The following is a 56994-nucleotide window of genomic DNA, read 5'->3' on the forward strand; positions in this document are numbered from 1 at the left end:
GGCCGGGGATCGTTCGCGCCGCGACGATTCCGAGCCCGCTCCCCGTAAACCCGGGAAGCGCACGGGTCGATCCGCCACCCGATCGAGCGGGCCACGGTCGCGCCGGTCGTCCCGGGCGGCCTCGCGCAAGGCGGCCGAGCGCAAACGCCGCCGCCGCAATCTGTGGATCATCGCGGGAGTGTTCGTCCTATTGTTCGCCAGCGCCGCGGCTTTCGCGGCGATGAAGCTGATGAACCGCTTCACTCCACACGAGGACTTCGCGGCAGGTATGTCCGGGCCGGTGGCGGTGGTGCGGGTGCATTCCGGTGATACCGCCAGCCAGATCGCCAAGAGCATGTACGACAAGGGCGTCGTCGCCAGTACGGGTGCGTTCTACGAGGCCGCCATCCAGAACGACGGTATGAATTCGGTGCAGCCCGGCTACTACGCCATTCCGACGCACAGCCCGGCCGCCGACGCGGTGGCCACACTGGTCGGTAAGACGGCGCGGGTCGGCAATGTGGTGATCTCCGAAGGTCGTCAGCTGCACAACAGCAGTGACGTGCAGACCGGTGCGCCCAAGGACGGTATCTACGCCAAGGTCGCCGAAGCCAGTTGTGTCGCAAGTAAATGCGTCACCTATGAGCAGTTGGACGCGGCGGGTTCGGCGGATCCGAGTTCCCTCGGTGTGCCGCAGTGGGCTCTCGACCAGGTCCGTCAGGTGCCCGACCAGAGCCGCCAATTGGAGGGTCTGATTTCCGCGGGCACCTGGGATTTCGATCCCAGTGGCACCCCGGAACAGATTCTGAAGCAGTTGGTTTCCGAGAGTGCCGCGAGCTATGAGGGGACCGGGCTGCTGCAATCCGGCAGCGCCAACGGTCTCAGCCCGTACGAGACGCTCATCGCCGCGTCGCTGGTGGAACGCGAAGCGCTCGCCGATGACATGGCGAAGGTCGCGCGGGTAATCGTGAACCGGCTGGAAATCGATATGCCGCTGCAGTTCGACTCCACGGTCAACTACACCCTCGACAAAACCGAAGTCGCGACCACCGACAGTGACCGGGCGACCGTGACCCCGTGGAATACCTATGCCATGGCAGGTCTGCCCGCCACGCCGATCTCCGCGCCATCGCTGGATGCCTTGCGCGCCATGGAGAATCCGACACCGGGACCCTGGCTGTACTTCGTGACCATCGACAAGCAGGGCACCACCTTGTTCACCGAGGACTACAACGAGCACCTGCGCAGTATCAAGAAGGCCCAGGAGAGTGGGATTCTCGACAGTGGACGGTAAACCGCGCCGGGCCGCCGTGCTGGGCAGCCCGATTTCGCATTCCCGCTCACCGCAATTGCATCTGGCGGCCTATCGCGCGCTCGGTCTGGACTGGACCTATGAGCGGGTCGAATGCACCGCCGAGCAGCTACCCGGATTCGTGGACGGGCTCGGACCCGAATGGGTCGGACTGTCGGTGACCATGCCCGGTAAGGTCGCCGCGCTCGGATACGCGTCCGAGCGCACCGATCGGGCGGAACTGGTCGGTTCGGCGAATACGCTGCTGCGCCTCGATAACGGTTGGCGCGCCGACTGCACCGATGTGGACGGGGTGCGGGGCGCGCTGGCAGACGGCGGCGTCGACGAGGTGGCGCGCGCGGTCGTACTCGGTGCGGGTGGTACGGCGCGGCCGGCGCTGCTGGCCCTCGCCGACCTGGGCGCGCACACCGTCACGATTGTCGCCCGCGACCGGGGACGCGCCGCCGACACTCTCGAATTGGCCGAGCGGCTGGGCATGTCGGCCGAGGTCATCGACTTCGATCCGGACACCCTGGGCTTCGTCTGTTCCGATGTCGACGCGGTGGTCAGCACCGTGCCCGCCGCGGCCGCCGCACTCGTGGCGGAGGCGGTCGCGCAGGCCCCGGTGGTGCTCGACGCCATCTACAACCCGTGGCCGACCCCCCTGGCTGAGGCGGTCACCCGCGCGGGACACACCGTGATCAGCGGCCTGCACATGCTGCTGAATCAGGCCTACGGTCAGGTCGAGCAGTTCACCGGTAAACCCGCCCCACGGACCGAGATGGCGGCAGCGCTGCGAGAATGAGTACAGTTCTGTAACGAGTTTCAGTTCGGCGGCGGAGCCGGACGGGTTAGGGTGATCGACATGAATGCGTGGGTGTTGCGCGCCGTAGGTCTGGGAGCGCTGACCGTGGGGCTGCGCGCCCTGCTCGGCGTCGCCATGGTGCAGTGGCCGACCAACGGCTCCTGGATGCGTCCGTTGGGTCTGCTCGTCCTGATCGCGGCCGTGCTCGCCTGGGGTGTGCTGGACGGCCGCGCCGACGCCGACGGTCAGCGGGATCTCACCATGCGTTGGCTGAAGGCCGGCCTCGCCGGTGGTATCGGCGCCGGTGCGGTGGCCTGGATCCTGGACTACCTCCCGGGTTTCGACCTCGGCGACAACGGCCTGCTCTTCGAGATCACCTCGGGTGCGTCGTTCATCATTCTGGTGATCTTCATTCCCGGTGTGCTGGGTGTGGCGCTCGGCCGCTACCTGGTTCGTCGCCGGGACAACAGCGACACTGCCAGCGATCTGCCGAACTCGACGAAGGAATCCGCCACCGTCTGATCGTTCTCATTCACCTGACCAGTTCCGCCGGCTCGCTGTGCCGTGGCGCGGGTTGCCAGATGCGGCTGCGCAGATCCGTACCTCTGATCACCTGGATCCGCCACGGGTCCAAGCGCAGCACATGCAGTTTCGGGTCACCCGGTTCGGTCCAGAAGTTGCGGAGCGGATACCCCGCGCCGCGCGGGCTGCCCTTCCGGTAGAGGTCCCAGACATGTTCTTTGACCGGTAACGCATTGTCCCACTCCGCGACCGCGTCGACGGCGACCGAGTTGTTGCTCGGCTTCCAATAGGAGAAGCTCACGTTCGGGTTGTTCGCGAGATGCTTGGCCTTGACCGGGGTGTTGTAGGTGGCCAGCCAGCCGACCGGATTCCCGTCGACGTTCTCCCACACCGGGATCAGCACTCGGGTGCGCGGCCGGTTCCGGGCATCGACCGTGACCATGGTGGCGTAGTTGATGGATCCGACGTAGGCGTTGAATTCGCTTTCCAGATCGGCGAACTGGGTGACTTTGAGGCTCATGCGAGATGACAGCAACGACCGTGGCCGACAAATTCCAGCCAAGCGATACCGATGAGCGCGGATCCGACCATCGCAGCTCAACGCCAAGGTATGACCGATGGAAGGTCAGGTCGGGCGGGGTGCTGTTGCCCGGCGCCGCCACACTCCGATCGCGTCGGTTGCCCAGAGGGCCCAGGCTATCAGGATCGGCTGAAAGAGCAGGCGGAGAGCGCGTTTGGTGTCGGTGTCGAGGCCGAAGGCGTCGCGGTGTTCGACCAGTTGGGCGATATTGCCGGGGAAGATCGCTACGAAGAAGGCCGCCACTACCGCGCCTACGAGGGCGCGGCGCGGCTGCTTCCAGGCGAGGAGTAGGGCGGCGCCCAACAGGAGTTCGACGACGCCGGAGGCGTAGACGATGAAGTCGACATCGCCGGGTATCCATGGCGGCACCTGCGCACGGAAATCCTCGCGCAGGAACGTCAGATGCGAGGTGCCCGTGTACAGAAGGAAGGTGCCGAGGAGTGCCTGCAAAGCGGTTCGCCCGCGCGAGCGGCGCGGGGTTTTGGCTTCCATGCGGTCAACGGTATCCCTGCTGGCAGAGGGTTCGCCTACGGTCCGGTGCCAACGCACGTTGAACGGGCGGTTCGTATGCTGGCCCGTTCGGGTCCGATCCGCGCGTCCACCCGGGCTCGCAGTGGTGGACTCGTACACGTACGAGGCCTCCTTCGGGCGGACGAGGCCCTTGTCAACCCATCGCTCCGGGGTCCCCAGGCGGTTAGCATTGGGCCATGTCGACTCCGCACATCCAGCCGCCGGATCTCCCCGACACCATGACGTGGGACGAGCTCCAGCAGTTGCCTGATGAGATCGCGGACTTCATCGAACTACGCGATGGCCATCCGGTATGGGTCGCTGATGAGATCATGCTTCGGCACGGTCCTATGGAACACCAGAGATTCGGTCGACGTCTGACCAACGCACTAGAGGCCGCGTCCAAGACCGCCATGGCCGACAACGACAAATCATGCTGGCAGGTCGAAGGCGAAACCAATGTCTTCCTAGCGCCGGACAAATCCAGCTACCTCACCCCTGATTTCTTGGTGTGCCATTGCCTCGGAGACGAGTTCGATTGGGTCTTCGCCGACGATACGTTGCTGGTGGGGGAGGTACTCTCGCCGGCGAACACGCCAAAGCTGGTGGAAGCGAAGAAGAAGCGTTACGCCGCGGCGGGGATACCGCTGTACTGGGAGGTCGAGCTCGCCCGAGACCCCGCTCGAATCTCCGCCGTGCGTGCGTACGCACTGACCACCGGCGAAGTCCATCTGAGGGCAGGTGTCACGCCGTTGCACCCTGCCAACTACATCCTGGCGGAGGAGTGGACGCCGGAAACTCACGGAGGCATCGAAAGTAACCACCCGTACCCGATGAATATCGAGTGGTCTGACCTGGCTTTCTGATCGGTGCCAGCCGAGTCAGTGCCGTATCCCGGAAAGGGGATACGGCACTCTCGAGAGTATGGCGGGCCGGGCGGACACCACCTTCCGGCTCCCGTCGGATCAGAGGAAAATCGCTCCGCCGCCGCTGTTTTCGTTGCGGGTGATGGTGGAGTAGGCCGCTGCCAGCAGGGACGGGTCCGGGCCCTCGAGGCGGCCGGGTTTGGCCAGGCCGTCGAGGATGACGAAGCGCAGCACACCGGAGTGGGTCTTCTTATCGGTCTGCATGGACTTGAGCAGGTCGGGGAGGGCCTCGGCGTCGTAGCTGATGGGCAGGCCGATGCTGGACAGGATGGCGGCGTGGCGGTCGGCGGTGGCGTCGTCGAGGCGGCCCGCGAGGCGGCCGAGTTCGGCGGCGAAGACCAGGCCGACGGAGACCGCCGCGCCGTGCCGCCAGCGGTAGCGCTCGCGGCGCTCGATGGCGTGGCCGAGGGTGTGGCCGTAGTTGAGGATTTCGCGGAGGTCGGATTCCTTGAGGTCGGCGGCGACCACATCGGCCTTCACCTGGATGGCGCGGCGAATGAGCTCGGGGAGCACCTCGCCGGTCGGATCCAGGGCGGCCTGCGGATCGCGTTCGACGAGTTCCAGAATGACCGGGTCGGCAATGAAACCGGCCTTGATGATCTCGGCCATTCCCGCGATGATCTCGTTGCGCGGCACCGTTTCCAGGGTGGCCAGGTCCACCATGACCGCGGTCGGCTCGTGGAAGCTGCCCACGAGGTTCTTACCGGCTTCGGTATTGATCCCGGTCTTACCGCCCACGGCCGCGTCCACCATGGCCAGCAGGGTGGTGGGCACGTGGATGATCTTCACGCCGCGCATCCAGGTGGCGGCCACGAAGCCCGCGAGGTCGGTGGCCGCGCCACCACCCAGGCTGATGATGGCGTCCTTGCGGGTGAGGCCGATCCGGCCCAGCACCTCCCAGCAGAACCCGGCAACCTGCAGGTCCTTACCGTCCTCGGCATCCGGGATCTCGATGCGATGCGCGTCGATACCCTTGTCCGCGAGGGCCTTCCGCACCACCTCGGCGGTCTCGGCCAGCGGTGGCTGATGGAAGATGGCGACAGTGCGGATGCCGGACCTGTCGGTCACCTGCTCGACCAGATCACCCAGCAGACCCCGCCCGATAATCACCGGATACGGGTCGGCCGTGCGGACGTCGATACGGGTCGGCTCGCTCATCAATACGGCTCCGATTCTTCTCGTGCGGGTTGTGCTGATCGCTGCGGGTCACCCGGTGTGGACTGCTCGCCCTGGCCGGCGCGCAGGCGCCGAGCCCGCGCCCGGCGGGCGCGAGCCCGCCGGGAACGACCAGGGGAGGGGGTATCGGTGGCGTCGGAACTGTCCGTACCGCTCGAAGTATCCGACCCGGCCGGATTCGCTTCGCCGGGGCTCGAATTCGCGTCGGTGCGGCTCGAGTTCGCGTCGCCGCGTGGCGAATGGCTTGCACCGGCGGCGTTCGGACCACTCCGGGCTGTCCGCCCGGCCGGAGCCGTCTCCTCGTCGTGGCGGGAATTCGCGGCGGACTCGGTACGGGCCCGGCGGCGAGCCCGCCGGGAACGACCGGGGGAGGGGGTATCGGTATCGGTGGGACTGTCCGTACCGCTCGGAGTATCCGATCGGGCCGGATTCGCTTCGCCGGGGCTCGAATTCGCGGTTGTACGGCTGGAGTCAACGTAGCTGCTGCCGGAATCCGGGACCGCGGCAACGGCGTGTCCGGCTGTCCGTTCCCGCGTGTCGGGATCGACGGCCGTGGTGTGCGCACCTGCTGTGCCGGTGTGCGCGGTCGTGCCGTCCGTTCGGCGTTCGCTGGTGCCCAGCTCGGCCGCGTCGTCCGGGGTGGTGCGCGAATTCGGCTGGGCACTACCGGCATTCGTGACCGCGGGTCCGGCTGACCGGGTTGCGCGGCGCGGGCCCCGGCCGCGTGTGTGAGCCGGTGGGGTGGTCGGCGTGTTGTTGGCATCCGGATGGCCGCGGTGCGCATCGGAGTCGGGAGTGACATGGCCCGACGCGGTGGTTGCGCGGCCGGAGGTGGGGCCGGTGCCGACGGCCGAAGCCTTCCGGGGCTGGCCGGGATTCGTGTCCGCGTCACTGCCAGTGGGTTGGTCGGCCTGGATACCTGTCACTGTCGCAGCTGCCGTAGTGCCCGCCGCGGCGGTGCCATCGCCGGTGCGGCGGCGCGAACGGCGGTTGCGGCGGCCACGTTTCGGGGTTTCGGCCGTACCGGCTACCGCGGTGCCGGACTGTGTGCCGGCCTCGGTAGCGGTGGATTCGGATGGGGAATCCGCGACTGTGGCAGTCGAAGTCGTGGTGGTGGCCGGTTGGGCTTCGCCGGTGCCGCGGCCGCGTCGCCGTCGGCGGCGGGAGCGGGAACGGCTGCTGGGGGTCGGCGTAGCGGTCGGGGTGGTGGGTTTTTCCGCGGGGCGCTCGGTGGGTTCGACGCCCAGGCGCTCCAGGACCATGCGTACGACGCGGCCGGGGCTGCGGCCGTCGGTGCGGACGCGGATGGTGGCCACCTCGCGGTAGAGGGGGCGGCGGATCTTCATGAGTTCGCGGTACTTCTTCGCCGGGTCGTCGCCGACCAGCAGCGGGCGATTGGTGCTCGCACCGGTGCGTCGAAGGCCCTCGCCCACACTGATTTCCAGGTAGATCACGGTGCGGCCGCGCAGTACCTCGCGGGTGGCCGCCGACAGCACCGAACCACCGCCGAGGGAGATGACGCCGTGTTCGGCGAGGACGGCGGCGCGCACCACCTCTTCCTCGATCCGACGGAATTCCGGTTCGCCGTCCTCGGCGAAGATCTCGGGGATGGTGCGCCCGGTCAGCTCCTCGATTCCGGCATCGGTGTCGTAGAGGTCCACGCCGAGTTCGCGGGCGAGTTTGCGACCTATGGTCGACTTGCCCGCGCCGGGCGGCCCGACCAGCACCACCGAGCGTGGTGGCCGGCCGGTCTCATCCGTCACTGCGGTGCGTTGCCCGGGACGTGCGGGCGGGCGTTGATGCGCTTCAGGTAGCTGTTGAGATTGTCGACGGTCTCGGCCACCGAATCGCCACCGAACTTCTCCAGCGCGGCCTGCGCCACCACGAGAGCCACCATGGCCTCGGCCACCACACCGGCGGCGGGCACGGCACACACATCGGAACGCTGGTGAATGGCGACAGCCTCGGCACCGGTGGACATATCGACCGTCGCCAGCGCGCGCGGCACGGTGGAAATCGGCTTCATGGCGGCGCGCACCCGCAGCGGCTCGCCATTGGTCATACCGCCTTCGAGACCGCCCGCGCGGTTCGTCGAACGCAGCACACCGTCCGGGCCGGGCCGCATTTCGTCATGCGCCTGGCTGCCGCGCCGACGCGCGGTTTCGAAACCGTCGCCCACCTCGACACCCTTGATGGCCTGAATACCCATGAGCGCGCCCGCGAGCCGTGAATCCAACCGGTCGGCGCCGCTGACGAACGAGCCCAGACCAATGGGCAGTCCCTCGATCACCACCTCGACCACACCACCGAGGGTGTCTCCGTCCTTCTTGGCGGCCTCGATCTCGGCGATCATGGCCGCCTCGGCAGCGGAGTCGAATGCCCGCACGGGACTCTCGTCGATGGCGGCCAGATCGGTGGCCGACGGCACCACGCCGGTGGTGTTAGCCGCGCCCCCGATGGACACCACGTGCGAGATCACCTCGACGCCGAGCGCCTGCCGCAGGAACTGCTTGGCGACGGTGCCCGCCGCGACACGCGCGGCGGTCTCCCGGGCGCTGGCACGCTCCAAGACATTGCGGGCATCGTCGAAGCCGTACTTGAGCATGCCCGAGTAATCGGCGTGCCCTGGGCGCGGCCGGGTGAGCGGGGCATTGCGTGCCAGTTCGGCCAGCTCCGCCTCGTCCACCGGATCGGCCGACATGACCTGGGTCCACTTGGGCCATTCGGAATTGGCGACCTCGATGGCGATCGGTCCGCCCATCGACTTGCCATGGCGCACACCGCCGACCATGGTCACGGCATCCGCCTCGAACTTCATGCGCGCGCCGCGTCCGTACCCGAGTCGACGGCGCGCCAGCTGCGCGGCAACATCGGCAGAGGTCACCTCGACACCGGCCACCATCCCCTCGAGGATGGTGACGAGAGCAGGACCATGGGATTCTCCGGCAGTTATCCAGCGCAACACGGCTCCATCTTTCCATGAGAATTCCGTCGCCCCGACACGCGGTCCGGCATAGCCCGACGTCAGCGTGTCAGTGCCCAGGCCAGCACGCGGTCGGGGCCAGCGCCAGCACACTGGCCAGGCACATGGCGGGACCGTGTGCGATGGTCCCGGGCCGCGCCGTCGCATGCGGTGAATCCCGTGGTCGTAGCGTTTGCGCGAGTATTGCCACCGCACCCGCGAGGGCGGTCAGCACCGGAGCGGCCACGGCCGCCCACACCCACGCGTGGGCGCCGCCCAGCGCGGTCGCCGCGCCCAGCCCGATGGCCAGTTTCACATCACCGGCACCGAGCGCCGCGGGTGCCGCCAGATGTACCAATAGATAGGGCACGGCGAGCAGGCCCGCGCCGACCGCGGCGAGAGCCAGTCGGCCCGAACCGAATCCGTAGGCCAGGACGACCACCGCGCCCGGCAGGGTCAATGCGTTCGGCAGGCGCCGGTGCCGCAGATCGATCCCGCTGAGCACGGCGCACCACGCGGTGAGAACGAGCAGGGGCAGTGGTTCCATCCCTCGAGCCTGCCTCGTCGAACAGCCCAGTGCGCCACCGATTCTCGAATTGTGGACAACCTCCCCGCATGTGAACAACCAGCGTCCCGACCGGGCGCTGCCACGTGTTGGGTGGCAATGATGTGGTGTGTCGGCTGTAACTTGGACCCATGGCTGATCACGATCCGGGCCCGCGTCCGAACTACGCGCGTCGCCGGGCCGCCCTACGCGACCTGCTGGTGGAGAACCGCGTCGACGCCCTGCTGGTGACGGATCTGATCAATATCCGCTACCTCACCGGATTCACCGGATCCAATGCCGCGCTGCTGGTATACGCCTGGGACACCACCGAGGACCGCACCATCATCTGCACCGACGGCCGCTATCGCACCCAGGTCGGCGAACAGGTGCCGGATCTACGCGCGGAGATCAATCGGGCCAGTGCCCGCCGGGTGGTGGAGATCGCGGGCGAATGGCAGACCGGCCGTGTCGGATTCGAGAGCCATATCCTCACCGTCGACCAGCATCGGAGTTTTCAAGCCCTGGGTACGGGTCTGGATCTGGTGCCCATCCCCGGCCTGATCGAGCAGTTGCGCATGGTGAAGGACGATTTCGAGGTGGGTCTGCTCAGCGCCGCCTGCACTGCCGCCGATGCCGCGCTCGCCGCACTCCTGGAACGTGGGGCCCTGCGCCCCGGCCGCACCGAACGCCAGGTGGCGCGCGAACTGGAATGGCTCATGTTCGAGCACGGCGCGGATGCCATCTCCTTCGAGACCATTGTGGCGGCCGGTGTGAATTCGGCCGTCCCCCATCACCGTCCGACCGAGGCGGTGCTGGAGACCGGCGACTTCGTGAAAATCGACTTCGGCGCGATGATCGGCGGCTACCACTCCGATATGACCCGCACCTTCGTCCTCGGCAGCGCCTCGGAATGGCAGCGCGAGATCTACGACCTGGTGTATCGGTCCCAAAAAGCTGGTCGGGAGGCTTTGCGGCCCGGCGTCTCGACCAAGGCGGTGGATGCGGCCTCGCGTTCGGTCATCGAGGCGGCGGGCTACGGCGAGCTATTCGTCCACGGTCTCGGACACGGCGTCGGACTGCAGATCCATGAAGCGCCCGGACTCGCCAAAACGGGCACAGGTACACTGCTTGATGGCGTGGCGGTGACCGTCGAGCCAGGTGTGTATTTCCCCGGCCGCGGCGGAGTCCGAATCGAGGATACGCTCGTGGTTCGCCAGGGGGATCCGGAACTGCTCACCCGCACCAGCAAAGACCTGACCGAGGTCGACTGATCTCGGCTGCCCGAACTGCGTTTTAACCACGAACAAGGAGATCCGAGGACAGTGGCGGATACCAGCGACTTCAAGAACGGCCTCGTGCTGAAGATCGATAATCAGCTGCAGCAGATTATCGAGTTCCAGCACGTCAAGCCCGGTAAGGGTCCTGCCTTCGTGCGCACCAAGCTGAAGAACGTGCTGTCGGGCAAGGTCGTCGACAAGACCTTCAATGCCGGTGTGAAGGTGGAGACCGCGACGGTCGACCGTCGCGATATGACCTACCTGTACAACGACGGCTCCGACTACATCTTCATGGATGGCGAGACCTTCGACCAGATCCACCTGAGCGACCAGCTGCTCGGCAAGGGCGCGGGCTTCCTGCTGGAGAACATGCAGGTCCAGGTCGCCACCCATGAGGGTGAGGCGCTGTTCGTGGAGCTCCCGACCACGGTCGAGCTCATTGTCGCGCACACCGAGCCGGGTCTGCAGGGCGACCGCTCCAGCGCGGGCACCAAGCCCGCCACCCTGGAGACCGGTGCCGAGGTGCAGGTCCCGCTGTTCATCAATGTGGGCGACAAGCTGAAGATCGATACCCGCGACAGCGGGTACCTCGGCCGCGTGAATTCCTGACGCGCGGATAATGGTGACCGTGGCCGACCAGCCGTTGGATAAGAAGTCGTACAAGAAGCTCGGCGCGCGACACAAGGCGCGTCGCCGCGCGGTGGATCTGCTGTTCGAAGCCGAGGCGCGCGATATCGACCCGGCGGAACTGATCGCCGAGCGTGTCACGCTGGCACTGCGCGATGATGCGGTCGCACCCGTGAACCCGTACACCCGGGTGCTGGTCGAAGGCGTCGCCGACGATCTGGATCGAGTCGACGGCACCATCGAGTCGTACCTGCAGGACTGGGCGTTGTCGCGACTGCCCGCCGTGGACCGCGCCATTCTCCGGGTGGCGGTGTGGGAGTTGTTCCACGCCAACGACGTTCCGCCGGTGGTGGCCGTGGACGAGGCGGTGGAGCTGGCCAAGGAGCTGTCCACCGACGATTCCCCGTCCTTCATCAACGGTGTACTCGGCCGGGTGGTGGAGGTGGCCCCGCAGGTCCGCGCCGCCGCCGCGGCCACCCGCTCGACCGCCGCACCGACCGTCTCGGACGACGAGGCGTAATTGCGCAAGTATCTCGTGATGGCGATGCGCACTTCGCGTTTCGACCAGACCGTCGTCGAACCGCATCGAGCCTGGCTCGATGCGGTTCGTGCACGTGGGCAACTGGTCGAAACCGGCAAATTCACCGACGGTAGCGGCGGTGCGTACGTAATCCTCGCCGAAAACCTCGACGCCGCCCGCGAACTCGTCGTCACCGACCCCATTCACACCACCGGTGCCTCGGAGCTGACCGTGTACGAGTGGGAGATCACCGGCTGATTCGCGCCGGTCCGGCGCCTACCCGGATGTTTCGCGCAGTTCGCTGAGACGGCGGGTAACCCGCGCTCGGCTGATGGATCGAACGGCGGAGCGAGCTACCGCGAATCGGGTCGCCGCCTATCGTGAGGTGTCGCCATCCGCGCACCGCGGGGTTTTCACGAGACGTGGTAGCGCCACATCACCACGCAATTGCACGCGGCTCGCCCAGATATCGACGCCGAGGCGGTCGGCAAACTTCTACTGGGCGCCTTGGGTGCGGAGTACGCACACGCACTGGTCCGTGCGGGCGAGGCCGAGCGGCTACGGAGTGCGATCCGCGAATTGGTGGCGTCGGTACTACGGCAGCCGTAGCGCATGGCGCTCGCACGACTCACCGGAGGAACCACGGGGTATCGCTGCCCGCACGCGGGTACCAACCCAGCCACAGCCGCGGTCGCCGACTTGTCACCGCGGCCTCGAGGTCGGCGTGGATGGTGGCGTCCGGTGGCAGCATGAGGCGGAAACGGGTTCGGGGCAGGTGTGGTTGTGGCGGCTCTTCGGTGCGGGAGCGGTCGGTCAGGGCGGGGCGGTACGCATCGGGGTAGCGGTCGAAGAGTTCCAGCTGCGGCATATGCATCACGGTGCGGCCCTTGGCTTTCGCCAGATGGTAGGAAATGCCGACGGCGCTGAGTTGATCCCAGCCGAACCAAGTGTTCTCACCCATGCTGTTGTCCCAGGTGATACCGGGGTCATCGATGCTGATCCGGGAGCCCGGACCCAGGCGTCGACGGAATCGGGCGGTGCTCACCGCCAGGCAGAGCGCGAGGACGAGTAGGAGTCCGCCGCAGACGAGCGCCATCTGGGGGTCGCCGTCACGGATCAGCGTGACAATGCCGACAATGAGCGGGAGGCCGGGGAAGAAGCAGATCAGTAGTAGCCCGAAGCAGCCCAGGCGCATACGCGCGTGAGATCGCAACCGCTCACCGAGATCGACTGCCAGCGGACCGGCGGGAGCGACCTCGTCGCTGCCGCCGGAGGCCGGGGCGGCGGGTACGGGGACGTTGCGCAGCGCCGCCTCGGCGCGGCTCTCAGGTGGGTGCAGTGCAGTGCTCCAGGCGCGGACATCGCTGCGGCGCAGTAAGATTCCCACGGCGAACGCGCCCGCGTAGCCGAACAGCACTGTCCACCACCACCAGGGCAGCGCGCCGAGGATATCGAACCGTGAGCCGAGGGTGATCGCCATCGCGGCCAATCCGATGAGGCAGATGCCGGGTATCCAGACGGCCAACTGCGACACCACCTGAAGCGCCGCGGGGCCGCCACGCCAGACCCGATACAGCATGGCGTACCAGACCGCCGTCCACAGCAGCGCCGAGAAGACGGCCGTCGAGTCCCAGGTGGAGCCGATCGCGCCGGAGATGGGGAGGGCGATGAGGCCCGCCCAGAGGGCGGCGAGGAACGGAACCCCGAGGGCGACAGCGGCCGGTCGGGTCGGGGGAGCGGAGTCGTACACGACGGCCGATTATCGTGCAGTTCGGTCGGTTCCGCGACTTGCCCGCGGCGGTCCGCGGACCGCTGCTACACGTTCGGGTCGAATGCCCAGACAGCGGCCGGACGGCCCGTGGTCTTCACCCGTACGCGTTCGCCGGTGCGGCTCAGACCGGGCAATGCGGCCAGGGTGCGGTTCAGGTTGCCGGGGTCGGGTCGCGCGCCGTCGAGGGCGGTGCTGAGTTCGACCGCTCGGGTGGCCGGGAACTGCTCGCCGATGAGCGCTTTGGTGAAAGTCAGGTCTTTCCACAGCATTCCGGACAGCAGCCGGCGCGCGGTATCGGCGATCCGATTGTGGTCGAAGGCCAGTGTCGGGATCTTGTCGAACGGCACCCACATCGTGTTGTCGGCGTCGTGATCGGCGACGACCGCCCACATGGCGATGGACAGGGTCGGTCCGCGGGGGTCGCGGTTGGGTTCGTCGAAGGTGGCGAGTTGGCCGACGGCCGTGATGGATTGTTCCGGCACACCGAGTTTGGTGTGCACCGCGCGTCGGGCGGCCGCGGCGAGGCGTTCCCCGCGATGCAGCAGAACACCGGGGAGCGCGAGCTCACCGGCGAACGGCTCCCACTGCCGGGGTGCGATGCCCAGGGTGACGGTCGGGTCGTCGCGTCCATAGCGCAGCGTCACGACATCGAGTGATACGGCCGATTGCTGCTCCACGGCGATCTATCATGCCGCAGCGGTGACCCGGACGGTGCGAGCGGACCGGTCGGGCCCGTCGGCGGTGAGGACGACCGGCACGCCGAGTTCGCCTTCGAGATAGCCGGGGACATTGCCGGGAAGGTCCGCGAGTACGGGTACGGCCCCGGTCAGTAGGTCGGTGAGCTGCTGTTGGTGGTCGAGATCCTGCCACCGACCGCACTCGATGTGGTCGATATAGCCATCGGTGGTGAGATAGCCGGTGGTGGTGCGGATATCGCCGAGGGTGTCGAGATGGTTGACCGCGAGACCGTCGATCCCGTCGCAGGCTCGGATGGCATAGCGCAGCAGGATCGGATCGAGGTGGCCGCGGCGGAACGCGCCCTGGTAGCGGCCGGTCCCATTGTGCGGCTCGGGAATCCTCAGGGCCGTGTCCTCGCTGGGGAACGGTCCCGCCCCGTGCCGATTCTGGTAGGCGCGGGTCACGCCGAGCACATATCCGCGGGCACCGAGACCGGCGAGCATGGCGCGCGCATTGCGCGGCTCGACCGTCGACCAGGTGGTGTACGGGTGCAGCCCGCGCCATTCATCGAGGAGCACCCCCTGCGCGCCCTCGAAGACGAGGCGTCCGGCCGCGGCGAACGCGGCGAGCTGATCACCGGGCAGAATCGCCACTGCGCGGGCGAATTCGCGGTACACCTCGACCAGATCGTCGATCGAGTCGTACCGATGTGTCCCGGTGGCCAGCAGCGCCCCGTAGTGCTCCTGCAGTGCGATGAGTTTGCGCCGCAACACATCCGGCCGACGGCAGTCCGCCACTTTCGGCGCGTCGTGCGCGAGGGCGTAGGCCGCCGTCTCGCCGATTCCGATTCCGCACGAACCGTGCCGGGAGGCCCCGCGCATATCCTCTCGGCAACGGTTGGCGGCCCCGTGAATGGGGGTGGTCAGCAGTGCTCGTTCATCCACGTACAGCAGCGACAGCGGGTCGGGCACACCGAGTTTCGCGAGAGCGCGAGCCTCGGCGGCCAATGCCATGGGTTCGACCAGCAGGTGCCGTGACAGCAGGGTCGGGACGCCCGAGAACGTCCCTGACCCGAACTGGCGGAAGGTGTGATGGCGTCCGTTCGCGACCACATTGTGCGCGGCCTGCGCCCCGCCGTTGAACCGCACCACCGCGGCCACCTCCAGCGCCGCGTCGGCCGAACACAGCCAATCCACGGTCGCGCCCTTACCGGCGTCACCGAAGCCGAGGTCCACCACTATCAGGTGCTGGTCGCCGAACATGCTGTTTCCCTTCAGTTTCCGAAGTCGACGTCGTCGTCACCGGTGGTGGCGGCGGGTAACGCGCCGACGCTGCGGATGCGGCCGGTCGCGCTCATCGGGGCGAGTGCCTTGCCGACCGCGTCGGCCTCGGTGCCCGATCCGATCTCGCGCAGGTCGGTCAGCGCGACCCCGAGATCCACCCGGTCTTCATTGATTCCGATGGTGAGCGCGATGAGTTCGCACACCGCCGCCGGATCATCGAGCCGCAGGAACCGCTCACCGAGTAGACCGCTCCAGTGTTCGGCGATCTCGGGATCGTGGTAGTAGCTGGACTGATTGGGCAGGATGTAGTGCACGTGCCAGCGATCGGCCAGTTCCCGATAGATGGATTCGACCGAAATATCCTCGGTCACATCGTCACCGATGATGTTGCGCACGTGCCGAGCCGCCAATCGGGACTTGTTCAGCTCATCGCCGACAATGAACAGGTAGCCTTTGTGACCGCGCTTGTCCCAAGCGTCGGTCGCGGTGTGCCGGGCAATGAAATACGCGGCCAGTTCATAGCTTTCGGACTTCTGCCCGCCGCCTCCGCCCTCCAGGAAGACGAGTCGCAGCTGTTCGTCCATCCGGTTGTCGGACTCGAACTGCCCGATCTGCAGGGGAACTCGATCACAGTCGGCATCTCCGATACCGCCGAAGAGGATCTGCGGATCCTCGGCATAGCCCTTGCGCTGCAACAGCCCGTGCAGCTTGCCGAGCTTCTCCTGCATGATGCGGGGCACCGCACCCATCGATCCGGTGACATCGAACAGCACCGCGATGGGCAGCGACTGCCCGTGATCGTCGGAATCGCGCGATTCGCGAACCAGCACATCCTTCGGATCCATTGCCGGATGCGCGGCCCAGGTGTCCCAGGGCGCGGACCGCGTATCGGCGGTGTAGCCGAAGTCGTCGAGTCCACGCGCGGCGCGGAAGGTGCGGGCGGCGTCGTAGGCACTGTCGTCCCAATTGCCGTAACCCATGGTGATCACTGTCCTTTCGGGAGCGCGAACGGACGGAAGCGGCGCTTGCCGTAGAGCCGTTCGAGCAGGTCGTCGAATTCGGGGAGGAGGTCGGCGGCCTCGGGACGCCGTCGCGGATCGGCCTGTAGGCAGCCGGCGGCGAAGGCTCGCAGGGGAGCGGGGGCGTGCTCGCCGAGCATGGTGAGCATGAGCCGGTGCGCGAGGTGGATATCCGTTTGCGGGCGCACGGCATCGCGGATTTCCGGCGGGTAGTCGATTGCGCCGAGAGTGGCGGCGGCGGGTCTGCCCGGCCGGGTGGCGAACGACCAGCCGACCAGCACCACCCCGTGCTGCCGTGGATGGATGAGCACATTGGCGGGGGTGATGGCGGTATGGACCCAACCGGCCAGCGCCGCACCGGCCAGGCAGCGCAGCAGGCGGCGATGCATCCAGGCGTAGTCGCGAGGATCCAGACCCTGCGAGTAGGCGGTGCGAATCTCGTCGAGGGTGACGAATCCGTCGGTGAGGGCATCGAGCACATTCACGGTGCGGGGCTCGTCGGAGGCCGTATCGACGTGGTCGACGGTATCGACCAGATCCGGGAAGTACGGCCGCAGCCAGGGGTGGTCTCGGCCGACGGTCGCGATGTCCCGCAGGGCGTTTCGCTCGGCGGCCAGGAGTCGGTTGGCGGTCGCGCGGCGTGGAATCTTCACGATCCGCGCGGTTGCGCTGAGATGCAGGTCCGCCACCGAGCCGCGGGCGTGCGGTGCGCCCACACGATAGCGATCGACCGTTCCGGTTACCTCGAAAGCGTTGTCGCCCAGTTCTTGCCACTGCTGGTAGAGCTCTGCGAGTCGGCTGAATACCGCCCCCGCGGTCGCGTCACGATCGGGGTGTACCAGCGCGGCCAGCTGGCGGTAGCGACGCCGGGCTGCCTGCCGAGCCGTGAAATCGGTTGCGGCAGCGCCGAAAAGGTCTTCGGGGGACCGAGCATCCGCAATGGCCTCGGCGGCGGCGCGCACTGTCGTCATGAGTTTTAGGATAGATGACTAAAACTGGTGACGCCAGCGGTTTTGCGAAGTTTTTGTCTAGTTGACGAAAAAGTGACGACCCCGGCCGGGGTGGGTGTACGAGGTCCGGCCGGGGCCTACCGGGGCCGCTATGCGGCCCGCGGGATCAGGGTGTTCTGTCGTGCCACGACCCACCAGCGGCCGTTCTCCTTGACCAGCACATACAGCGCGATCATGGCGGGTTCGGTATCGACGAGCTCGCCGTCGGCCGTGGTCTCGTAGGCGACCTTGTGAGCCAAGGCGGTATTCGGCTGCGGGAACACGATGCTCTTGATGTCATAGCGCGCGTACTGGTCCTTCAGGAACCCGGCGAACCCGATCTCGCTTGCCGCGTGTACGGCATCGCGCCCCTGGGCGAGCATGCCAACGGCATTGCCCACCAGAGCATTCTGGGCGAGGTCTGACACCAGCAGTTCGGCATCGTTGGTATTGAAGGCGGTTTGGACGGTGCCGATGATCCGTTCGATGGCTGCTCGGTCCGCAGTGTGGTCGACGGTGTTGTCCTCGATGACCGGGGCGGTGACGTGCGCTGTGTCGCTCATGTGAATGATACTGCTACCTCAACCAATGTTCAGGTCAACAAATCCGGGTGTGAGGTGGCGGTCACATCGGCACAGTGAGTCGCTGAGATAGTGTGGGTCGAATTCTGTCATTTACTCGGGCAAGGAGGCTTGGGGTGGTCGTCGGTCGCTTGGAACTGGATGGTGCGGCGCGGCTGCGTGAACTGCGCGCCCTCGGCTGCACGCCCGAGCAGGCGTGGCAGCTGTTCGACAGTCTGCCGCCGGTTCGGGTCGAGGAGATCACCACCGGCCTGTGGCGCGGCGACGAACTCGACACCGGGCATCCGTGGAAGGGTGTCCTCGTCGAATCCGGCTGGTACGGGAAACAATTCGATAGCGCCGATGCCGTGCAGCCCCTGGTATTCGCCACCCCTGGTGGCGATATCTTCCCCGTGGACCCCCGCCGGGTGCCGCTGTTCCTCGCGGGCCGCGTCCCCAACGCCACCCTGCGCCCGGTTCGGCGTTCCCTCGGTGTTCTGCGGCCACTGCTGCGCACGACCACCGCGCGCGCTCGTCTGCGCGATCTGGGATTCCGTGGAATATCCAGTGCCGCAATGATCTACGATCATCTCCCGATCATCGACATCTTCCGCCGGGTGGACGAGGACACCCTGCTCGGTGTCATGGATATGCGCGGCCTGCCCGAGCCCTACTTCTTCGTACTGTTCCGCGATCCCACGGGGTGACCCGCCACTACCATCGAAGGCAGCGATGGTAGTCGAGTCGGGAGGTATGCCCGATGGAACGCGCGACCTGTGTGATCGCCGGTGGTGGTCCGGCGGGAATGATTCTGGGGCTCTTGCTCGCTCGCGGTGGGATCGAAGTCACGGTACTGGAGAAACACGGCGACTTCCTGCGGGACTTCCGTGGCGATACCGTGCATCCGACCACCCTCGACCTCCTCGATGAGCTCGGGCTGCGCGAAGAGTTCGCGAAACTGCCGCAGCGGCGGTTGAATACGGCGCAGCTGCCGATCGGCGGGCGTATGCAGACCCTCTTCACCTTCGAACACATCCCCGGTCGCCACAAGTACGTCGCCATGGTGCCGCAGTGGGATCTGCTCGATATGCTGGCTCGCGCCGCGGACGCCGAACCGACCTTCCGGCTGCGTATGAATACCGAGGCAACGGATGTGATCCGAGAGCACGGTCGCGTTGTCGGCGTCCGCTACCGCACGAAAGACGCTGCCGCAGGCGAGATTCGTGCCGACCTCACGGTGGCGTGCGACGGCCGGGGTTCGACTCTGCGTGCGGCAACCGGACTCGGGGCGCGGCGTTGGGCGACCCCATTCGACGTGTGGTGGTTCCGGGTGCCACGCAACGCCACCGATCCGGCGGGTGTGGTGCCGGTACTCACGGCCAACCGCGTCGCCATCATGCTCGATCGGGGTGACTACTGGCAGGTGGCCACCCTCATCGCCAAAGGCAGCGATCCGGCGTTGCGAGCGGGGCCGATCGGGGAGATCATGCGTGGTATGGCCGACACCGTGCCATGGCTGGCCGATCGCGCCGACGCCGTCGCCGACTGGGACCAGGTGCGGCTCCTCGAGGTCGAACTCGACCGCGTGGACCGCTGGTACACCGACGGCCTGCTCTGTATCGGCGATGCCGCGCACGCCATGTCGCCGGTCGGTGCTGTCGGCCTCAATCTGGCTGTCCAGGATGCGGTGGCGGCGGCGAGAATCCTTGCTCCGAAACTGATTACGCGTACGGTGAGCACGCGCGACCTGGCGCGGGTACAGCGCCGCCGCACGCTACCCACCGTGATTACCCAGCGGATGCAGCGACTGCTGCACGTCATTGCCGTCGAGCCCGCGATATCGGGCAAGGTGAACGTATCGAACGCGACGCAAACCCCCGTGGCGCTGAGAGTGTTCCGCCGCATACCGATCGTGCGCAGTGTGCCCCCGTTCTTGGTGGCCCGGGGCGTGCTACCCGAACACGCCCCGGACTTCGCCAGACGTCCCTGAGGGCGGACAGCCGCCGCGGCTCAACGCACCCCGCGTGGTCGGAACTGAATGCTGATTCGTGGCCCGACCGCGCGGCGCGTCTTCGGTACCGCGTGCTCCCAGGTGCGCTGACACGACCCACCCATGACGATCAGATCCCCGTGCCCGAGCGGATATCGAATACTCGCCACACCGCCGCGCGGTCGCAACAGCAGGGGTCGTGCCGCACCCACCGACACAATGGCAACCATGGTGTCGTGGGTGGCGCCGCGGCCCGAGGTATCCCCGTGCCAGGCCACGCTGTCGTCCCCGTGCCGGTAGTAGCACAGCCCGGCCGTCCGAAACGGCTCCCCGAGTTCGTCGCCATAGTGTGCGGTCAACGCGTCCCGAGCCTGGTCCAGGACCGGATCCGGCAGTCCCTGTTCTTCGTCGTAAAAGCATTGCAGCCGTGGCACATCCACGACGCGGTCGTACATGGCCCGGCGATCCGCCCGCCACGGAACATCGGTGGCCAACCGTTCGAACAGTTCATTCGCGCCGCGCAACCAGCCGGGCAGCACATCGACCCACGCCCCATCGCTGAGTTCGGTGCGCCGCAGCCCGGCCAATGACCCCAGCTCGACGTCATCCCCGAATCCGTCGAGCAATGAACCCTGTAGCGGTGTGGACATGTCCCGAATCTAGCAGAAATCGAACATATGTTCGCAGTGGGCGCTACCAGTATTGATGCCGGGTGCCATCGGAATCGGCGATGAAGATGATCGCGTCCGAGTCGTCCACGGCTGCCGGGTCGAGCGGAATGTGGCCGGGCACGATCGGTGTGCCCGTGCCGATCGAGGGGGCGAGTGCGGCCCGCAGGGCTGGGGTCGGGAAGAGTGCGCGGCGGGTGGTCGCCGCAGCCAGAACGCCTTGCAGGGTGCTCGGATCGCTCTGGGGGTTGGCGTCGGTTGCCAGGAATACGTAGCGCTCACCGAGGGTGGTTGCGACGATCGCGCCAGCGCTTGCCCAGCTCGCCTCATCCGCGCCGACCTGTAGGCGGGACTGCGTACGCAGCAGGTGCACATTGTGCGCGAACACCAGACTCGGCCCGCGTGGTTGCTCCCGCGCGACGATGGCGAGGAGGTTGTCGGCCATCATTTCGGCGCGCACGCCGAGTAGGGTCGCGATGCGATCGGGCGCGGGGTCGGCCATGGCGGCGTGATAGCGCAGCAGGCCCTGGGCGGTGCGCGCGTGCGCGAGGGCACGGTCGTAGCCGGTCGGGTCGGTGGGACGCAGGCGCGGTGCCGCGAGGCGCAGCGCGCTGGCGAGATCGTCCGCGACAATGCGCAGGGCCCGAGCGCGGTCGGAGTCACCGATGGACGCCGCCGGGTCGAACATGGCCGCCGGGTTCATCCAGTCGGCGTCATCGCCGAGCAGGGCGTCGAGGTCGCGGATCGACTCCGGCCGCAGCGCGGCGGGCAGACAGTCGCCGACCCGGGACAGTGCGTGCCGCGGGCTCGGCGCGGCCGCGGTCTCCACCGGCGCGTCGAAGCCGTAGAAGCGAACCCGGTCATGGGGCGCGCGGTCGGCATTGTGCGCGCGGAGCCATTCGACGAGTTCGCGGTTGCCCGGGACAGCGCCGAACCCATGGCTGAATCCGGTCGCGAGCACCGTATCGAGCTCCGTCGCCGCGCCGCTGATGTAGTCATCGACCAGGGCGGCGGCGAAGAAGTCGGTCTCCAGCACGATCGACCGGTAGCCGCGGTCGACGAGCTGAGCGAGCATCTCGTTGCGCAGCAACGGAAACGCCTCGATTCCGTGCGTCGGCTCGCCGAGTGCGAGCAGCGTCGGTGGCTCGCTCCGCGCGGCGAGCAGTTCGTCGACGGCGAGACCCACACCGGTCGGGTCGTCGAGTTGGCGGCCGATTCCCCGCAATGACATGGCAATGGACATGAAGACCCCTTTCGGAAGGAACTGCCTTCGACGGTATCGTTGAAGATTCGGGTGAGTCTTCTGCGATCTCGACCTCGAATAATGAGGGGAAAAGCCTCAATCGGAGGTGTGTGCTGCGACCCATCGACCTAGCCCGCGAACACGGACTGTCCGCCCAGGCGATCCGCAATTACGACGACGCGGGCATCCTCCCGCCGACCGAGCGCAGCGAGACCGGTTACCGGCGCTACACGCCCGTACACGCGCAGGCTCTGCGCGCCTTCCTCGCCTTGCGCGGTGGTCACGGGCATCAGCGGGCCATGGAGATCATGCGCGCGATCAATCGCCGCGATATCGAGGCCGCCTACCGACTCATCGACGCCGCGCACGTGGCCGTGCTCGCCGAACGCGATACGCGCTCCGAGGTCGCGGCGGCCCTGAGTGAGCTGTCCACCACGCCCCCGACGCCGATCCGCGGTGGACCGCTGACCGTGGGTGAACTCGCGCGCCGACTCGGCGTGCACCCGGCCACGCTGCGCACCTGGGAGACCCAGGGCATCGTGCACCCCGAACGGGACTGGGCAACGGGCTACCGCGCATACGGACCGGACTGTGTGCGCGACGCCGAGATCGCCCGGCAATTGCGCCACGGCGGCTATCCGCTGGCACAGGTCGCGCGGTTCATCGAGTCGCTCCACGAGGCGGGCGGTGCGGATGCGTTGACCGACTTCCTCGACTCCTGGCAGCACCGGCTGAGTACGCGCAGCCGCAACCTGCTCGCCGGAGCGGCACAACTCGACGCCTACCTCGCCATGCTCGAGCAGGAGTAGGCAGATCCGATCGTCGATGAACGCCGCCGAACCGGCCTACCACCCCGGTCGGCTCACTCCCAGGTCGCCGATTCCGGGTCGATGCCGTGCGCCTGCGCATTGGCGAAGATCGCATCGCGAAACCAGACGGTGAGGCCCGGCTCGAACCCGTCGTAGTACTCCGCGTAACCGGATTCCTCGATGAACATCCGCCCGATGCACACCTGCATCGAGTGGGTGCAGTCGAAGTAGCGCGACATCAGGGTGCGATGTCGCTCGGCCAGGGTGTTCGCCGCATCGGAGCCGGGACTGACGCCGGTGCGCTTCGCGGTGGCGAGATCGGCATTCAAAGTCTCTGTCTCGGCGGCGATTTCGCTCCAGTCGTCCGCCGATCTGTCCACGGCTCGTTCGGCGTACTGCGACCACTGCGGGCTGTTGCCCCAGCGTTCCTCCGCCTCGTCGACCCAGGCGGGCTGCCAGTCGTCGCCGAAGATCGCGACCTGCTCCGCAGGGGTCAGCCGCATGCCCGTACCGGATTCCTTCAGCATGCGGTCGACCGCGCCGACCATGCCCTGGAGCCGGGAGATCCGTTCGACGAGCTCCGACCGTTGCCGACGCAGGTGGCTGCGCGCGTCACTGGTCGGATCGTCGAGCAGCTGTCCGATCCGGGCCAGCGGGAAGCCGAGTTCGCGGTAGACGAGCACCCGATGTATTCGTGCCACATCATCGCTGGAATACATCCGGTATCCGGACCAGGTGCGCTCGCTCGGGCGGACCAGGCCGATCACATCCCAGTGATGCAGGGTCCGCACGCTGATTCCGACGAGAGCGGAGGTGCGGCCGACGGTGAGGCCGTCGGTGGACGCTCCATCAGCCCCTGTGCTGGCCGATCTTGTCATCGGCCCAGTATGGCGCACTCCGCCGCGGGCACCGGGAATCCGGCGGCCCCCGCAGCGGTCCGGGCCGCCGGGCGTCAGTTCGCGGCTACGTGCGCCCGCACGAAATCGACCACCGCATCGGTGAATTCGTCATTGGCATCGCTGGCCGCGGTGTGCGCCGCCGCACCGATCTCGGCGTAGTCGGCGTGTGGGACCAGCGCGCGGAAGGATGCCACCCCCTCCTCGCTCACCACATCCGACAGCGCGCCGCGCACCAGCAGGACCGGGATGGTGAGGTTCCGGGCCGCCGACTCCAGTGCCTCACTGTGCAGTTCGATGTCCTCGCCCGCGTCGCGCGCGCCACGCCCGGACATCATGGCCGGATCCCAGTGCCAGTACCACCGGCCATCGGCACGCTGGCGCAGATTCCGCAGCAGCCCCTCGGGATTGCGCGGCCGACGGCGATGCGGCAGATATTCGGCCACCGCGTCGGCGGCCGCTTCGACAGTCGCGAAACCGTCCTGATGGCCGCCGAGGAAATTCAGTACCCGCTCCACGCCCGCCTTTTCCGGTCGCGGCACCACATCCACCAGCACCAGACCGGTAATGCGTTCGCGCTGCGGATGCGCGGTGGCCAGCAAGCCGGTGAGCCCACCCATACTCGCGCCCACCACGAACGCGGGCTTGCCCAGCTGCTCGAGAACGCCGATCAGGTCCTCGACCATGGTGTCGCGCCGGTAGTCCGCGTCGGTCGCCCACTCGCTGTCCCCGTGCCCGCGCGCGTCCAGCAGCACGGCGTGCAAGCCGGCCTTGGCCAGCGCGAGCCCGGAATCCTTCCAGGAGTGGCGGGTCTGTCCACCGCCGTGCAGGAACACCACCAGTGGTCCATCCCGAGGTCCCCAACTGTCACCGGCGAGTTCGATACCGCCGGATCCACGGAAGGTCACGCGCGCCGGTTCGGCGAAGGCTTCGTTGCTCACCCCACGAGCATCGCACATTCCGATATACGGCGTACGAATCCTGTTCGCTAGACGAGATTCGCGATGGGTGCGCCCTCGGCCCGCAGGACGCGCATCGGATACGGGATGGCAATGCCCTCGGTCCGATACCGGCGATGCAGGGCCTTGATGAATTCGCTGACCAGCAGGTACTGATCGGCGTACTCACGGGTGCGCAGGACTACCCGGAACTGGATACCGGAGTCGCCGAAGGTGTGGAACCGGACCTTGGGCTCGACCTCGGTGAAGCCGACATCGAGCGAGGCCATCACCTGCTGGGCGACATCGAGGGTCACCTTCTCCACAAAGTCGAGATCGCTGTCGTATCCGGTGCTGACCTCGACCGTTACCGCCATGTCCTGGGCCGGGTAATGGAAGTTGGTCAGGATGGCATCGGCGAATTTGCTGTTCGGCACGATGACGTAGTTGCCGGGAATATCGCGAATGGTGGTGGTTCGCCAGTTCACATCGCTCACCCACCCGTGCTCGCCGGTATCGAGCTGCACGTAGTCACCCGGCTGCACGGTGCGCGAGGCCAGAATGTGAATGCCCGAAATCAGATTGGCGAGGGTGCCCTCGAGAGCGAGCGCGATCGCCAGCGCGCCGATACCGAGCGCCCCGAGCAGCGGGCTGATACGCACGCCCGCACCATCGAGGGTGATGAGCAGGCCGAGGATGAAGACGGTGACACGGGTGATGGTCGCGAACAGGCTGACCGATCCCGAGACACCGGTAATCCGCTTCACCACCGAGGTGATCAGATCCGCCGCGAGCCGCGATACCGCGAAGGTAATGACGAGCATGAGCGCGGCGGTCAGAATCTTGCTGATGAGCTCGGGTGAGATCGGCAGGCCGGTGGGCAGTGCCAGGCCGAGGGCCAGGCCGGCCAGCGCGGCCACCGGGACCGCGAGGTCACGGGCCAACCCGAGCACCATGCGATTGGCCGACCGACTCCGCGCCCAGGGTTTGGCGGCGAGGCGATCGATAACGCGCCGAACCCCGATGCCGACGAGCGGGCCGATGACCACGAAGGCCGCGGCCATCGCCCATATCAGAGATTTGTCCATGTGAGCTTGCTCCCAGCATCCGGGTGATGGTGGTGGACCTCCACAAACCGATCGGTCTGGATCATAGCTGCGCGATTGCTGATCTCTTGGTGTTCATCGAGGTCAACCGCTATGACGGGCCGTGTCGTGGCCCGGATCGCCGGGTAGTTGCCGCCGGGGTGCCGTGGATTCGCGACCGCGCGCCGCTGCTAGGCTCTGTCCCCGACAAGACATCCTTTAACGGACCGTCCAGTGAGGCGGGGAAGGAGGTCGGCATGGCCGTGCCCGAAGACGGGGCTGCCAAGTCGAGCGCTGCCGAGCACTCGCAGCGGCATGATCCCGAATGGGTCCTGACCGGGCGCGAGCTGCTGTCGGATTCCGATGTCGGCCGCACCATCGCGCGCATGGCGCACCAGATTATCGAGAAGACCGCCCTGGACTCCGCCGATCCCGCCGCCCCGCGTGTTGTGCTGATCGGAATCCCTACGCGCGGAACCACTCTCGCCAATCGGCTGGCATTGAAGATCGAAGAGTTCGCCGGGCTGCGGCCCGCCGTCGGCTCCCTCGACATCACGCTCTACCGCGACGATCTGCGCAGCCGTCCGCACCGCCCGCTCGAACGCACCTCGGTACCCGAGGGCGGTATCGACGACTCACTGGTCGTACTGGTCGACGATGTGCTCTTCTCCGGTCGCACCGTGCGCTCCGCACTGGACGGCCTGCGGGATCTGGGCCGCCCGCGCGCCGTGCAGCTGGCGGTGCTGATCGATCGCGGCCATCGTGAACTCCCCATCCGCGCCGACTACGTCGGCAAGAACGTGCCCACGGCGCGCACCGAGGATATCGGTGTGCTGTTGCGCGAGCACGACGGTCGTGACGGTGTGTACCTGGGTCAGGAAGGCGATAAGTGAAGCATCTGCTGTCGGTTACCGACCTCGATCGCGCCGCCGCTACCGGTTTGCTGGATGAGGCCGAACGCTTCGAGCAGGCGCTACTGGGCCGCGAGATCAAGAAGCTGCCGACACTGCGCGGCCGCACCGTGATGACGGTGTTCTTCGAGAACTCGACCCGCACCCGCGTCTCCTTCGAGGTAGCGGGTAAATGGATGAGCGCCGACGTGATCAATGTCAGCGCGTCGAGTTCCTCTGTCTCCAAGGGGGAATCGCTGCGCGATACCGCCCTGACCCTGCACGCGGCGGGTGCGGACGCGCTCATCGTGCGCCATCCGGCCTCCGGCGCGGCACATCAGATCGCCCGCTGGTTCGCCGAAATGCAGGACAGCGCGGCCGGTTACAGCGGTCCGGGACCGGCCATCATCAATGCCGGTGACGGCACCCACGAGCACCCCACCCAGGCCCTGCTCGACGCGTTGACCCTGCGGCAGCGTCTCGGTGATCTCGAGGGTAAGCGGGTTGTACTCGTCGGCGATATCCTGCACAGCCGGGTGGCGCGCTCGAATGCCTTCCTGCTCAGCACCCTTGGCGCGGAAGTGGTTCTGGTAGCGCCGCGCACCCTGCTGCCGGTCGGGGTCCAGCAATGGCCGGTGCGGGTCTCGCACTCGCTCGATGCCGAACTGCCCGGCGCGGATGCGGTCATGATGCTGCGCGTGCAGGCCGAGCGGATGAACGGTGGGTTCTTCCCGTCGGCCCGGGAGTACTCGATCAACTACGGGCTCAACCAGCGTCGGATGAACATGCTCGAGGAGCACGCGACCGTGCTGCACCCCGGCCCGATGCTGCGCGGTATGGAAATCGCCGCGGCAGTCGCGGATTCCCCGAAAGCGGCTGTGCTGCAACAGGTCAACAACGGAGTGCATATGCGCATGGCGGTCTTGTTCCGCCTCTTGGTCGGAACGGATGAGGTGGTCGCATGACCGGGTCAGGCCCGGAAGCGGCAGCCGGGATGTGGGCGAGCCAGCCGCAAGGCTGTCCGTTGAGGGCGGCAGTGGGAGACGGGTGGGCCATGGAGGGCCCCCGGTCATGCGAGGAGGACACAGCGTGAAAGACGTGCTGATCAAGAACGTCCGGTTGTATGGCGAGGGTGAGCCGGTCGACGTCTTGCTCGCCGACGGTGAGATTCGCCAGATCGGTACCGATCTGGGTCTGGTCGACGCCGAGATCATCGACGGCACCGGGCAATTCCTGCTGCCGGGCTTCGTCGACCTGCACACGCATTTGCGTGAGCCCGGCCGCGAGGATACCGAGACCATCGAAACCGGTTCCGCCGCGGCCGCCCTCGGTGGTTTCACCGCCGTCTTCGCCATGGCCAACACCAGCCCGGTCGCCGACTCGCAGGTCATTACCGACCATGTCTGGCGACGCGGTCAGGAGGTCGGCCTGGTGGATGTGCACCCGGTGGGCGCGGTCACCGTCGGCCTCGAGGGTAAGCAGCTCGCCGAGATGGGCACCATGGCGGCCGGTGAGGCCAAGGTGCGCATATTCTCCGACGACGGCCACTGTGTCTACGACCCGCTGATCATGCGCCGCGCCCTGGAGTACTCGAACTCCCTGGGTGTGCTCATCGCGCAGCACGCGGAGGAGCCGCGCCTCACCGAGGGCGCGGTGGCGCACGAGGGTCCGAACGCCTCCCGCTTGGGGCTGGCGGGTTGGCCGCGCGCCGCCGAGGAATCCATTGTGGCCCGTGACGCGCTACTGGCCCGCGATGCCGGGGCGCGCGTACACATCTGCCACGCCTCCACCGCGGGCACCGTCGAGCTCCTGAAATGGGCCAAGGCACAAGGTATTTCGATCACCGCCGAGGTCACCCCGCACCATCTGATGCTGGATGACTCGCGCCTCGAGACCTATGACGGGGTCAACCGGGTCAACCCGCCGCTGCGCGAGGCCTCCGATGTGACGGCACTACGCCATGCGCTCGCCGATGGCGTTATCGACTGTGTCGCCACCGATCACGCCCCGCATGCCGAACAGGACAAGTGCTGCGAATTCGCCGCCGCCCGCCCCGGCATGCTGGGTCTGGAGACCGCGCTGTCGATCGTGGTGGGAACCATGGTGCGCTCGGGTCTGCTGGACTGGCGCGGCGTCGCCCGCGTCATGAGCGAGAACCCGGCGCGGATCGCGGGTTTGGACGATCAGGGTCGGCCGATCGAGGTGGGCGAACCGGCCAACCTGGTGCTGATCGATCCGGAGACCGCGTGGACGGTGCGGGCGCAGGATCTCGCCAGCATCTCCGACAACACGCCGTACGAGGCGATGACCCTGCCCGGATTGGTGATGGCCACCTTCCTGCGCGGCCGGATCACCTCGCGCGACGCTGCCGTCATTGCCGGTGCGGGCCGGCGGGTGGGGAACCGAGGAGGATCGTAAATGGAGCGCACGCTCTGGGTGATCGCAATGTTCGCGCTGGCGGCACTGGGCTTGTGGCTGATGTATCGGGCCTGGATAGGTAAGGCACGACGGCAGGCGGGGATGATCGGTGATCTTCCGACGGTGCCCGCCGACTGCGGCGCGCAGGTGCTGGAGCCGACCACCGGCCTGTACCTCGGCAGCACCCTGGCCCCCAGCTGGATCCAGCGAATTACGGTGGGCGACCTGGGCTTTCGAGCCAATGCGGAGATGACCCGCTTCGAGCGCGGCATCCTCCTCGAACGCGACGGCACCGCGCCGATCTGGATTCCGCACGATGCCATTACGGCGGTGCGCGCCGAGCGCGGACATGCGGGCAAGGTTATGACCGAAGGTGGTGTGCTGGTGATTCGCTGGACACTGCCCACCGGAACCGAGGTGGATACCGGTTTCCGCGGTGACGACAAAACTGTGTACCCGTCCTGGACGGGTACGAAGACGGGAGAAGAGGCATGAGCGGCGATACTGCGGTAATGGTGCTGGAGGACGGCCGGATTTTCCGTGGCTCGACCTTCGGTGCCGTCGGAGAAACCCTCGGTGAGGCGGTGTTCTGCACCGCCATGACGGGGTACCAGGAAACGCTCACCGACCCCAGCTACGACCGGCAGATCGTGGTGGCCACCGCCCCGCAGATCGGCAATACCGGCTGGAACGACGAGGACGACGAGTCCGGCAAGATCTGGGTCGCCGGATACGCCGTGCGCGATCCCTCGCGCCGCGCCTCCAACTGGCGCTCCAACCGCACCCTGCAGACCGAGCTGGAGCACCAGAACGTGGTCGGCATCGCGGGTATCGACACCCGAGCCCTGGTGCGGCACCTGCGCACTCGCGGTTCCATGAAGGCGGGCATCTTCTCCGGCGAGGCGCTCGCCGACTACGAGGACCTGGTAGACCGGGTCAACGGCCAGCAGTCCATGCTGGGCGCGGACCTGGCCGGTGAGGTCTCCACCGACAAGATGTACACGGTCGAACCCATTGGCGAGCACCGCTTCACGGTCGTCGCGGTGGACCTCGGTATCAAGACCAATACCCCGCGCATGTTCGCCCAGCGGGGTATGCGGGTGCATGTGGTGCCGTCGAACACCAGCCTCGACCAGATCAAGGAACTGAACCCCCACGGTGTGTTCCTGTCCAATGGCCCGGGCGACCCGGCCACCCAGGACAATGCAGTCGCGCTCACCCAGCAGGTACTGAGCGAGGGTCTGCCGCTGTTCGGTATCTGCTTCGGCAATCAGATCCTCGGCCGCGCGCTCGGCCGCAAGACCTACAAGATGAAGTTCGGCCACCGCGGTATCAATATCCCGGTCGTCGAACACCACAGCGGTCGTATCTCGATCACCGCGCAGAACCACGGCTTCGCCCTCGAAGGTGAAGCGGGCGAGCAGTTCGACACCCCCTTCGGTCGCGCCGAGGTCTCGCACACCTGCGCCAACGACGGCACCGTCGAGGGCGTGCGCCTGATCGACGGTAAGGCCTTCTCGGTCCAGTACCACCCCGAGGCCGCCGCCGGACCACACGACGCCGCCTACCTCTTCGACCGCTTTGCCACGCTGATGGAAGGAGCCTGATGCCTCGCCGCACCGATCTCAAGCACATCCTGGTGATCGGCTCGGGCCCGATCGTCATCGGCCAGGCTTGCGAGTTCGATTACTCCGGCACCCAGGCCTGCCGGGTGCTCCGATCCGAGGGCCTGCGGGTCTCGCTGGTGAACTCCAACCCGGCGACCATCATGACCGACCCGGAGTTCGCGGATTCGACCTATGTCGAGCCGATCACCTGGGAGTTCGTCGAGAAGGTCATCGCCAAGGAGCGCCCCGACGCGATCCTGGCCACCCTGGGCGGCCAGACCGCGCTCAATTGCGCTGTCGCCCTGCATGAGAACGGCATCCTGGAGAAGTACAACGTCGAACTCATCGGCGCCGACTTCGAAGCCATCCAGCGTGGCGAGGACCGCCAGAAGTTCAAGGATATCGTCGCCAAGGTCGGCGGCGAGAGCGCCCGCTCCGCGGTCTGCTACACCATGGACGAGGTCCGCGAAACCGTTGCCGAACTGGGCTTCCCGGTTGTCGTGCGCCCGTCGTTCACCATGGGCGGCCTCGGCTCCGGTATGGCCTACAACGAGGACGATCTCGATCGCATCGCCGGTGGCGGCCTGTCCGCCTCGCCCACCGCGAACGTCCTCATCGAGGAATCCATCCTGGGCTGGAAGGAATTCGAACTCGAGCTCATGCGCGACAGCCGCGACAATGTGGTGATCGTGTGCTCGATCGAGAATGTCGACCCGATGGGCGTGCACACCGGTGATTCGGTGACCGTCGCCCCGGCCATGACCCTGACAGACCGCGAATACCAGAAGATGCGCGATCTCGGCATCGCCATCCTGCGCGAGGTCGGCGTCGATACCGGCGGCTGCAATATCCAGTTCGCGGTGGACCCCGCCGACGGCCGCCTGATCGTCATCGAGATGAACCCGCGCGTCTCGCGCTCGTCGGCATTGGCTTCCAAGGCAACGGGTTTCCCGATCGCCAAGATCGCCGCCAAGCTCGCCATCGGCTACACCCTCGACGAGATCGTCAATGACATCACCGGCGAGACCCCGGCCTGCTTCGAGCCGACCCTCGACTACGTGGTCGTCAAGGCGCCGCGGTTCGCGTTCGAGAAGTTCCCGGGCGCCGACCCGACCCTGACCACCACCATGAAGTCGGTCGGCGAGGCAATGTCGATGGGCCGCAACTTCTCCGAGGCGCTCGGCAAGGTGCTGCGCTCCCTGGAGACCAAGGCCGTGAGCTTCTGGACCCAGCCCGACGGCGAATGGACCGACGTCGAGGCCATCCTCGCCGATCTGCGTGTCCCCACCGAGGGCCGCATCTACCAGGTGGAGCGCGCGCTGCGCCTGGGCGCCGACGTCGAATCGGTGGCCGCGGCCTCCGGTATCGACCCGTGGTTCGTCGCCGAGGTCGCCGCACTGGTGGACCTGCGTCAGGAGATCGTCGACGCCGCTGTACTCGACGAACCGCTACTGCGCACCGCCAAGCACTACGGCCTGTCCGACCGCCAGGTCGCCGCGCTGCGACCGGAACTCGCGGGCGAGGACGGCGTGCGGACCCTGCGGCACCGGCTCGGCATCCGCCCGGTGTTCAAGACCGTCGACACCTGCGCCGCCGAGTTCGAGGCCAAGACGCCGTACCACTACTCGGCCTACGAACTCGATCCCGCCGCGGAATCCGAGGTGGCTCCGCAGCGCGAGCGCGACAAGGTGATCATCCTCGGGTCGGGTCCGAACCGGATCGGTCAGGGCATCGAATTCGACTACAGCTGTGTGCATGCCGCGCAGACGCTGTCGGAGGCCGGGTACGAGACCATCATGGTCAACTGCAACCCGGAGACCGTCTCCACCGACTACGACACCGCCGACCGCCTCTACTTCGAACCGCTCACCTTCGAAGACGTCCTCGAGGTCTACCACGCGGAAACCGAATCCGGCACCGTCGCGGGTGTGATCTGCCAGCTCGGCGGCCAGACCCCGCTGAGTCTGGCGCAGCGCCTCACCGATGCGGGCGTCCCGGTGGTCGGCACCTCCGCCGCCGCCATCGACCTGGCCGAGGACCGCGCCGAATTCGGCGATGTGCTGGTGGCAGCGGGTCTTCCGGCTCCAAAATACGGTACGGCGACCACCTTCGCGCAGGCCAAGAAGATCGCCAACGAGATCGGGTACCCGGTCCTGGTGCGTCCGTCCTACGTGCTGGGCGGTCGCGGTATGGAGATCGTCTACGACGAGGAAACCCTCGAGGGCTACATCTCCCGCGCCACCGATATCAGCCCGAACCGACCGGTACTCATCGACCGGTTCCTGGAAGACGCCATCGAAATCGATGTCGACGCCCTCTGCGACGGCGACGAGGTCTACCTGGGCGGCGTCATGGAGCATATCGAGGAGGCCGGTATCCACTCCGGTGACTCGGCGTGCGCCCTGCCCCCGATCACCCTGGGCCGCAGCGATATCGAGGCCGTGCGCCGCTCCACCATCGCACTCGCCAAGGGCATCGGCGTCAAGGGCCTGCTGAACGTGCAGTACGCGCTCAAGGACGATGTGCTCTACGTCCTGGAGGCCAACCCACGCGCCAGCCGCACCGTCCCGTTCGTCTCCAAGGCCACCGCGGTGCCCCTGGCAAAGGCGGCGGCCCGAATCGCCATGGGCGCCACCATCGCCGAACTCCGCAAGGAGGGCCTGCTCCCGGCCGACGGCGACGGCGGCCACACCCCGATCGACGCCCCGGTCGCGGTGAAGGAGGCGGTCCTGCCGTTCACCCGCTTCAAACGCCCCGACGGCAGCGGGATCGATTCCTTGCTCTCACCGGAGATGAAGTCCACCGGTGAGGTCATGGGTATCGACGCCGATTTCGGTACCGCCTTCGCCAAATCGCAGGCCGCCGCCTACGGTTCGCTGCCGACCGAGGGTTCCGCCTTCGTCTCGATCGCCAACCGCGACAAGCGGGCCATGGTGTTCCCGGTCAAACGCCTGCACGATCTCGGTTTCCGTATCCTCGCCACCGAGGGCACCTCGGAAATGCTGCGCCGCAACGGTATTCCGTGCGAGCAGGTGCGCAAGCACTCCGACGACGACGCGGCCGATCAGCCGAGCATCGTGGATATGATCCGCGACGGCGAAGTCGATATCGTCTTCAATACCCCGTACGGCAATAACGGCCCACGCGTGGACGGCTACGAGATCCGCACCGCCGCTGTCGGTGCCAATATCCCGTGCATCACCACCGTGCAGGGTGCGGCCGCGGCGGTACAGGGCATCGAGGCCACCATCAACGGCGGCATCGGCGTGCGTTCCCTGCAAGAACTCCACGCCACCCTGCGAGGCTGAGCAGATGACGAGTTTCGGTGTGCGGCTGCGGGATGCGATGCGTGAGCACGGTCCGCTGTGCGTGGGTATCGATCCGCATCCGCCGCTGCTGCGATCCTGGGGCCTGTCCGAGGACGTCACTGGTCTGAAGGCATTCACCGACGCCTGCGTCGATGCCTTCGCCGGTCGTGTCGCCCTGGTCAAACCCCAGGTGGCGTTCTTCGAAACCTATGGCTCGGGCGGCATCATGGTCCTCGAGGACGCGATCGCCGCACTGCGTGAGGCGGGCACCCTGGTGCTTGCCGACGCCAAGCGCGGCGATATCGGCTCCACCATGGACGCCTACGCCCACGCCTGGCTCGGTGACGGTCCACTCGGGTCCGACGCGGTGACGGTATCGCCGTATCTCGGATTCGGATCTCTCACACCGGCTCTGGACCTGGCCGCGGCGAACGGTCGCGGTGTCTTCGTGCTCGCCGCCACGTCGAACCCCGAAGGTGCGCAGCTACAACGCATTACCGGCCCCGACGGCCGCAGCATCGCCCAGCTCATGGTCGATGAGGCGGCGGCCCGCAACGCGGGCGGCGAATTCGGTTCGGTCGGCGTCGTCGTCGGCGCCACCCTCACCGAGGCTCCCGACCTCGGCGCCCTCAACGGCCCCATCCTCATGCCGGGTGTCGGTGCGCAGGGCGGGGGAGCGGAGTCGATTCGAAATCTGGTGTCGGAGAAGGATTTCGGCTCTGTTGTGCCGAATGTCTCACGCGAGGTGCTGCGGGCGGGGCCGTCCGTGGGCGCCCTCCAGGTGCGTGTGCACCGGCTCACCGACGAATTCGGCTTCCTACAAGCCTGATTCGCCGCCCCGCCGAATCGCCCCGCCATACCGGCTCGCCAGCCGGGATGGCGGGGCGTCGTCGTTCGTGTCCCGCTCGAGGTCTTCCCGGTCCCGCTCCGATTCATCGGTGTGAGACATGTCGCGCGGCGGCGCGGCGGGTGCGGACAGCGTCCTCGGTCACGGTGAGCGCTCAGCGCGCTTCTGCGGTCTGTGAGGACAGATCCGGCACTGCGAACTACACCCGTGTGGTTTAACCCGCCTACGGCCGCTCAGGGCGTCATTCCGCCCTGTTCAGGGCCTGCCTCACCAGGCACGCGATGATCGCGGCGCCTTCGCTGTGACACGCGACACGCGGTGCCGTTTTCGCGCGACACGCCGAGAAATCCGAGAAAGTTCCAGGTCGCGTGATTACAGCTCGGTCACGGTTTGTACAGACCCCAACTCACGTCGTCGCCCCGCCTGCCGAAAATCCGAAAAAGCCCAGGCTGCAAGGCAGTTCGGGATTTCGCCAGATGTCTGCTCACGGCCACCCGGAGGCACCCCGCGGGGATGCACGCCGGTCCTGGTCGTGCCCGGAATCACGCGCTGACCTGGGGGGTGGGTTCGCAATCGCCAGGCGTCGTGGGTACGGTCGCTGAGACCACCGGGTTCACCCGGTGGGAGAACATGCAATGAACGATGAGACGGAGGATCCGTGGCCCTTCCCCAGCTGACTGACGAGCAGCGCGCCGCTGCTTTGGAGAAGGCGGCTGCCGCCCGGCGCATTCGGGCGGAGCTGAAGGAGCGCTTGAAGCGTGGCGGTACCGACCTGAAGACGGTCCTCGCCGACGCCGAGAAGGACGAAGTCCTCGGCAAGATGAAGGTTTCGGCCCTGCTCGAGGCCCTGCCGAAGGTTGGCAAGGTCAAGGCGGCCGAGATCATGAGCGAACTGGAGATCGCTCCCACTCGCCGACTGCGTGGACTGGGTGATCGGCAGCGCAAGGCGCTGCTGGCCCGGTTCGACTTCAGCGCCGAATAATCCGAGGGTGGTCGCACACACTCGGAAGGGTCGCCTGGTAGTTCTGGTTGGCCCCTCGGCCGTAGGAAAGTCGACCGTCGTGCGCTGTTTGCGCGAACGGTTGCCGGAATTGGTATTCAGTGTGTCGGCCACCACCCGGGCCCCCCGGCCCGGCGAGGTCGACGGTCGTGACTATCGGTTCGTTACCCGGGAACAATTCGACTCGATGATCGAGGCGAACGAACTTCTCGAATGGGCCGATATCCACGGCGGTCTACAACGGTCGGGTACCCCGGCCGCGCCGGTGCGGGAGGCAATCACCGCCGGTAAACCGGTTTTGATCGAGGTGGACCTCGAAGGGGCCCGCTCGATCCGCACGACGATGCCGGAGGCCACCCTGGTCTTCCTGGCACCGCCGAGCTGGGACGAGTTGGTATCCCGGCTCACCTCTCGGGGTACCGAATCGCCCGAGGTGATCGAGCGGCGACTGCAGACCGCGAAGACCGAGCTGGCGGCCTGTGACGAGTTCGACATCGTCATAGTGAACGACGAGGTGACAGCCGCCTGCGAGCGGTTGGTATCCTTGTTCGTTAGCACAAATTCGAGGTCTGCCTCGAACCCCGGCTCGTCGGCCCTATAGACAGCTCTGTCGGCAGTTCCATCGGCAGCTATCTTCGGTCTTGTGAGCCGGTCGCCCACCCGAACGACAACCCCGCAGGAGCCTCCCTAGTGAGTACGGACATGCAGGCCGCCCCCACCTACGACACTCCGATCGGCCTCACCAACCCGCCGATCGACGAACTGCTGGAGCGCACCTCGTCCAAGTACGCGCTGGTTATCTACGCGGCCAAGCGGGCGCGGCAGATCAACGACTACTACAACCAGCTCGGCGACGGCATCCTGGAGTACGTCGGCCCGCTGGTCGAGCCGGGTCTGCAGGAGAAGCCGCTGTCGGTGGCCATGCGCGAGATCCACGCCGATCTGCTCGAGCATTCCGAAGGCGAGTAGGACCGAGTAGCTCGAAGCATGACAACGACGGCGCTGGAGGCACAGTGACCACTCCCATCGCGCGGACTCGCGCAGACGATGCTGTGCGATACAGCGCGACCGAGGTCCGGGGCGTGCGGTGACCCGGATCGTTGTCGGAGTCGGCGGCGGCATCGCCGCCTACAAGAGTTGCGCCCTCGTGCGCCGGTTCACCGAAACCGGGCACGAGGTGCGAGTCATTCCCACCGAGGCCGCACTGCGGTTCATCGGTAAGGCCACCTTCGAGGCGCTGTCCGGCAACCCGGTCAATACCGGTGTCTTCGCCGACGTGCCCGAGGTGCCGCATGTGCGGATAGGCCAGGAGGCCGACCTCATCGTCGTCGCTCCCGCCACCGCCGACCTGATGGCGCGGGCCGCGCAGGGACGCGCCGACGATCTTCTCACCGCCACCCTGTTGACCGCACGATGTCCCGTGCTGTTCGCCCCGGCCATGCACACCGAGATGTGGGAGCACCCGGCCACCCAGGCGAATGTCGCGACCCTGCGGGCGCACGGCGCGATCGTGATGGAACCCGCGCACGGCCGTCTGACCGGTGCCGATACCGGTGCCGGTCGACTGCCCGAGCCGGAGGAGATCTACGCCCTCGCCGCGCTGCTGCAGGAACGTCCCGACGCCATTCCGCGCGACCTCGAGGGCCGCCGCATCGTGATTTCCGCGGGCGGCACCCGCGAGCCCCTGGATCCGGTGCGCTTCCTGGGCAACCGCAGCTCCGGCAAACAGGGTTACGCGCTGGCTCGGGTGGCGGCGCAGCGTGGTGCGCAGGTGACGCTCATCGCGGGCAACACCATCGGCATGCCGGCTCCGGCCGCCGTCGACGTCGTCAATATCACCACCGCCGAGCAGTTGAAGACGGCTGTCGACAAGCATTCGCTCGGTGCGGACGCGGTGATCATGGCGGCTGCGGTGGCGGATTTCCGGCCGGTGAACGTGGCGGCGGCGAAAATCAAAAAGGGTGCGGGCGAACCGAATTCGATCGAACTCGCCAAAACCACCGATATCCTCGCCGGTCTGGTGCAGTCCCGTCGTGACGGGCAGTTGCCGGGAACCGCGATCGTCGGCTTCGCCGCCGAGACCGGGGACGAGCACGGCGATGTGCTCAGCCACGCGAGATCCAAGCTGGCCCGCAAGGGCTGCGACCTGCTGGTGGTCAATGCCGTCGGTGAGGGCAAGGCCTTCGAGGTGGACAATAACGACGGTTGGCTGCTCGGCGCCGACGGCACCGAGATCGCCCTGGACCACGGGTCCAAGGCACTGCTGGCAAGTCGGGTATTGGACGCTCTCGGGCCCCTGCTGCGCTGATCGGCGGACGCTGCCGCGCCGCCGCCTCGCCGGTGGGACATCGGGCTGCTTGACAGGCCGCTGTCTGGGTCGGTACTGATTCGTCACCAGCGCGCGGCGTGCTGGGCATCCGGTCGTGGCCCGATGCCGGATGCTTTGGAATAGTCTGAGACAAAGGGTTGTGCAGTCGGGGGAGCCCGCTACTGTCGCAAGCCGATACGAGAAACCCGTTGAGGGAGAGGGAAGAACTGTGCGCACGTCTGGCAGCCGCCTATTCACCAGTGAGTCCGTGACCGAGGGTCATCCGGACAAGATCTGTGATGCCATCAGCGATTCCATCCTCGACGCATTGCTCGCGGCGGACCCGCGCAGCCGGGTCGCGGTCGAGACCATGGTCACCACCGGCCAGGTGCATGTCGCCGGTGAGGTCACCACGTCGGCCTACGTCGATATCCCGACCATCGTGCGCGAGAAGCTCCTGGAGATCGGATACGACTCCTCCGCAAAGGGATTCGATGGCGCGTCCTGCGGCGTGAATATCGCGATCGGCGCGCAGTCGGCCGATATCGCCCAGGGCGTGGACACCTCGCACGAGGCGCGCGTCGGCGGCGAGGACGACGCCATCGCCCGGCAGGGCGCGGGCGACCAGGGTCTGATGTTCGGCTACGCCACCACCGAGACCCCTGAGCTCATGCCGCTGCCGATCTCGCTCGCCCACAAGCTCTCGCGTCGCCTCACCGAGGTGCGCAAGTCCGGTGTGCTGCCGTACCTGCGGCCCGACGGCAAGACCCAGGTCACCATCGAATACGACGGTGATATCCCGGTCCGCCTCGACACCGTGGTCATCTCCACGCAGCACGCCGCCGATATCGATCTCGACAATCTGCTCGCCCCGGATATTCGCGAGAAGGTCGTCGACGCGGTACTGGCCGAACTGAGCCTGCCGAACCCCCTGGACGTCTCCAATGTGCGCCTGCTGGTCAACCCGACCGGCAAATTCGTGCTCGGTGGCCCCATGGGTGACGCGGGCCTGACCGGTCGCAAGATCATTGTCGACACCTACGGCGGTATGGCCCGCCACGGTGGTGGCGCCTTCTCCGGTAAGGATCCGTCGAAGGTCGACCGCTCGGCCGCCTACGCCATGCGCTGGGTCGCCAAGAATGTCGTCGCCGCCGGTCTGGCCGAGCGCGTCGAGGTGCAGGTCGCCTACGCCATCGGCAAGGCCGCCCCCGTCGGTCTGTTCGTCGAGACCTTCGGCACCGAGAAGATCGACCCGATCAAGATCTCCGAAGCCATCGGCGAGGTCTTCGACCTGCGTCCCGGCGCGATCATTCGCGACCTGGACCTGCTGCGCCCCATCTACGGGCCCACCTCCGCCTACGGCCACTTCGGCCGTACCGACGTGGACCTGCCGTGGGAGCGCACCGATCGTGCCGAGAAGCTGCGCGCCGCCGCCGGACTCTAATTGGCAAGCACCGGACCAGCGGCGGGAGCGACGGGCCCGGAGGCGGCGGCCGGAATGCGGGTGGGCCAGCCGCAAGGCTGTCCGTTGAGGGTGGCGGTGGGAGACGGGCGGGCCATTGAGGACCCCGCTCTCGCCGCAGTCCATACAGCGGGGCGCCCCATCGCGCGGGTGCTCCCGCTGCTGGAACCGGCACATCTGGATCGGGATTTCGACTATCTCGTTCCCGCCGAGATGGACGACATCGCCCAACCCGGTGTGCGTGTACGAATTCGCTTCTCCGGCCGCCTGATCGACGGCTTCCTCCTCGAACGCCTCGAAAAGACCGATCACACCGGCAAACTCATGTCCCTGGAGCGTGTGGTCTCCGGTGAACGAGTACTCACCCCGGAAATCCTGCGCCTGGTGAATGCCGTCGCCTCCCGCTACGCGGGTACGCGAGCGGATGTACTCCGTCTCGCCATCCCTCCCCGCCATGCCCGGACCGAGGCTGAAGGCATTGGCGGCGAACGAAAGTCGCCGCGCCGCAAGAAGGTCGACAAACTTCAGGTGACCGCCGACTCGGCCGACATCGCCACCGAGGCTGCGGGCGACGCACCGACATCGAGCCAGGCAGCCACCGTAGTCGCGGCAGGCGAACCACCGATGTCGAGCCGGTCCGCCACCGAGGGTGTGGTGGACGATGAATCGATGTCGAGCCGGTCGGTCACCGAGGGTGTGGCGGGTGATGCGTCGGCGTCGGGTCAACCGGCCACTGAGGTTGTTGCCGGTGGTGCGTCGATATCACCCCGAGCCGACGTCACCGAATCCGTGCCCGATGACCGGGTAGTGCCGACCAGCTCCGCCGCCGTCGATTCGCCTGCGGCCCAGTTCACTTCGACAGATTCGGTCGACGCGGCGGGGCGGGCCGCGCCGGAGGGGTGTGAGTCTCCGCATTCGAAGGAAGCGTTAGCCCCAGCGGCCTCCTATGGTCCTAGGGCCGCTGGAAGTCGAGACCGTGCGGCGGGGCGAATCGCGTCGTCGTCCACGGATGCGGCAGAGCCGCGCGCTGTTTCATCCGCAGCGCCGAATCCGACTGAGCCCGTGGTCGATCCGGCCGCTGCCACCGCGTGGGGACGATACGTACACGGTGTCTCATTCTTGACCGCGCTCGTGCGTGGCCGTGGGCCGCGCGCGGCGTGGCAGGCGCTGCCGGGGGAGGACTGGGCGCGGCGGCTAGCGGAGTTGGCGGCGGCGACGGTGCGGAGCGGTCGGTCGGCCGTCCTCATTGTTCCGGATCAGCGCGATCTCGATCGCGTCATCGCGGAATGTACCGCGCTGGTGGGGGAGTCGGCAGTGGGGCTCGCCGCGGGGTTGGGTCCGGCCGCCCGCTATCGGCGGTGGTTGGCGGTATTGCGGGGGAGCGCGCGCGTGGTGGTCGGCACTCGCAGCACGGTTTTCGCGCCCGCCCAGAATCTGGGGTTGATTGCCATCTGGGATGACGGCGACGACACCTACGCGGAACCGCGCTCGCCGTACTCGCACGCACGCGAGGTGGCCATGCTGCGCGCACACGAGACCGGTGCGGCCTTCGTCGTCGGCGGCTTCGCGCGCACCGCCGAGGCGCAGGCAATAGTCGAATCCGGTTGGGCGCACGATCTGCTGGCCGATCGGGCCGCCCTGCGCGAGTGCACGCCGCATATCGTCGCGCCCGGAGATACCGATATGGCGATGGAACGCGATCCGCTCGCCCGCGCCGTCCGCATCCCCGGCGTCGCCTTCCTGGCGGCCCAGCGGGCGCTCGCCGCGGGGGCCCCGGTATTGGTTCAGGTGCCGCGCCGCGGCTACATCCCGGCCCTCTCCTGTGCGAAATGCCGCACCCCCGCGCGGTGTCGGCACTGCAATGGACCATTGGCTTTGCCGGAGGACGGCACCGGTGCCGTATCCGTCGCGACACGCGGCGGTTCCAAGGTGGGTTCTGCGGCCGGACCTGCTGGCGCGGTGCGCAGTTCGAGTGGTGAGGTCGCGCACAGCCCGAGCTGTCGCTGGTGCGGCATTGTCGAGGCGGCGTTCCGCTGCCAAGCCTGTGGCTCGCGCGCGTTACGGGCGGTGGTGATCGGTGCGGTCCGCACCGCCGAGGAATTGGGCCGAGCGTTTCCGGGCGTACCGATTCGCGGTTCCGGCGGTGGGACCGTACTGAGTTCGGTGCCCGAGGGCCCCCAGGTGGTGGTGTCGACCATCGGCGCCGAACCGACGGTCCCCGGCGGCTACGGCGTGGCACTACTCCTCGACGGTTGGGCCCTGCTCGGCCGCGCCGACCTGCGGGCCGCCGAGGACGCCCTGCGCCGCTGGATGACCGCCGCCGCCCTGGTGCGCCCCAGCGGCCAGGTAATCGTCATGGCCGAACCGACGATCCCCACCGTGCAGGCGCTGCTGCGCTGGGATCCGGTGGGCCACGCCCACTTCGAACTCTCCGCCCGCACCGAGGTGCGCTTCCCGCCGGCGGTCCGCCTGGCCGCCATCGACGGCACCACCGACACCATCGCCGAATTACTCAGCGAGGCAAAGCTTCCCGAAGAGGTGGAAGTCCTCGGTCCCGTCCCGTTGCCCTTCGGTGCCCGCAAACCCGTCTCCGGCGACACCCCCGCCGAGGTCGAACGCATGATCCTGCGCGTGGACCGCGGCCAGGGTGCGGCCCTCGCCCGCGCCTTGGCCGCCGCCCAGGCCGTCCGCAGCACCCACCGCTCCGACGGCCCGCTCCGCGTCCAGATCGACCCCATCGATATCGGCTGATCGCCAGCGATAATCGGCGGAACCGGGCCGCCGCAGAATATTTGGCGGAAAGCGGCTCAGCGGAACGCGGCGATGTGGCGCTGTGCCCAGGCGGCGAAGGGGCGGGGTGCGCGACCCAGTATCTGCTCGACGTCGGGACTGATCCGCAATTCCTCCGCGGTCGGGTCGCCGAGAATGGCGAGCGTTGTTTCCACCGCGTCCGGTGACATGTTGGTCAGCATCTGGGCCCGTGCCTCATCTGCGGTCTGCTCCACGAATCGCACTGGCTCGCCGAGGAGTTCGCCCAGTATCCCCGCCCGCTCGCGTGGAGTTTCCGGCACTGGACCGTTCAGGACATAGGTGCGGCCCGCATGGCCGTCTGCGCGTAAGACGGCCGCGGCGACGGCCGCAATATCCTCCGGATCGATGAACGGCACGCCCACGTCACCGAAGGGCGCGCTGACGATCCGCTCGGCGCGCACCTGCTCGGCCCAGGCCAGTCATGCGCGTCCTCATCGACTGGATCGAACGGCAATTCGTGGCAATGGGCCGAGCCGACGCCCGCGAACTGGCCGTCGCCCTGCTGTCCGCGTATCAGGGAATCTCGCTGCTCACCAATACTTTCCATGATCCGGAGCTGATGGCGGTCGAGGGCCGCCGACTGGAGCGCTGGATCGACTCACCGGCCGCCTGAACCGCTCGCCGGTGGGCCGATGAGTTCGAGGACTCGTTCCACCAGGGGCGGTGGAGATATGGCGCATCAGGCGTTGGTCGGCTGGGCCGGGCGGACGCTCCAGCGCCGCTCGGTGCGGGTAATGCGGACCGGGTAGTCGAAGCAGGCGGAGATCAGGTCGGTGGTGAGGACCTCGTCGACGGGACCGGCTGCTAGGGTTCGGCCGCCGCGCAACAGCATTGCGTGGGTGGTGCTCGGCGGGAGCTCCTCCAGATGGTGGGTTACCAGGACCGAGGCCAGATCGGGGTGGGTGTGTCGCAGGCGATCGATGCGCTCCAGGAGGTGTTCGCGCCCGGCGAGGTCGAGACCCGTGGCGGGTTCGTCCAGCAGTAGCAGGCGGGGGGCTGGGCATGAGAGCGCGGGCGATCAGGGTGCGGCCCCGTTCACCCTGGGAAAGAATGGGCCACTGGGCATTTCGGCGATGGGCCAGACCCATCAGGTCGATGAGGCGGTCGGCCTCGGTGAGGTTCGCGGCGGTCGGTGTCCATCGGGGGATCAGGTCCGCGGTATTGGTGAGACCGGTCAGCGCGACCTCGCGCACGGTGAGCGACGAGTGTGGGGTGTGCCGTGGATCGACATGGCCGATGGCGGTGCGCAGTGCGCGCATATCGACGCGGCCGAGGCGATGGCCGAGGACCTCCATACTGCCCCGGGTGGGGTGTTCGAACGCGCCGAGCATCCGCAGCAGGGTGGTTTTGCCCGCGCCGTTGGGGCCGAGCAGCGCCCAGTGCTCACCGGAACGCACGGTCAGCGTCACCGACCGCAGAATCTGGCTGCCGTCGCGGACGAAGTCGACGCGGTCGGCGTGGAGCAGGACACTGTCGGACATGCGGCCCACGGTAGCAAACTCCTCAGACAAGCTGTGGGGTGCGGCAGTGAGGGGGTCGGGTGGAAACGCCGCGTTGGTAGTCTGGCCGGTATGGCGATCGAGGCGGTTCTGTTCGACTTCTCGGGCACTCTGTTCCGGCTCGAGGAATCTGAATTCCGGGCATTGGAGTTGGCCGATGGCAATGGCCGCACCTTCGACGCCCATGAGGTCACCGAGATCATGCAGCGGATGACCGCGCCTGTCGGTCAGTTCGTGCGATTCGATGCCGAGGGCCAATTTGCCTGGGACAACCGCGATTTGGATCCGGCCCTGCATCGTCGCGCCTACCTGGAAGTATTGCGCGCCTCCGGGGTGCCCCCGCAATCCGCGGCGCGCCTGTACGAGCGGCTCATCGACGCGGATGCCTGGACCCCGTATCCGGATACCGGCGCGGTATTGAAAACCTTGCACGCCAACGGTATTGCGGTAGCGGTGGTCAGCAATATCGCCTTCGATATCCGTCCCGCGTTCGCCCATCGCGGCTGGGATCGCTACGTCACAGCCTTCACGCTGTCCTTCGAAGTCGGTGCCATGAAACCGAATCCGCTCATCTTCCGGGATGCGCTGGACCGGCTCGGTATCGCCTCCGACCGCGCTCTCATGGTCGGCGACAGCCGCGAGGCCGACGGTGGCGCCACTGCTCTCGGCTGCTCCTTCGAGCTCGTCGACCCGGTCCCGACATCCGAGCGCCCGGACGCGCTCGCCGCCGTTATTCAGCGCCGCCTCACGTAACGACTGGCTGGTTCGTGTCGGCCCCCACACTTGTCATGGATAGATTGCCGATATATCGTCGATATCAGTCAAAGTAACGACAAGCCTTGAAGGAGGCACCACCATGGGAAACATGGAGAACATGAACAAGGGCGCCCGCGGGCCCTGGCGTCGAGCACGACGCGAAGAGAACAGCGGACCCGAACATCCCCGTATGCGCCGCGGTCCGCACGGTCACGACCACGGTCACGGCCGCGGTTTCGGTCCGGAATTCGGACAGGGCGGATTCGGCCCGGGTGGCTTCGGCCCCGGTTTCGGGCCGGGCCCCTTCGGGCGGGGGCGCGGTCGCGGTGGTCGCGGTAGGCGCGGCGACGTGCGTGCGGCGATCCTCCTGCTGCTGCAGGAACGACCCATGCACGGCTACGAGCTGATCCAGCAGATCCGCGAGCGCAGCGAGGACGTCTGGCGTCCCAGCCCGGGCTCCATCTACCCCGCGCTGTCGCAGCTCGAGGACGAGGGCCTGGTCATTATCGAGAAGGTGGCCGGTCGTAAGACCGCCAAGCTCACCGAATCCGGAACCGCCTATATCGAGGAGAACCGCGCCGACCTCGGCGATCCGTGGCAGGACGTCAAGGACGGTGTCGGCGATCAAGCGCTCGATCTGCGCGGTCTGGTCGGGCAGCTGATGGGCGCTGTCGCCCAGGTCGCGGCGGTCGGTACCCCGGCGCAGGCGGCGAAGGCGGCCGAGGTGCTCACCGAGGCCCGGAAGGCGCTCTACCGGATTCTCGCCGAGGACGACACACCCGAAAAGTGATGGCAGCGAAACACCCTCGGCCAATGTGTGTTTCGGCCGCGCGCGAGGGAAGATTGTGGCATGTCACAAATGGGCCCCGGGCGTGGTTGGCGCGCGGGACAGCGGAGGAGCCGGCGGCGCACGATCGCCGCGGCGGGGGTAATTGCGTGGGCGGTCGTCGTGGGTTCGGCCATGATGCCGATCGAATCGGCGACCGCCACAGCGCAACCGGTCGTGAGCGGTGGGGTGGTCGTCCCGGTCGCACAGGGGCCGGTACAGGACGATCACCTGGGTGCCAGCAAGTACCTGAAGGATCATCCCGATGCCGCGCCCCAGGGTGCGAATGATTTCGGCTGCACACCCAGCGCTGAGCGTCCGCGCCCGGTGGTGTTGGCGCACGGCACCGACTCCTCCGCCTACTCGGATTGGGCGGCCGTCTCCCCGATGCTGGCCCGCGCCGGATTCTGTGTCTTCGCGCCGAACTACGGCGGCGCGCCCGGAGCCGACACCTACGGCACCGAGGACATCTATGCCAGCTCCGCCCAGTTCGGTGCATTCGTCGACCGGGTACTGACCGCGACCGGCGCGCAGCAGGTCGATCTGGTCGGATTCTCCCAGGGTGCCAATGTCACCCGCTATTACGTGAACAAACTCGGCGGTGCGCCGAAGGTCGGGCACTGGGTCGGATTGGCCTCACCCAGCTACGGCGGCATCATGTACGGAATCGTGCCGGTGGCGAAATATATGCCGGCGCTCTACACCCTGTTCGAATTCGGCACCTCCGTCGCGGCGGTGCAGCAGGCGGCGGGTTCGCCCTACATTCAGGCGCTCAATGCCGGCGGGGACACCGTGCCCGGTGTGCGATACACCACCATCTCCAGTCGGGTGGATGAGATGATCCAACCGTTCGAGAACATGGCCCTGCGCGGTTCCGGTGCGACGAATCTGGTGATCCAAGATGCGTGCTCGGATAACCTGACCGGGCATTTCCATCAGGTTTACGAACCTTTGGTGCACCAGTTGCTGCTGAATACGCTCGATCCGCAGCGTGCTCGGACACCGGTCTGCGAGTCGGTCGCGCTCGGTACCGGTGTTACCGAGGTGATCTTGGCGGCGCATTCCTGATCAGGGCGGTCCGCGGCATCCGTAAAATGAGACGACCGTGAATTCATCCGCTACCGGGAGCCGCCCGTGACCATCCAGTCAGTCCGCCTGTTCGGCGACCCGATTCTGCGCGCCCGCGCGGCAGAGGTGGAGACGTTCGACCAGCAGGTGCGCCAGCTGGTCACCGACCTCACCGACACGATGTACGAAAGCGGGGGCGTGGGAATCGCCGCTCCGCAGATCGGGGTGGGGCTGCGGGTGTTCGTCTACGACACCGGGGATGCCGCCGGGCATCTGATCAATCCGACCTTCGAGGTCATCGGCGAGGAAACGCAAACCGGACCGGAGGGCTGCCTATCCATCCCGGGTGTCCGCGACGATGTCACCCGGCCGCTCGTCGTGCTGGCTCGTGGCGTCGATATGGACGGTGCCCCAGTGGAGTTCCGTGCCGAGGGTCTGCTGGCGCGGTGTGTGCAGCACGAGACCGATCATTTGGACGGGGTGCTGTTCCTGCAGCGCCTGGATCCGGCCGCGCGGAAGGAAGCGATGCGCATGATTCGTGAATCCTCGTGGTTCGCCGCGGGGGTCACGCTCATGCCCGCCTCCCAGCTCGGCGCTCGCAAGCGCGCCGGTGCGCAGGAGAGTGGTCGCTGATGCGTCTCGTCTTCGCGGGCACACCCGAACCCGCCGTGCCGTCGCTGCGGCGACTCATCGAATCCTCGCGCCACGAGGTGGTCGCGGTGGTCACCCGGCCGGATGCCGTCGCGGGGCGCGGTCGCAAGGTCTCCCGGTCACCCATCGGCGTATTGGCCGATGAGCACGGGATTCCGGTGCTGACCCCGCGCCGCCCGTCGGAACCCGAATTCATCGCGCAGCTGGAGGAATTGGCGCCCGACTGCTGTCCGGTGGTGGCCTATGGCGCACTGCTGCCGCAGCGGGTGCTCGATATCCCGCGGCACGGGTGGATCAACCTGCATTTCTCGCTGCTGCCCGCATGGCGTGGCGCGGCCCCGGTGCAGTCGGCGATTCTCGCCGGTGACGAGATCACCGGTGCGTCCACCTTCCAGATCGAGGCGGGTCTCGATACCGGACCGGTCTTCGGCACGGTGACCGAGAAGGTCCGGGTCACCGACACCGCGGGTGAACTGCTGGAACGGTTGTCGCACAGTGGTGCGCACCTGCTGGAGTCCACCCTCGACGGGATCGAGGACGGCAGCGTGCACGCCGTACCGCAATCGCTCGACGGCATCTCCTACGCACCCAAGGTGGAATCCGAAGCCGGTCATATTCGTTGGGAGGAGCCCGCTCTCGCGATTTCCCGCCGCATTCGCGCGGTCACTCCCGCCCCCGGCGCCTGGACTGAAGCCGATGGCAAGCGCCTCAAGCTCGGCCCCGTCGACATGGTGGAGGAAATTTTGCCCGAACGCAGCATCGAGGTCCGGAAGTCCGGTGTCTTCATCGGTACCGCCACCACGGCGGTGCGGCTGAATCAGGTTCAGCCACAAGGTAAGAAGATGATGAACGCATTGGACTGGGCGCGCGGCGCGCGCCTGCAGCCGGGCGCGGTGGTCGCGTGACACGGCCCGATGGGGGACAGCGGGCCACCGGTGGTGAGCGACGCACCGGTGGCGGCGCCGGCGGCAATCGCACCGGCGGAGGCGGTAAGTCCGCCCCGCGCGGCGAGCGCGCCGGTGGTGAGGCTCGCGGTGGTGGCGCACCCGGGAATGCGCGCAGTGGTGGGGCACCCGGAAACTCGCGTAGTGGTGGGGCGCAGCGGAGCACCGCGAACGGTGGTTGGGTTCGCGGCGAGGGTCCCGGAAAACGCGGCGGCGAACGTGGGCGCGACGAGAACGCTGGCAGCGGCAATCGTGCACGTGGGCGCGATGACAGCGCCGGAAACCGCGGTAGCGGAAGAGAGTACGACGAGGGCGGTCGGTCGCGCGGTGCTGCGGGAGGCTCCACCGGGCGAACGGGCGGTCCCCGTCGCGAGGCGGGGGCTCCCGATGCGGCGGCTTCGTCGCGCGGGCGGACGGCCGCGCCTCGCGACGGGAAGCCCACAGGTTCGTCCGCTCGGAACTCCGGGCGTGACAGCGAGCTGACTGCGGCATCGCGTGCGGGCAGGCCTCCTCGTGTGGCGAGTGGTGGGTCAGGACCTCGCGATGACAAGCCTGCCCGTGCGGTCGGCGGTGCCCCCGGTTCCCGTGGCGGCAAGCCTGCCCGTGCGGGAGGAGATACGTCCGATTCCCGGGACAGCAAGCCGTCCCGTGCGGGGAGTGGTGCGTCCGGGCCCCGCGCTGGCAAGCCCGCGGGCGCGGCGAGTGGTTCCTCCGCGCGCGACGGTGGTAAGGCCAAGGTCGGTGGCGTGCGGTCGGAAGGTGCACGCGGACAGCGTCCTTCGGGTAAGAGCGGCCCTTCGGGTAAGAGTGCCGACGGGACCGATCCGGTGCGGGTGGTGGCGCGGGATGTGCTGCGGGCCGTGCGGGAGCGCGACGCGTACGCGAATCTTGTGCTGCCGGGCATGTTGCGGGAGCGGCGGATCAGTGGTCGGGACGCGGCTCTCGCGACCGAGTTGACCTATGGCGCGTGCCGATCGCAGGGACTGCTCGATGCCGTGATCGCCTCGTGCGCCGGGCGTCCGGTGGCCGAGATCGACGGGCCGCTGCTGGATATTCTGCGGTTGGGCGTCTATCAGCTGCTGCGCACACGGATCGGCGCGCACGCGGCGGTGGATACCTCCGTCGCGTTGGCGCGCGCCGAATTCGATATCGGCAAGGGCGGTTTCGTCAATGCCGTGCTGCGGCGGGCGTCGGAGAAAACGGTCGAGGAGTGGGTGGCGGCTCTCGCGCCCAAGGATCCGCTCGGCCAGCTGGCCTTCGAATTCGCGCACCCGAACTGGATCGCACAGGCTTTCGCGGATTCACTCGGCGCCCGCGCCGGGGAACTGCGCGACGTGCTGGCCGCCGATGACGCTCGTCCACTGGTGCATCTGGTGGCGCGTCCCGGCGAAATCTCCGCCGAGGAACTGGCTTTGGTCACCGGCGGCGAGGAAGGCCGCTGGTCGCCGTACGCGGTGTACCTCGACGGTGGTGATCCGGGCAAGCTCGAACCCGTCCGCGAGGGGATGGCGTCCGTGCAGGACGAGGGCAGCCAGCTGGTGGCCCTCGCTGTCACCCGCGCACCCCTGGAGGGGCCCGACGACGGCCGTTGGCTGGATATGTGTGCCGGACCCGGCGGTAAGGCCGCACTGCTCGGCGCGATCGCCGGTATCGACGGCTGCCATGTCGACGCCGTCGAACCCGCCGAACATCGTGCCGACCTGGTTCGCCAGTCCACCAAGGGTTTACCGGTCACTGTTCACGTCACCGACGGCCGCGACTCCGGCCTGAACCCCGGCTACGACCGCATCCTCGTCGACGCACCCTGCACCGGCCTCGGCGCCCTGCGTCGCCGCCCGGAGGCCCGCTGGCGCCGCCGCCCCTCCGACGTGGGCGACCTGGTCAAACTCCAGCGCGAATTGCTCGCCGCCGCATGGGATCTGGTCCGCCCGGGCGGCGTGGTCATCTACTCGACCTGCTCCCCGCACCTCGCCGAAACCGTCTCGGTGGTCGCCGATATGGTCCGCCGCACCGGAGCCGTCCAACTCGACACCCGCGACCTCCTCCCCGGCGTCCCCGACACCGGCGACGGCCCGGCCGCCCAACTGTGGCCGCACCGCCACGGCACCGACGCCATGTTCGTGGCGGCCCTGCGCAAACCCTGACCCAGGAGCTGCTGACGTCTCTGAGCGCCTGGTCAGAAGGTCTACGCGTAACACCCCTCGTCATTCCGGCGTGCTTGTGGCCGGAATCCACACCCGAAAGTGCGTGCCACAGAGTGTGGATCCCGGCCGAGGAGCGCGCCCGGGCGACGGGGCGGTTCGCCATGAAACGTGCGGTACTTTCGGCACCACGCTCAGCCCGGCCGACCTATCGGCAGAGCTCGAACTATTCGGGCGGAACGTCCGCCGGGTCGACGATGAGAATGTGCTTACCTCCGCGGCCGACAATGATCTCGCTGCGGTGGCGAGCCCGGCGGCGTGGCCGTCCAGATCGTCAACCTGTCGGCGGGAAGCGATCGCACCCACGGGCGCAGCTCCCAACGTCCGCTGGCCCGACCCTGGCCGAATCAGGATCCGTGCACCGGAAACGCTGCCTGGAAGGCCAATCTGCGATCGGCGTCGGCCGCAATGCGATCGAGCTCCTGATCCAGTACCGAGAACACCTGCCACGGCTGCTGCCCGGTATCGGCGGCGAGCCGTTCGATCAGCAGCTGTTCGAGTTCGGTGACCCGCTTCCCCTTCCATACCTTGTCCGCAACACTGACGAGCAGATCCGCCAGCCCGATCTCCGGCCCACCCCATGCGGCATGGGTGCGAGCGAAACGTGCCAGTCTCTCCTCGACCCCGAGTTTCAGCAGTAGTTCGTAACCGGCCTGTTCGTGCGCGCTGCCCGGTCCGGACAGTTCTTCGATATGCACGATCTTGCCGACGTCATGGGTGGCCGCTCCGAAAATCACGGCGTCGCGGTCGAATTCGACGGTAGGGCAGTCCCGCTCGACCCATACGACGATTTGCCGCGCGGCATCGTGAACCAGCCGCAGATGGGCGGCCAGCCGAGGCGGCGCGTCGAGTTCTTCGAGCAGAACGCGAACTTCGCCGGGCAATGGTGGTAGTGCCAGATCGCCGGGTGATTCCAGCGCTCGCAGGAGCAGCCGTGCAGTCATCGGCGGTTCCTGGTTCCGGGGCCGACCGTTTCGTATGCCTCGACGAGTAGGGCGTCGACGCTCTCGTCGATCTGGTCGGCCGTGGTGAAGCTGAGGCGGTGGGTGACAACGGTCTTGGTGGTGGGGAAAGCATCGACCAGGCGCGGGTGGGCTGCGGGGCGGAGGAGGTCGACGGCCACCTCGAGGCGGGCAGCGACGATAAAGGCCGTAGCGAATACACGCGTGCGGGCCCAGGCGACCTCGGTGGCGTGGACGCGTTCGTCGAGCGGACCGAGGATCAGGACGCGATCGCGGAACTCCCGGAATAGTTCGGCGGGTCCGGGTTTCTTGTCGGCGAGGAATTCGTCCACGGTGCGACCCATGGTCTCCAGTGTGCACCAGGGGTGGCGGCCAGGGGTGCGGTGTCAGTCGGTGTCGGGGTGGTCTGGTCGCCAGTTCACCCACACACCCGAGCGTGGTGACTCGAGTGCCCGCAGAGCGATCCAGTGGGTTCTTCGGGATCCATTGGTTCCGGGTACGGGGTCGTAGCGGATATGGAGGGTGGTGCCGTCGATATCGGGTGCCAGGAAGATCACTTCGCCATTGACGCGGACCTGGTTCGGGGCGGATTCCGCGTCGCGGCCGTCGATGTCGATATCGAGGTCGGTGGCTTGGAAGCAGCACCACCACTGCGGTTGGGGGCCGGTGAGGCGGCGGCGGGTGCGTAGGTGCGGTGCGGTGAATTCGCCGTCGTAGGCGGAGCCGGGGCACAGCACCATGGATTCGTCGTCGTGGTAGCGGTATTCGGGATCCAGTTCGCGGTGCCAACGCATTTCGGCCATGCGGGCGGTAATCGGCAATCCGTGCCAGTCCTCGCCGCACCAGGGGTTGGGGCAGCGCGGGAAAGTCGGATCGCCGTAGTCGTAGCCGCCGCACGGTTCACCCTCGGCCAGCTGTTCGTCCACCAACTGGTCGATGGCGTCGATAAGGCTTCGGTCGGTGTGATCGCTCACGGTCCCGCCTGTGGTTGCACGGACGGCGCTGATTCTCCCACCGCTCGTACACCCGCGGCTAGTCCGAATCGATTATCCGGCCGTCCGAACTACTCGCGCGCGGACTGTTCTCGCAGGCGGGCAAGGGTTTTCGCGAGAATACGCGAGACGTGCATCTGTGAGATACCCATCTGCTGGGCGATCTGGGTCTGCGTCATCGACTCGAAGAAACGCATGGTCAGAATGCGGCGTTCGCGTTCGGGCAGCCCGGCCAGCAGTGGCCGGATGGCGACGTACTCCTCCACCCGATCGAATTGCGTTTCCTCTTCACCGAGGGTGTCCAGCAGGGAGGCCTCGGTATCGCGGCCCACCGATACGGCGTCGATGGAGCTGGGCTGGTAGGCGTTTCCGGCAATGACGGCCTGGGTCACCTCATCGGGATCGATACCGAGTTCGGCGGCGATCTCCTTGGCTGTGGGGGAGCGGCCCAACTTCTGCGAGAGGGCGTCGATGGCGGAGCCGATCCGCAGATGGGTTTCCTTGACCCGCCGCGGAACTCTCATGGCCCAGGTGTTGTCGCGGAAGTAGCGGCGGACCTCACCCATAATCGTTGGCACGGCGAAGGACAGGAAATTGGAACCGCGCGTGATATCGAAGCGGTCGACCGCGTGCACCAGACCGACGCGCGCCACCTGGGTGAGATCGTCGAAAGGTTCACCGCGCCCGCTGAATTTGCGGGCGATGTGATCGGCCAGCGGAATACACCGCTGAATCAGCTCGGCGCGCAGGACCGCCCGGCGCGGCGACTCGGTCGGCGTGGCGGAGAGTTGTTCGAACAGCTTCCCCACATCGTCGTATCCGGAGACGCTGCGCACCACCTCCTCGGCCTCATCGGGGTCGAGTTCCTCGGTGGTTTCCTCGGTTTCGGGCTCGGTCGGCGCGGTGGTATCGGTTGTCGCGGCGTCCGCGGTGGTGCTGCCGGTACCGGAGACCACCCGTTCCTCGGGCGAATCGGGTTGAGATGATTCCTGAGATCCGAACACGGTATCCTCGCCGATCACTACGCCTTCCCCCGGACCCGCCGGAACTCCACCGTCGTCGGGTAACCGGCGCTCGTCGGGTCGTAATCGCCCTGTGTCGCCTTCACCTCGTCCGAGAGCGTGCGCAGCACATGCCATCCGAAGCTGCGCTGATCCGGCATGCCCTCGGTCGCGGCCACACCACTCACCTGCACCAGCAATTCGGTCTCACCGACGGTGAACCGGCACTGCAGTGTGGTGTCGGGTTTGGCGAGCGCGATGAGGGTGGACGCCGCCTCGTCCACGGCCAGCCGGATATCGGCCACCTCGTCGAGGGTGAATTCGCTGAGCAGCACCAGTGTTTCGGCAAGTCCGCGCACTATGGGCAACTGGGAGACCGAAGCGGCGACGCCGATCTCAACCGGGGTCGCGCGCAGCCCTTTTTCCGCCGAAATGTTGATCACCTGTAAGAGGCTACCCATTCGCAGGCTTCGCAATCAGCTCAATCGGCGTGTTCGGCCCCGCCGAAGTCGTGGCGGCGGTGCCGATAGACTCCCGCGTGTGTGCACCCCCGCGACTCCTTTCCACCGGCCCGCGCCGATGATCGCTCCGTCCATCCTCTCCGCTGATTTCGCGAATCTCGCCGCCGAGTTGAAGGCGATCGAGGGCTCGGACTGGGTACACGTCGATGTGATGGACAATCACTTCGTGCCGAACCTCACCCTCGGCCTGCCGGTGGTGCAGAGCATCCTGAAGGTGACCGACATCCCGGTCGACTGCCATCTGATGATCGAGAATCCGGAGCGCTGGGCGCCGGGTTATGCGGAGGCGGGCGCGTACAACGTCACCTTCCATGCCGAAACCACCGATGACCCGATCGCGGTGGCACGCGATATCCGGGCGGCGGGCGCGAAGGCCGGACTGTCGGTCAAGCCCAATACCCCGATCGAGCCCTACCTCGAGATCCTCAAGGAATTCGACACGCTGCTGGTCATGAGTGTCGAGCCCGGTTTCGGCGGCCAGTCCTTCATCGGCCACGTACTCGAAAAGGCCCGCACCGTCCGCAATCTGGTGGACGCCGGTGAATTGCGCCTGGTGGTGGAGATCGACGGCGGCATCAATATGGACACCATCGAACAGGCCGCTGAGGCGGGCGTGGATTGCTTCGTCGCCGGTTCCGCGGTGTACGGGACCTCCGACCCCGCCGCCACGGTCGAGACCCTGCGTCAGAAGGTCATCGCGGTGGAGGCGACGGCCGAGTAGGCGGTCGTCAGCGCCCGGGTCGTCAGCGCCCGAGGAGCGCTTCGATCACGGCTTCCAGCGGCGGTACCGCATTCGCGGTCTCCGGCGGCTGGATCCAGGTGCGGTACCCGGTGCGTTCGTCCTCGGCGGACGGGAGCACCACCTGTACACCCGAGCACGCGACGGTGGCGTAGAGCCGAAACAGCGCGGCGGAGACGGCCGTGGTGACGGTGTCCGGGCGGGCGGGTCCGGTAATGAATGTCCAGCGCCGCGCGCGGGGGTGGTCTACGACGGGTCCGGCGAGATCGGCTTGCGTCAATCGCTGCTGTACGCGTTCGCCCAGTTCGGCGGGCATGGTCACGGCACCGTAGCGGTCACCGATTTCGAGCAGGATGTGTCGTGACGAGGGATCGATCGACGCCGGCAGGTGAAAGTCGCGGCGGTATCGTACGCAGCGAAGTTCGAGTGTCGTATCGAGGAACGTAGTCACGCCGCACTCCCAATTGTGTTGTTGTCCACCTGGATCCGACCCGCGCGGGGTCCAACCTTCCTTCGGTCTGGCTTGCTGCGATGAGCACCGACGGCCGGACTGGCCGGGGTGATGGGACGGTTCTGCGCTGAACTGCTCGCTGGAAGTTGAACTGTAGGAATCAGCTGCATAACAATCTTGCGTCCATTTTTGTGGATGCGCAAGATTCTGGTGTAAGCGAGTCGCGAATTGGGTAGTTACGTCCGATTAATGTCCGGTGGACAATTCGTCCAGACGGGAAATCCCCGTATTTCAATTGACGCTGTTGGGTAATCGACCCAATTCCCTTTCGGTCGGTTTTCTTTATCCCTACTTCCCCAGCTTCCGGTACCGAACGCTCCTGTGAACAAGGCCGCGTGTCGCCTACGACCGGGCGTCGTTAGGCTGAGTGGTGACACACCGCCCGCCGGGAATCAGCCGACGGCCTGGGCTGTTGGCGCAAGCGAGTGATCCCGGCACGCGGGTATCGGGCGACAGGAGAGGTACGGCATGTTCACAGGCATCGTCGAGGAACTCGGCGAGATCGTGGCCATCGAGGAGTTGGCCGACGCGGCCCGCCTGACGGTGCGTGGTCCGGTGGTGACCTCCGATGCCGGACACGGCGATTCGATCGCGGTGAACGGCGTCTGCCTGACCGTCGTCGACAAGGTCGTCGAGGGGCAGACCTTCACCGTCGACGTCATGGGTGAAACGCTGAACCGCTCCAGTATCGGCGGACTCGGTGTCGGCTCCCGGGTGAACCTGGAACGCGCCGCCGCCGTGAACAGCCGCCTCGGCGGCCACATCGTGCAGGGGCATGTCGACGGGACCGGCACCATCCTCGCCCGCGATCCGCAGGAAAACTGGGAAGTCGTGCGAATCTCATTGCCCGACAGCCTGGCCCGCTATGTCGTGGAGAAGGGCTCCATCACCATCGACGGCATCTCGCTGACCGTCTCCGGTATCGGCGTTTCCGACGCGCCCGCCGCCGACGGCAATACCGACTGGCTCGAGGTGTCGCTCATCCCGACCACACGCGAACTCACCACCCTCGGTACCGCCCCCGCCGGAACCACCGTCAATCTCGAGGTGGACATCATCGCCAAATACGTCGAACGACTGGTTCAGCGCGGCTGAGCTCGACGGCGCCGAGAGAGTCGGCGCAAATCGGACACCCTGGCTGCCTTACTGTTATGAGGCACCCAAATCGAGATGGAGCACAGCAGACGTGACCAGGTTCGACACCATCGAGCGCGCAGTCGCCGACATTGCCGCCGGTAAGGCGGTCGTCGTTGTCGACGACGAGGGCCGGGAGAACGAGGGCGACCTCATCTTCGCGGCGGAGAAAGCCACCCCCGAACTGGTGGCCTTCATGATCCGCTACACCTCCGGTTACATCTGTGTCCCACTCACGGGCGAAGACTGCGACCGTCTGGGCCTGCCGCCCATGTACGCGGTCAACCAGGACAAGCACGGCACCGCCTACACCGTGTCCGTGGATGCCCGCGAGGGCATCAGCACCGGTATTTCGGCCGCCGATCGCGCCGCCACCATGCGCGTGCTCGCCGATCGCAAGGCCACCGCCGGTGACCTCACCCGCCCGGGTCACGTCGTTCCGTTGCGCGCGAAAGAGGGTGGCGTCCTGCGCCGCCCCGGCCACACCGAAGCCGCCGTGGACCTGTCGCGGATGGCCGGACTCAGCCCGGCGGGCGTGATCTGCGAGATCGTCAGCCAGAAGAACGAAGGCGATATGGCGCGCACCGAGGAGCTGCGCGTCTTCGCCGACGAGCACGATCTGGCGCTCATCTCCATCGCCGATATGATCGCCTGGCGGCGTCGCCACGAGAAGCATGTGGAGCGCGTGGCCGAGGCTCGCATTCCCACCGCGCACGGCGATTTCAAGGCCATCGGCTACAAGAGCGAATACGACCAGACCGAGCACGTCGCCCTGGTCATGGGCGATATCCCGGGTCTCGACGGCAAGGGCGAGGACGTGCTGGTGCGCGTGCACTCCGAATGCCTCACCGGCGATGTGTTCGGCTCGCTGCGCTGCGACTGCGGCC

The 56994-nt window shown here is 67.1% G+C and carries 58 protein-coding genes and 2 pseudogenes (2 of these 60 cut by a window edge); 35 read left to right on the plus strand and 25 right to left on the minus strand.

Annotation, left to right across the window (positions count from 1 at the left end; genetic code table 11):
- The 3 genes in view from mltG to NU1_RS14515 are tightly spaced (at most 60 nt apart) and all read left to right on the plus strand, a layout consistent with a single transcriptional unit that may run on beyond the window.
- A protein-coding gene (gene mltG / locus NU1_RS14505; protein ID WP_067521601.1) for an endolytic transglycosylase MltG crosses the window boundary here: on the plus strand, nt 1-1273 show its 3' portion. 173 nt of this gene lie to the left of the window's left edge; 1273 of the gene's 1446 nt are visible here — the last part of the coding sequence; its start codon lies off the left edge, out of view; the stop codon is at nt 1271-1273.
- Nucleotides 1263-2075 carry a shikimate dehydrogenase gene (locus tag NU1_RS14510; RefSeq protein WP_067521603.1) on the plus strand — a complete coding sequence of 271 codons (813 nt, stop codon included), beginning with the start codon at nt 1263-1265 and terminating at the stop codon, nt 2073-2075. The genes mltG and NU1_RS14510 overlap by 11 nt, the downstream gene beginning before the upstream one ends.
- A gap of 60 nt (nt 2076-2135) precedes the next feature.
- A complete protein-coding gene (locus NU1_RS14515; RefSeq protein WP_067521737.1) occupies nt 2136-2597 on the plus strand; it encodes a B-4DMT family transporter in 462 nt (153 codons plus the stop codon).
- A 10-nt stretch (nt 2598-2607) separates the two neighbouring features.
- Here NU1_RS14515 and NU1_RS14520 read toward each other — a convergent pair whose 3' ends face one another.
- Together NU1_RS14520 and NU1_RS14525 are read right to left on the minus strand one after the other, a co-directional pair.
- Nucleotides 2608-3117 (minus strand): pyridoxamine 5'-phosphate oxidase family protein, encoded by a 510-nt coding sequence (locus NU1_RS14520; protein WP_067521605.1) that lies wholly within the window; start codon nt 3115-3117, stop codon nt 2608-2610.
- A 105-nt stretch (nt 3118-3222) separates the two neighbouring features.
- The gene (locus NU1_RS14525) at nt 3223-3669 is read right to left on the minus strand and encodes a DoxX family protein (RefSeq protein ID WP_067521607.1); all 447 of its coding nucleotides are present in this window, start codon (nt 3667-3669) and stop codon (nt 3223-3225) included.
- A 215-nt stretch (nt 3670-3884) separates the two neighbouring features.
- Here NU1_RS14525 and NU1_RS14530 point away from each other — a divergent pair, with 215 nt between their 5' ends.
- Complete coding sequence (locus NU1_RS14530; RefSeq protein WP_067521609.1) at nt 3885-4553, plus strand: Uma2 family endonuclease; 669 nt, start codon at nt 3885-3887, stop codon at nt 4551-4553.
- A 99-nt stretch (nt 4554-4652) separates the two neighbouring features.
- Here NU1_RS14530 and aroB read toward each other — a convergent pair whose 3' ends face one another.
- The 4 genes and pseudogenes from aroB to NU1_RS14550 all read right to left on the minus strand — a co-directional run bounded on the left by aroB (nt 4653) and on the right by NU1_RS14550 (nt 9298).
- A complete protein-coding gene (gene aroB, locus NU1_RS14535) occupies nt 4653-5771 on the minus strand; it encodes a 3-dehydroquinate synthase (RefSeq protein WP_067521611.1) in 1119 nt (372 codons plus the stop codon).
- 1118 nt (nt 5772-6889) lie between these two features.
- A pseudogene (locus NU1_RS43230) lies at nt 6890-7519 on the minus strand (shikimate kinase); the annotation flags it as partial.
- Nucleotides 7520-7548: 29 nt separating this feature from the next.
- Nucleotides 7549-8754, minus strand: coding sequence for a chorismate synthase (aroC, locus tag NU1_RS14545; RefSeq protein ID WP_067521613.1), 1206 nt, complete (start codon nt 8752-8754; stop codon nt 7549-7551).
- Nucleotides 8755-8821: 67 nt separating this feature from the next.
- Complete coding sequence (locus tag NU1_RS14550; protein ID WP_067521615.1) at nt 8822-9298, minus strand: prepilin peptidase; 477 nt, start codon at nt 9296-9298, stop codon at nt 8822-8824.
- 149 nt (nt 9299-9447) lie between these two features.
- On the opposite strand from NU1_RS14550, the gene NU1_RS14555 reads away from it, so the two are divergent.
- From NU1_RS14555 to NU1_RS41405, 5 genes are all read left to right on the plus strand, one after another.
- Nucleotides 9448-10569, plus strand: coding sequence for a M24 family metallopeptidase (locus NU1_RS14555; RefSeq protein ID WP_067521617.1), 1122 nt, complete (start codon nt 9448-9450; stop codon nt 10567-10569).
- Nucleotides 10570-10620: 51 nt separating this feature from the next.
- The gene (gene efp, locus NU1_RS14560; RefSeq protein ID WP_067521618.1) at nt 10621-11184 is read left to right on the plus strand and encodes an elongation factor P; all 564 of its coding nucleotides are present in this window, start codon (nt 10621-10623) and stop codon (nt 11182-11184) included.
- Nucleotides 11185-11203: 19 nt separating this feature from the next.
- Nucleotides 11204-11722, plus strand: a complete 519-nt coding sequence (nusB, locus tag NU1_RS14565) for a transcription antitermination factor NusB (protein ID WP_084521389.1) — start codon at nt 11204-11206, stop codon at nt 11720-11722.
- A gap of 24 nt (nt 11723-11746) precedes the next feature.
- A complete protein-coding gene (locus NU1_RS14570) occupies nt 11747-11980 on the plus strand; it encodes a YciI family protein (protein WP_245720125.1) in 234 nt (77 codons plus the stop codon).
- A gap of 189 nt (nt 11981-12169) precedes the next feature.
- On the plus strand, nt 12170-12331 hold the full coding sequence (locus tag NU1_RS41405; RefSeq protein WP_157552248.1) for a hypothetical protein: 162 nt from the start codon (nt 12170-12172) through the stop codon (nt 12329-12331).
- A gap of 19 nt (nt 12332-12350) precedes the next feature.
- Here NU1_RS41405 and NU1_RS14575 read toward each other — a convergent pair whose 3' ends face one another.
- The 6 genes from NU1_RS14575 to NU1_RS14600 all read right to left on the minus strand — a co-directional run bounded on the left by NU1_RS14575 (nt 12351) and on the right by NU1_RS14600 (nt 18025).
- A complete protein-coding gene (locus NU1_RS14575; protein ID WP_067521621.1) occupies nt 12351-13472 on the minus strand; it encodes a hypothetical protein in 1122 nt (373 codons plus the stop codon).
- Between the two features lie 65 nt (nt 13473-13537).
- Nucleotides 13538-14170: an NUDIX hydrolase gene (locus NU1_RS14580; RefSeq protein ID WP_067521623.1), complete on the minus strand. Its 633-nt coding sequence runs from the start codon at nt 14168-14170 to the stop codon at nt 13538-13540.
- Between the two features lie 9 nt (nt 14171-14179).
- Nucleotides 14180-15433, minus strand: coding sequence for an adenylosuccinate synthetase (locus NU1_RS14585; protein ID WP_067521625.1), 1254 nt, complete (start codon nt 15431-15433; stop codon nt 14180-14182).
- An 11-nt stretch (nt 15434-15444) separates the two neighbouring features.
- A complete protein-coding gene (locus NU1_RS14590) occupies nt 15445-16434 on the minus strand; it encodes a hypothetical protein (RefSeq protein ID WP_067521741.1) in 990 nt (329 codons plus the stop codon).
- Nucleotides 16435-16439: 5 nt separating this feature from the next.
- The gene (locus NU1_RS14595; RefSeq protein ID WP_067521626.1) at nt 16440-17444 is read right to left on the minus strand and encodes a protein kinase family protein; all 1005 of its coding nucleotides are present in this window, start codon (nt 17442-17444) and stop codon (nt 16440-16442) included.
- A 128-nt stretch (nt 17445-17572) separates the two neighbouring features.
- The gene (locus NU1_RS14600; protein WP_067521628.1) at nt 17573-18025 is read right to left on the minus strand and encodes an SgcJ/EcaC family oxidoreductase; all 453 of its coding nucleotides are present in this window, start codon (nt 18023-18025) and stop codon (nt 17573-17575) included.
- A 173-nt stretch (nt 18026-18198) separates the two neighbouring features.
- Between NU1_RS14600 and NU1_RS14605 the strand changes: the two genes are divergently transcribed.
- Entirely contained in the window at nt 18199-18729 is a 531-nt protein-coding gene (locus NU1_RS14605; protein ID WP_067521743.1) for a DUF4334 domain-containing protein, read from the plus strand.
- A gap of 53 nt (nt 18730-18782) precedes the next feature.
- On the plus strand, nt 18783-20012 hold the full coding sequence (locus NU1_RS14610) for an FAD-dependent oxidoreductase (protein WP_067521630.1): 1230 nt from the start codon (nt 18783-18785) through the stop codon (nt 20010-20012).
- 20 nt (nt 20013-20032) lie between these two features.
- Here the strand turns inward: NU1_RS14610 and NU1_RS14615 are convergent, their stop codons facing one another.
- A complete protein-coding gene (locus NU1_RS14615) occupies nt 20033-20662 on the minus strand; it encodes an alpha-ketoglutarate-dependent dioxygenase AlkB (protein ID WP_067521631.1) in 630 nt (209 codons plus the stop codon).
- Nucleotides 20663-20705: 43 nt separating this feature from the next.
- Entirely contained in the window at nt 20706-21923 is a 1218-nt protein-coding gene (locus tag NU1_RS14620) for an erythromycin esterase family protein (RefSeq protein ID WP_067521633.1), read from the minus strand.
- A 113-nt stretch (nt 21924-22036) separates the two neighbouring features.
- Between NU1_RS14620 and NU1_RS14625 the strand changes: the two genes are divergently transcribed.
- A complete protein-coding gene (locus tag NU1_RS14625) occupies nt 22037-22732 on the plus strand; it encodes a MerR family transcriptional regulator (protein WP_067521745.1) in 696 nt (231 codons plus the stop codon).
- 53 nt (nt 22733-22785) lie between these two features.
- On the opposite strand, the gene NU1_RS14630 is transcribed toward NU1_RS14625, so the two are convergent.
- From NU1_RS14630 to NU1_RS14640, 3 genes are all read right to left on the minus strand, one after another.
- On the minus strand, nt 22786-23610 hold the full coding sequence (locus NU1_RS14630; RefSeq protein WP_067521635.1) for a MerR family transcriptional regulator: 825 nt from the start codon (nt 23608-23610) through the stop codon (nt 22786-22788).
- 74 nt (nt 23611-23684) lie between these two features.
- Complete coding sequence (locus NU1_RS14635; protein ID WP_245720126.1) at nt 23685-24569, minus strand: alpha/beta fold hydrolase; 885 nt, start codon at nt 24567-24569, stop codon at nt 23685-23687.
- Between the two features lie 47 nt (nt 24570-24616).
- Nucleotides 24617-25654 (minus strand): mechanosensitive ion channel family protein, encoded by a 1038-nt coding sequence (locus tag NU1_RS14640; RefSeq protein WP_067521638.1) that lies wholly within the window; start codon nt 25652-25654, stop codon nt 24617-24619.
- Nucleotides 25655-25908: 254 nt separating this feature from the next.
- Between NU1_RS14640 and pyrR the strand changes: the two genes are divergently transcribed.
- The 13 genes from pyrR to NU1_RS43235 all read left to right on the plus strand — a co-directional run bounded on the left by pyrR (nt 25909) and on the right by NU1_RS43235 (nt 42242).
- Nucleotides 25909-26544: a bifunctional pyr operon transcriptional regulator/uracil phosphoribosyltransferase PyrR gene (pyrR, locus tag NU1_RS14645; RefSeq protein WP_084521395.1), complete on the plus strand. Its 636-nt coding sequence runs from the start codon at nt 25909-25911 to the stop codon at nt 26542-26544.
- On the plus strand, nt 26541-27506 hold the full coding sequence (locus NU1_RS14650; protein ID WP_067521640.1) for an aspartate carbamoyltransferase catalytic subunit: 966 nt from the start codon (nt 26541-26543) through the stop codon (nt 27504-27506). The genes pyrR and NU1_RS14650 overlap by 4 nt, the downstream gene beginning before the upstream one ends.
- Nucleotides 27507-27630: 124 nt before the next feature.
- Complete coding sequence (locus NU1_RS14655; RefSeq protein ID WP_371859791.1) at nt 27631-28959, plus strand: dihydroorotase; 1329 nt, start codon at nt 27631-27633, stop codon at nt 28957-28959.
- Nucleotides 28960-29454, plus strand: a complete 495-nt coding sequence (locus NU1_RS14660) for a PH-like domain-containing protein (protein ID WP_067521644.1) — start codon at nt 28960-28962, stop codon at nt 29452-29454. It abuts the gene before it with no gap.
- Nucleotides 29451-30566 carry a glutamine-hydrolyzing carbamoyl-phosphate synthase small subunit gene (gene carA, locus NU1_RS14665; RefSeq protein ID WP_067521645.1) on the plus strand — a complete coding sequence of 372 codons (1116 nt, stop codon included), beginning with the start codon at nt 29451-29453 and terminating at the stop codon, nt 30564-30566. Before NU1_RS14660 ends, carA begins: the two co-directional genes overlap by 4 nt.
- Nucleotides 30566-33874, plus strand: coding sequence for a carbamoyl-phosphate synthase large subunit (gene carB / locus NU1_RS14670; RefSeq protein ID WP_067521647.1), 3309 nt, complete (start codon nt 30566-30568; stop codon nt 33872-33874). Before carA ends, carB begins: the two co-directional genes overlap by 1 nt.
- A gap of 4 nt (nt 33875-33878) precedes the next feature.
- Complete coding sequence (pyrF, locus tag NU1_RS14675) at nt 33879-34703, plus strand: orotidine-5'-phosphate decarboxylase (RefSeq protein ID WP_067521649.1); 825 nt, start codon at nt 33879-33881, stop codon at nt 34701-34703.
- Between the two features lie 676 nt (nt 34704-35379).
- A complete protein-coding gene (gene mihF / locus NU1_RS14680) occupies nt 35380-35703 on the plus strand; it encodes an integration host factor, actinobacterial type (protein ID WP_067521651.1) in 324 nt (107 codons plus the stop codon).
- 7 nt (nt 35704-35710) lie between these two features.
- Entirely contained in the window at nt 35711-36322 is a 612-nt protein-coding gene (gene gmk / locus NU1_RS14685; protein ID WP_067521653.1) for a guanylate kinase, read from the plus strand.
- Between the two features lie 101 nt (nt 36323-36423).
- Complete coding sequence (gene rpoZ / locus NU1_RS14690; protein ID WP_067521654.1) at nt 36424-36690, plus strand: DNA-directed RNA polymerase subunit omega; 267 nt, start codon at nt 36424-36426, stop codon at nt 36688-36690.
- Between the two features lie 88 nt (nt 36691-36778).
- Nucleotides 36779-38029 carry a bifunctional phosphopantothenoylcysteine decarboxylase/phosphopantothenate--cysteine ligase CoaBC gene (gene coaBC, locus NU1_RS14695; protein ID WP_067521656.1) on the plus strand — a complete coding sequence of 417 codons (1251 nt, stop codon included), beginning with the start codon at nt 36779-36781 and terminating at the stop codon, nt 38027-38029.
- A gap of 229 nt (nt 38030-38258) precedes the next feature.
- Nucleotides 38259-39473 carry a methionine adenosyltransferase gene (metK, locus tag NU1_RS14700; RefSeq protein WP_084521360.1) on the plus strand — a complete coding sequence of 405 codons (1215 nt, stop codon included), beginning with the start codon at nt 38259-38261 and terminating at the stop codon, nt 39471-39473.
- Nucleotides 39474-39569: 96 nt separating this feature from the next.
- On the plus strand, nt 39570-42242 hold the full coding sequence (locus NU1_RS43235) for a primosomal protein N' (protein ID WP_245720127.1): 2673 nt from the start codon (nt 39570-39572) through the stop codon (nt 42240-42242).
- A gap of 56 nt (nt 42243-42298) precedes the next feature.
- Here the strand turns inward: NU1_RS43235 and NU1_RS14710 are convergent, their stop codons facing one another.
- Nucleotides 42299-42703 carry a Rossmann-fold NAD(P)-binding domain-containing protein gene (locus NU1_RS14710; RefSeq protein WP_067521658.1) on the minus strand — a complete coding sequence of 135 codons (405 nt, stop codon included), beginning with the start codon at nt 42701-42703 and terminating at the stop codon, nt 42299-42301.
- Nucleotides 42704-42723: 20 nt separating this feature from the next.
- On the opposite strand from NU1_RS14710, the gene NU1_RS14715 reads away from it, so the two are divergent.
- Complete coding sequence (locus tag NU1_RS14715; protein ID WP_245720128.1) at nt 42724-42915, plus strand: hypothetical protein; 192 nt, start codon at nt 42724-42726, stop codon at nt 42913-42915.
- Between the two features lie 66 nt (nt 42916-42981).
- Here NU1_RS14715 and NU1_RS14720 read toward each other — a convergent pair.
- Nucleotides 42982-43783 (minus strand): annotated as a pseudogene (locus NU1_RS14720) (ABC transporter ATP-binding protein).
- Nucleotides 43784-43873: 90 nt separating this feature from the next.
- On the opposite strand from NU1_RS14720, the gene NU1_RS14725 reads away from it, so the two are divergent.
- The 6 genes from NU1_RS14725 to NU1_RS14750 all read left to right on the plus strand — a co-directional run bounded on the left by NU1_RS14725 (nt 43874) and on the right by NU1_RS14750 (nt 50190).
- Complete coding sequence (locus tag NU1_RS14725; RefSeq protein ID WP_067521660.1) at nt 43874-44554, plus strand: HAD family hydrolase; 681 nt, start codon at nt 43874-43876, stop codon at nt 44552-44554.
- 112 nt (nt 44555-44666) lie between these two features.
- Nucleotides 44667-45347, plus strand: a complete 681-nt coding sequence (locus tag NU1_RS14730) for a PadR family transcriptional regulator (protein ID WP_067521662.1) — start codon at nt 44667-44669, stop codon at nt 45345-45347.
- A gap of 171 nt (nt 45348-45518) precedes the next feature.
- Entirely contained in the window at nt 45519-46451 is a 933-nt protein-coding gene (locus NU1_RS14735) for an esterase/lipase family protein (protein ID WP_067521753.1), read from the plus strand.
- A 66-nt stretch (nt 46452-46517) separates the two neighbouring features.
- Nucleotides 46518-47084, plus strand: a complete 567-nt coding sequence (gene def, locus NU1_RS14740) for a peptide deformylase (protein WP_067521663.1) — start codon at nt 46518-46520, stop codon at nt 47082-47084.
- Complete coding sequence (gene fmt, locus NU1_RS14745; protein WP_067521665.1) at nt 47084-48007, plus strand: methionyl-tRNA formyltransferase; 924 nt, start codon at nt 47084-47086, stop codon at nt 48005-48007. The genes def and fmt overlap by 1 nt, the downstream gene beginning before the upstream one ends.
- A gap of 785 nt (nt 48008-48792) precedes the next feature.
- Complete coding sequence (locus tag NU1_RS14750; protein ID WP_067521668.1) at nt 48793-50190, plus strand: RsmB/NOP family class I SAM-dependent RNA methyltransferase; 1398 nt, start codon at nt 48793-48795, stop codon at nt 50188-50190.
- Between the two features lie 404 nt (nt 50191-50594).
- On the opposite strand, the gene NU1_RS14755 is transcribed toward NU1_RS14750, so the two are convergent.
- From NU1_RS14755 to NU1_RS14775, 5 genes are all read right to left on the minus strand, one after another.
- Nucleotides 50595-51191 carry an HD domain-containing protein gene (locus tag NU1_RS14755; RefSeq protein ID WP_067521669.1) on the minus strand — a complete coding sequence of 199 codons (597 nt, stop codon included), beginning with the start codon at nt 51189-51191 and terminating at the stop codon, nt 50595-50597.
- A complete protein-coding gene (locus NU1_RS14760) occupies nt 51188-51553 on the minus strand; it encodes a DUF5655 domain-containing protein (RefSeq protein WP_067521671.1) in 366 nt (121 codons plus the stop codon). The genes NU1_RS14755 and NU1_RS14760 overlap by 4 nt, the downstream gene beginning before the upstream one ends.
- A gap of 42 nt (nt 51554-51595) precedes the next feature.
- Nucleotides 51596-52183 (minus strand): hypothetical protein, encoded by a 588-nt coding sequence (locus tag NU1_RS14765; protein WP_067521672.1) that lies wholly within the window; start codon nt 52181-52183, stop codon nt 51596-51598.
- A gap of 89 nt (nt 52184-52272) precedes the next feature.
- A complete protein-coding gene (locus NU1_RS14770) occupies nt 52273-53040 on the minus strand; it encodes a SigB/SigF/SigG family RNA polymerase sigma factor (RefSeq protein WP_067521754.1) in 768 nt (255 codons plus the stop codon).
- Between the two features lie 182 nt (nt 53041-53222).
- A complete protein-coding gene (locus NU1_RS14775) occupies nt 53223-53645 on the minus strand; it encodes an ATP-binding protein (protein ID WP_067521756.1) in 423 nt (140 codons plus the stop codon).
- A gap of 136 nt (nt 53646-53781) precedes the next feature.
- Between NU1_RS14775 and rpe the strand changes: the two genes are divergently transcribed.
- Nucleotides 53782-54444: a ribulose-phosphate 3-epimerase gene (rpe, locus tag NU1_RS14780; RefSeq protein ID WP_067521674.1), complete on the plus strand. Its 663-nt coding sequence runs from the start codon at nt 53782-53784 to the stop codon at nt 54442-54444.
- A gap of 22 nt (nt 54445-54466) precedes the next feature.
- On the opposite strand, the gene NU1_RS14785 is transcribed toward rpe, so the two are convergent.
- A complete protein-coding gene (locus tag NU1_RS14785; protein WP_067521676.1) occupies nt 54467-54913 on the minus strand; it encodes a hypothetical protein in 447 nt (148 codons plus the stop codon).
- Between the two features lie 528 nt (nt 54914-55441).
- Here NU1_RS14785 and NU1_RS14790 point away from each other — a divergent pair.
- A complete protein-coding gene (locus NU1_RS14790; protein WP_067521681.1) occupies nt 55442-56068 on the plus strand; it encodes a riboflavin synthase in 627 nt (208 codons plus the stop codon).
- 91 nt (nt 56069-56159) lie between these two features.
- On the plus strand, nt 56160-56994 hold the 5' portion of the coding sequence (locus tag NU1_RS14795) for a bifunctional 3,4-dihydroxy-2-butanone-4-phosphate synthase/GTP cyclohydrolase II (RefSeq protein ID WP_067521683.1). It continues 425 nt past the right edge of the window; 835 of the gene's 1260 nt are visible here — the first part of the coding sequence; it begins with the start codon at nt 56160-56162; its stop codon lies beyond the right edge, outside the window.

It is taken from the genome of Nocardia uniformis NBRC 13702 (assembly GCF_001613345.1).
GTDB lineage: Bacteria > Actinomycetota > Actinomycetes > Mycobacteriales > Mycobacteriaceae > Nocardia > Nocardia uniformis.

Bases quoted from the DNA above. Each gene is read 5' to 3' on its own strand.
- NU1_RS14600 (WP_067521628.1), bottom strand. From the start codon at position 18,025: ATGAGCGACACAGCGCACGTCACCGCCCCGGTCATCGAGGACAACACC.
- pyrR (WP_084521395.1), top strand. From the start codon at position 25,909: ATGGCCGTGCCCGAAGACGGGGCTGCCAAGTCGAGCGCTGCCGAGCAC.
- NU1_RS14730 (WP_067521662.1), top strand. From the start codon at position 44,667: ATGGAGAACATGAACAAGGGCGCCCGCGGGCCCTGGCGTCGAGCACGA.
- NU1_RS14555 (WP_067521617.1), top strand. From the start codon at position 9,448: ATGGCTGATCACGATCCGGGCCCGCGTCCGAACTACGCGCGTCGCCGG.
- NU1_RS14735 (WP_067521753.1), top strand. From the start codon at position 45,519: ATGATGCCGATCGAATCGGCGACCGCCACAGCGCAACCGGTCGTGAGC.
- NU1_RS14590 (WP_067521741.1), bottom strand. From the start codon at position 16,434: ATGGGTTACGGCAATTGGGACGACAGTGCCTACGACGCCGCCCGCACC.
- rpe (WP_067521674.1), top strand. From the start codon at position 53,782: ATGATCGCTCCGTCCATCCTCTCCGCTGATTTCGCGAATCTCGCCGCC.
- NU1_RS14725 (WP_067521660.1), top strand. From the start codon at position 43,874: ATGGCGATCGAGGCGGTTCTGTTCGACTTCTCGGGCACTCTGTTCCGG.
- NU1_RS14660 (WP_067521644.1), top strand. From the start codon at position 28,960: ATGGAGCGCACGCTCTGGGTGATCGCAATGTTCGCGCTGGCGGCACTG.
- NU1_RS14550 (WP_067521615.1), bottom strand. From the start codon at position 9,298: ATGGAACCACTGCCCCTGCTCGTTCTCACCGCGTGGTGCGCCGTGCTC.
- NU1_RS14620 (WP_067521633.1), bottom strand. From the start codon at position 21,923: ATGTCCATTGCCATGTCATTGCGGGGAATCGGCCGCCAACTCGACGAC.
- NU1_RS14530 (WP_067521609.1), top strand. From the start codon at position 3,885: ATGTCGACTCCGCACATCCAGCCGCCGGATCTCCCCGACACCATGACG.
- pyrF (WP_067521649.1), top strand. From the start codon at position 33,879: ATGACGAGTTTCGGTGTGCGGCTGCGGGATGCGATGCGTGAGCACGGT.
- fmt (WP_067521665.1), top strand. From the start codon at position 47,084: ATGCGTCTCGTCTTCGCGGGCACACCCGAACCCGCCGTGCCGTCGCTG.
- NU1_RS14610 (WP_067521630.1), top strand. From the start codon at position 18,783: ATGGAACGCGCGACCTGTGTGATCGCCGGTGGTGGTCCGGCGGGAATG.
- NU1_RS14525 (WP_067521607.1), bottom strand. From the start codon at position 3,669: ATGGAAGCCAAAACCCCGCGCCGCTCGCGCGGGCGAACCGCTTTGCAG.
- NU1_RS14630 (WP_067521635.1), bottom strand. From the start codon at position 23,610: ATGACAAGATCGGCCAGCACAGGGGCTGATGGAGCGTCCACCGACGGC.
- aroB (WP_067521611.1), bottom strand. From the start codon at position 5,771: ATGAGCGAGCCGACCCGTATCGACGTCCGCACGGCCGACCCGTATCCG.
- NU1_RS14640 (WP_067521638.1), bottom strand. From the start codon at position 25,654: ATGGACAAATCTCTGATATGGGCGATGGCCGCGGCCTTCGTGGTCATC.
- NU1_RS14615 (WP_067521631.1), bottom strand. From the start codon at position 20,662: ATGTCCACACCGCTACAGGGTTCATTGCTCGACGGATTCGGGGATGAC.
- NU1_RS14595 (WP_067521626.1), bottom strand. From the start codon at position 17,444: ATGACGACAGTGCGCGCCGCCGCCGAGGCCATTGCGGATGCTCGGTCC.
- NU1_RS14755 (WP_067521669.1), bottom strand. From the start codon at position 51,191: ATGACTGCACGGCTGCTCCTGCGAGCGCTGGAATCACCCGGCGATCTG.
- carB (WP_067521647.1), top strand. From the start codon at position 30,566: ATGCCTCGCCGCACCGATCTCAAGCACATCCTGGTGATCGGCTCGGGC.
- NU1_RS14515 (WP_067521737.1), top strand. From the start codon at position 2,136: ATGAATGCGTGGGTGTTGCGCGCCGTAGGTCTGGGAGCGCTGACCGTG.
- NU1_RS14715 (WP_245720128.1), top strand. From the start codon at position 42,724: ATGCGCGTCCTCATCGACTGGATCGAACGGCAATTCGTGGCAATGGGC.
- NU1_RS14585 (WP_067521625.1), bottom strand. From the start codon at position 15,433: ATGTTCGGCGACCAGCACCTGATAGTGGTGGACCTCGGCTTCGGTGAC.
- NU1_RS14790 (WP_067521681.1), top strand. From the start codon at position 55,442: ATGTTCACAGGCATCGTCGAGGAACTCGGCGAGATCGTGGCCATCGAG.
- NU1_RS14760 (WP_067521671.1), bottom strand. From the start codon at position 51,553: ATGGGTCGCACCGTGGACGAATTCCTCGCCGACAAGAAACCCGGACCC.
- carA (WP_067521645.1), top strand. From the start codon at position 29,451: ATGAGCGGCGATACTGCGGTAATGGTGCTGGAGGACGGCCGGATTTTC.
- NU1_RS14570 (WP_245720125.1), top strand. From the start codon at position 11,747: ATGCGCACTTCGCGTTTCGACCAGACCGTCGTCGAACCGCATCGAGCC.
- NU1_RS14520 (WP_067521605.1), bottom strand. From the start codon at position 3,117: ATGAGCCTCAAAGTCACCCAGTTCGCCGATCTGGAAAGCGAATTCAAC.
- rpoZ (WP_067521654.1), top strand. From the start codon at position 36,424: ATGCAGGCCGCCCCCACCTACGACACTCCGATCGGCCTCACCAACCCG.